Annotated in this window: 44 protein-coding genes and 1 rRNA gene (1 of these 45 running past the window's edge); 22 read left to right on the forward strand and 23 right to left on the reverse strand. The window is 55.1% G+C overall.

Annotated features, from left to right (window positions below):
• Positions 1 to 124 (reverse strand): 16S ribosomal RNA (locus tag AC01ZF_RS11900); the annotation flags it as partial.
• Between the two features lie 435 nt (positions 125 to 559).
• Here AC01ZF_RS11900 and AC01ZF_RS11905 point away from each other — a divergent pair.
• Positions 560 to 1,555, forward strand: coding sequence for a CaiB/BaiF CoA transferase family protein (locus AC01ZF_RS11905; protein WP_424676035.1), 996 nt, complete (start codon positions 560 to 562; stop codon positions 1,553 to 1,555).
• Here AC01ZF_RS11905 and AC01ZF_RS11910 read toward each other — a convergent pair.
• Genes AC01ZF_RS11910 through AC01ZF_RS11940 form a run of 7 tightly spaced genes read right to left on the reverse strand, consistent with a single transcriptional unit; the run spans position 1,545 to position 7,043 of the window.
• The gene (locus AC01ZF_RS11910) at positions 1,545 to 2,438 is read right to left on the reverse strand and encodes a TlpA family protein disulfide reductase (protein WP_424676036.1); all 894 of its coding nucleotides are present in this window, start codon (positions 2,436 to 2,438) and stop codon (positions 1,545 to 1,547) included. The genes AC01ZF_RS11905 and AC01ZF_RS11910 overlap by 11 nt on opposite strands.
• 11 nt (positions 2,439 to 2,449) lie before the next feature.
• A complete protein-coding gene (locus AC01ZF_RS11915; RefSeq protein ID WP_428132401.1) occupies positions 2,450 to 2,848 on the reverse strand; it encodes a FixH family protein in 399 nt (132 codons plus the stop codon).
• A gap of 17 nt (positions 2,849 to 2,865) precedes the next feature.
• Positions 2,866 to 3,531: a DUF6962 family protein gene (locus tag AC01ZF_RS11920; RefSeq protein WP_424676038.1), complete on the reverse strand. Its 666-nt coding sequence runs from the start codon at positions 3,529 to 3,531 to the stop codon at positions 2,866 to 2,868.
• Positions 3,532 to 3,556: 25 nt separating this feature from the next.
• Positions 3,557 to 3,838 (reverse strand): DUF507 family protein, encoded by a 282-nt coding sequence (locus AC01ZF_RS11925; protein ID WP_015942094.1) that lies wholly within the window; start codon positions 3,836 to 3,838, stop codon positions 3,557 to 3,559.
• 15 nt (positions 3,839 to 3,853) lie between these two features.
• Positions 3,854 to 4,531, reverse strand: a complete 678-nt coding sequence (locus AC01ZF_RS11930) for a class II aldolase/adducin family protein (RefSeq protein ID WP_424676039.1) — start codon at positions 4,529 to 4,531, stop codon at positions 3,854 to 3,856.
• Positions 4,503 to 5,564 carry a hypothetical protein gene (locus tag AC01ZF_RS11935; RefSeq protein ID WP_428113078.1) on the reverse strand — a complete coding sequence of 354 codons (1,062 nt, stop codon included), beginning with the start codon at positions 5,562 to 5,564 and terminating at the stop codon, positions 4,503 to 4,505. The genes AC01ZF_RS11930 and AC01ZF_RS11935 overlap by 29 nt, the downstream gene beginning before the upstream one ends.
• Before the next feature lie 54 nt (positions 5,565 to 5,618).
• Positions 5,619 to 7,043 carry an amidase gene (locus AC01ZF_RS11940; RefSeq protein ID WP_424676041.1) on the reverse strand — a complete coding sequence of 475 codons (1,425 nt, stop codon included), beginning with the start codon at positions 7,041 to 7,043 and terminating at the stop codon, positions 5,619 to 5,621.
• Between the two features lie 108 nt (positions 7,044 to 7,151).
• Between AC01ZF_RS11940 and AC01ZF_RS11945 the strand changes: the two genes are divergently transcribed.
• A complete protein-coding gene (locus tag AC01ZF_RS11945) occupies positions 7,152 to 8,204 on the forward strand; it encodes a saccharopine dehydrogenase family protein (protein WP_476575374.1) in 1,053 nt (350 codons plus the stop codon).
• Positions 8,205 to 8,284: 80 nt separating this feature from the next.
• Here AC01ZF_RS11945 and AC01ZF_RS11950 read toward each other — a convergent pair whose 3' ends face one another.
• A complete protein-coding gene (locus AC01ZF_RS11950) occupies positions 8,285 to 8,464 on the reverse strand; it encodes a hypothetical protein (protein ID WP_424676043.1) in 180 nt (59 codons plus the stop codon).
• 470 nt (positions 8,465 to 8,934) lie between these two features.
• Positions 8,935 to 9,462: a hypothetical protein gene (locus AC01ZF_RS11955; RefSeq protein WP_015942089.1), complete on the reverse strand. Its 528-nt coding sequence runs from the start codon at positions 9,460 to 9,462 to the stop codon at positions 8,935 to 8,937.
• A 202-nt stretch (positions 9,463 to 9,664) separates the two neighbouring features.
• On the opposite strand from AC01ZF_RS11955, the gene recN reads away from it, so the two are divergent.
• The 3 genes from recN (at position 9,665) to AC01ZF_RS11970 (ending at position 15,884) form a co-directional block, all read left to right on the forward strand.
• A complete protein-coding gene (gene recN / locus AC01ZF_RS11960) occupies positions 9,665 to 11,425 on the forward strand; it encodes a DNA repair protein RecN (protein ID WP_424676044.1) in 1,761 nt (586 codons plus the stop codon).
• 33 nt (positions 11,426 to 11,458) lie between these two features.
• Positions 11,459 to 14,683: a hypothetical protein gene (locus tag AC01ZF_RS11965; RefSeq protein ID WP_476575375.1), complete on the forward strand. Its 3,225-nt coding sequence runs from the start codon at positions 11,459 to 11,461 to the stop codon at positions 14,681 to 14,683.
• Between the two features lie 178 nt (positions 14,684 to 14,861).
• Positions 14,862 to 15,884, forward strand: a complete 1,023-nt coding sequence (locus tag AC01ZF_RS11970) for an MraY family glycosyltransferase (RefSeq protein WP_424676046.1) — start codon at positions 14,862 to 14,864, stop codon at positions 15,882 to 15,884.
• An 83-nt stretch (positions 15,885 to 15,967) separates the two neighbouring features.
• Here AC01ZF_RS11970 and pcs read toward each other — a convergent pair whose 3' ends face one another.
• Positions 15,968 to 21,439 carry a propionyl-CoA synthase subunit Pcs gene (gene pcs / locus AC01ZF_RS11975; RefSeq protein WP_476575376.1) on the reverse strand — a complete coding sequence of 1,824 codons (5,472 nt, stop codon included), beginning with the start codon at positions 21,437 to 21,439 and terminating at the stop codon, positions 15,968 to 15,970.
• Between the two features lie 461 nt (positions 21,440 to 21,900).
• Here pcs and AC01ZF_RS11980 point away from each other — a divergent pair, with 461 nt between their 5' ends.
• Entirely contained in the window at positions 21,901 to 24,099 is a 2,199-nt protein-coding gene (locus AC01ZF_RS11980) for a serine/threonine protein phosphatase (RefSeq protein WP_424676048.1), read from the forward strand.
• Between the two features lie 53 nt (positions 24,100 to 24,152).
• Here the strand turns inward: AC01ZF_RS11980 and AC01ZF_RS11985 are convergent, their stop codons facing one another.
• Entirely contained in the window at positions 24,153 to 24,590 is a 438-nt protein-coding gene (locus AC01ZF_RS11985) for a hypothetical protein (protein ID WP_424676049.1), read from the reverse strand.
• Positions 24,591 to 24,852: 262 nt separating this feature from the next.
• Here AC01ZF_RS11985 and guaB point away from each other — a divergent pair, with 262 nt between their 5' ends.
• Positions 24,853 to 26,334, forward strand: coding sequence for an IMP dehydrogenase (gene guaB, locus AC01ZF_RS11990; protein WP_424676050.1), 1,482 nt, complete (start codon positions 24,853 to 24,855; stop codon positions 26,332 to 26,334).
• 15 nt (positions 26,335 to 26,349) lie between these two features.
• Positions 26,350 to 27,519, forward strand: coding sequence for a diphosphomevalonate decarboxylase (locus AC01ZF_RS11995; RefSeq protein ID WP_428113067.1), 1,170 nt, complete (start codon positions 26,350 to 26,352; stop codon positions 27,517 to 27,519).
• A 48-nt stretch (positions 27,520 to 27,567) separates the two neighbouring features.
• On the opposite strand, the gene AC01ZF_RS12000 is transcribed toward AC01ZF_RS11995, so the two are convergent.
• Both AC01ZF_RS12000 and ychF read right to left on the reverse strand, forming a co-directional pair.
• Positions 27,568 to 28,929 (reverse strand): glycerate kinase type-2 family protein, encoded by a 1,362-nt coding sequence (locus AC01ZF_RS12000; protein WP_424676052.1) that lies wholly within the window; start codon positions 28,927 to 28,929, stop codon positions 27,568 to 27,570.
• Positions 28,922 to 30,004: a redox-regulated ATPase YchF gene (ychF, locus tag AC01ZF_RS12005; RefSeq protein ID WP_424676053.1), complete on the reverse strand. Its 1,083-nt coding sequence runs from the start codon at positions 30,002 to 30,004 to the stop codon at positions 28,922 to 28,924. The genes AC01ZF_RS12000 and ychF overlap by 8 nt, the downstream gene beginning before the upstream one ends.
• A 386-nt stretch (positions 30,005 to 30,390) precedes the next feature.
• On the opposite strand from ychF, the gene AC01ZF_RS12010 reads away from it, so the two are divergent.
• The 7 genes from AC01ZF_RS12010 to AC01ZF_RS12040 all read left to right on the forward strand — a co-directional run bounded on the left by AC01ZF_RS12010 (position 30,391) and on the right by AC01ZF_RS12040 (position 38,474).
• On the forward strand, positions 30,391 to 31,050 hold the full coding sequence (locus AC01ZF_RS12010) for a cytochrome c3 family protein (protein WP_015942078.1): 660 nt from the start codon (positions 30,391 to 30,393) through the stop codon (positions 31,048 to 31,050).
• A 79-nt stretch (positions 31,051 to 31,129) separates the two neighbouring features.
• Positions 31,130 to 34,219: a TAT-variant-translocated molybdopterin oxidoreductase gene (locus tag AC01ZF_RS12015; protein WP_424676054.1), complete on the forward strand. Its 3,090-nt coding sequence runs from the start codon at positions 31,130 to 31,132 to the stop codon at positions 34,217 to 34,219.
• A 2-nt stretch (positions 34,220 to 34,221) separates the two neighbouring features.
• Complete coding sequence (gene nrfD / locus AC01ZF_RS12020) at positions 34,222 to 35,691, forward strand: NrfD/PsrC family molybdoenzyme membrane anchor subunit (protein ID WP_424676055.1); 1,470 nt, start codon at positions 34,222 to 34,224, stop codon at positions 35,689 to 35,691.
• Positions 35,692 to 35,703: 12 nt separating this feature from the next.
• Complete coding sequence (locus AC01ZF_RS12025) at positions 35,704 to 36,243, forward strand: DUF3341 domain-containing protein (protein ID WP_424676056.1); 540 nt, start codon at positions 35,704 to 35,706, stop codon at positions 36,241 to 36,243.
• A 9-nt stretch (positions 36,244 to 36,252) separates the two neighbouring features.
• Positions 36,253 to 36,870: a c-type cytochrome gene (locus tag AC01ZF_RS12030; RefSeq protein ID WP_424676057.1), complete on the forward strand. Its 618-nt coding sequence runs from the start codon at positions 36,253 to 36,255 to the stop codon at positions 36,868 to 36,870.
• An 18-nt stretch (positions 36,871 to 36,888) separates the two neighbouring features.
• Complete coding sequence (locus AC01ZF_RS12035; RefSeq protein WP_424676058.1) at positions 36,889 to 38,124, forward strand: hypothetical protein; 1,236 nt, start codon at positions 36,889 to 36,891, stop codon at positions 38,122 to 38,124.
• A gap of 23 nt (positions 38,125 to 38,147) precedes the next feature.
• On the forward strand, positions 38,148 to 38,474 hold the full coding sequence (locus AC01ZF_RS12040; RefSeq protein ID WP_424676059.1) for a hypothetical protein: 327 nt from the start codon (positions 38,148 to 38,150) through the stop codon (positions 38,472 to 38,474).
• Positions 38,475 to 38,833: 359 nt separating this feature from the next.
• On the opposite strand, the gene AC01ZF_RS12045 is transcribed toward AC01ZF_RS12040, so the two are convergent.
• Positions 38,834 to 39,289, reverse strand: coding sequence for a GIY-YIG nuclease family protein (locus AC01ZF_RS12045; RefSeq protein WP_424677413.1), 456 nt, complete (start codon positions 39,287 to 39,289; stop codon positions 38,834 to 38,836).
• Positions 39,290 to 39,393: 104 nt separating this feature from the next.
• Between AC01ZF_RS12045 and purD the strand changes: the two genes are divergently transcribed.
• Entirely contained in the window at positions 39,394 to 40,638 is a 1,245-nt protein-coding gene (gene purD, locus AC01ZF_RS12050) for a phosphoribosylamine--glycine ligase (RefSeq protein WP_424677412.1), read from the forward strand.
• Between the two features lie 3 nt (positions 40,639 to 40,641).
• The gene (gene purN, locus AC01ZF_RS12055; RefSeq protein WP_424677411.1) at positions 40,642 to 41,259 is read left to right on the forward strand and encodes a phosphoribosylglycinamide formyltransferase; all 618 of its coding nucleotides are present in this window, start codon (positions 40,642 to 40,644) and stop codon (positions 41,257 to 41,259) included.
• A gap of 13 nt (positions 41,260 to 41,272) precedes the next feature.
• On the opposite strand, the gene AC01ZF_RS12060 is transcribed toward purN, so the two are convergent.
• Both AC01ZF_RS12060 and AC01ZF_RS12065 read right to left on the reverse strand, forming a co-directional pair.
• Positions 41,273 to 42,946, reverse strand: a complete 1,674-nt coding sequence (locus tag AC01ZF_RS12060; RefSeq protein ID WP_424677410.1) for an ABC1 kinase family protein — start codon at positions 42,944 to 42,946, stop codon at positions 41,273 to 41,275.
• A gap of 165 nt (positions 42,947 to 43,111) precedes the next feature.
• The gene (locus tag AC01ZF_RS12065; RefSeq protein ID WP_424677409.1) at positions 43,112 to 43,507 is read right to left on the reverse strand and encodes a diacylglycerol kinase family protein; all 396 of its coding nucleotides are present in this window, start codon (positions 43,505 to 43,507) and stop codon (positions 43,112 to 43,114) included.
• 192 nt (positions 43,508 to 43,699) lie between these two features.
• Here AC01ZF_RS12065 and AC01ZF_RS12070 point away from each other — a divergent pair, with 192 nt between their 5' ends.
• Complete coding sequence (locus tag AC01ZF_RS12070; RefSeq protein WP_424677408.1) at positions 43,700 to 44,341, forward strand: histidine phosphatase family protein; 642 nt, start codon at positions 43,700 to 43,702, stop codon at positions 44,339 to 44,341.
• A gap of 52 nt (positions 44,342 to 44,393) precedes the next feature.
• Here AC01ZF_RS12070 and AC01ZF_RS12075 read toward each other — a convergent pair whose 3' ends face one another.
• A complete protein-coding gene (locus AC01ZF_RS12075) occupies positions 44,394 to 45,893 on the reverse strand; it encodes a glycosyltransferase family 39 protein (RefSeq protein ID WP_476575377.1) in 1,500 nt (499 codons plus the stop codon).
• A 206-nt stretch (positions 45,894 to 46,099) separates the two neighbouring features.
• Entirely contained in the window at positions 46,100 to 46,228 is a 129-nt protein-coding gene (locus tag AC01ZF_RS12080; RefSeq protein ID WP_424677406.1) for a hypothetical protein, read from the reverse strand.
• 140 nt (positions 46,229 to 46,368) lie between these two features.
• Between AC01ZF_RS12080 and AC01ZF_RS12085 the strand changes: the two genes are divergently transcribed.
• The 3 genes from AC01ZF_RS12085 to AC01ZF_RS12095 all read left to right on the forward strand — a co-directional run bounded on the left by AC01ZF_RS12085 (position 46,369) and on the right by AC01ZF_RS12095 (position 50,830).
• Positions 46,369 to 47,457: an imelysin family protein gene (locus AC01ZF_RS12085; protein WP_428132381.1), complete on the forward strand. Its 1,089-nt coding sequence runs from the start codon at positions 46,369 to 46,371 to the stop codon at positions 47,455 to 47,457.
• 42 nt (positions 47,458 to 47,499) lie between these two features.
• A complete protein-coding gene (locus AC01ZF_RS12090; RefSeq protein WP_476575378.1) occupies positions 47,500 to 49,845 on the forward strand; it encodes an FTR1 family iron permease in 2,346 nt (781 codons plus the stop codon).
• Between the two features lie 67 nt (positions 49,846 to 49,912).
• Positions 49,913 to 50,830, forward strand: coding sequence for a nitroreductase family protein (locus AC01ZF_RS12095; RefSeq protein ID WP_424677402.1), 918 nt, complete (start codon positions 49,913 to 49,915; stop codon positions 50,828 to 50,830).
• Positions 50,831 to 50,939: 109 nt separating this feature from the next.
• Here AC01ZF_RS12095 and AC01ZF_RS12100 read toward each other — a convergent pair whose 3' ends face one another.
• The 4 genes from AC01ZF_RS12100 to AC01ZF_RS12115 all read right to left on the reverse strand — a co-directional run bounded on the left by AC01ZF_RS12100 (position 50,940) and on the right by AC01ZF_RS12115 (position 56,362).
• Positions 50,940 to 53,261, reverse strand: coding sequence for an exo-alpha-sialidase (locus AC01ZF_RS12100; protein ID WP_476575379.1), 2,322 nt, complete (start codon positions 53,259 to 53,261; stop codon positions 50,940 to 50,942).
• Positions 53,262 to 53,321: 60 nt separating this feature from the next.
• Positions 53,322 to 54,092 (reverse strand): hypothetical protein, encoded by a 771-nt coding sequence (locus tag AC01ZF_RS12105; RefSeq protein ID WP_476575380.1) that lies wholly within the window; start codon positions 54,090 to 54,092, stop codon positions 53,322 to 53,324.
• A 37-nt stretch (positions 54,093 to 54,129) separates the two neighbouring features.
• The gene (locus AC01ZF_RS12110) at positions 54,130 to 55,398 is read right to left on the reverse strand and encodes a glycosyltransferase family 4 protein (protein ID WP_424677075.1); all 1,269 of its coding nucleotides are present in this window, start codon (positions 55,396 to 55,398) and stop codon (positions 54,130 to 54,132) included.
• 112 nt (positions 55,399 to 55,510) lie between these two features.
• The gene (locus tag AC01ZF_RS12115) at positions 55,511 to 56,362 is read right to left on the reverse strand and encodes a class I SAM-dependent methyltransferase (protein ID WP_428113045.1); all 852 of its coding nucleotides are present in this window, start codon (positions 56,360 to 56,362) and stop codon (positions 55,511 to 55,513) included.
• 348 nt (positions 56,363 to 56,710) lie between these two features.
• Between AC01ZF_RS12115 and hemN the strand changes: the two genes are divergently transcribed.
• Positions 56,711 to 57,671, forward strand: the 5' portion of a protein-coding gene (hemN, locus tag AC01ZF_RS12120) for an oxygen-independent coproporphyrinogen III oxidase (protein ID WP_424677073.1). The gene runs 413 nt beyond the window's last position; only the first 961 of its 1,374 coding nucleotides appear in the window; the start codon lies at positions 56,711 to 56,713; its stop codon lies off the right edge, out of view.

Genomic DNA, 57,671 nt, shown 5'->3' on the forward strand with positions numbered 1-57,671 from the left:
GGTGGTCACCCACGTGTTCCTCAGCCGTTCGCCACGCAGCCGGCACACGGCCGCTGCGTTCGACTTGCATGCATTAGGCACGCCGCCAGCGTTCGTCCTGAGCCAGGATCAAACTCTACATAGATGGTGTCGAGTTACAGCTTACGCTGTTCCCTTCACCGAATTGACGTGGCATCTATTTCTGGCTTACTCGTCATTCAGTTGTGAAGGTGCGCTGCGGAACGAGGGAGAAAACAAAACCAGGAAAGTTCAGCATTACTGAAGTTTCCTGGCGACGTCTCTGAATTGTCTTCAGCGCGTTTCGCTCGGTTTGCTCTCCACTTGTTTAGTCTGCCTCGCTACTCGCGAGTGAGACCTCGTTCGTTCCAGCTCCGATAGTATATCACTCTGCTTCTAAGTTGTCAAGAGGTTTCTATTTTCTCGATTTTTCGCTTCATAGTGCTCTAAACAACGTTTTTCGATTTCGGTTATCTGTATGGATTCTTGTTCAAACAGGCTCGTGTGGCGGTTGTGTTACGATAACACCATTGGCAGTCGCTCTGGTGAGTGGTGCATACCTATGCTTGACCTTTCACAGACATTGCATGGCATATCGGTGATTGAGATCGCGAACTATATTCCGGGGCCGTTGTGTGGTGCTTTATTGGCCGGATTAGGCGCAAGGGTCGTCAAGATCGAACGGCCCGGTGGCGACCCTATGCGAACGTTGCCTCCAGTTGATCAGACCGGCGAACATCCACTGTTTGCTCTCCTGAATGGAGCCAAGCACTGTCAAACACTCGATTTGCGCCAACCTGATGCACTAGCAGTATTGCACGATCTCGTGCGAGTAGCCGACATCTTGATCGATGGTCTACGTCCGGGAGCACTTGATCGACTTGGGCTGTCAGACGAGGTTTTGTTACAGCTTAACCCAAGCTTGCTGATCGTGTCGATCAGAGGCGCGCCAATTGGTCACACACACCGTGCGGCAGCGTTACACGACTTGAATGCACAAGCATTGAGTGGCATGCTGACAGTAGGCGAACAACCACCACGTGTGCTCGGTGTGCATGCAGCCGATATGGTGAGTGGTCTTATGGCAGCAAGTGCCGTATTGGCAGGTTTATTAGCTCGCCAACACTCAGGACGAGGTGGACGTATCGAGACTTCGATGCTCGCTGCCGCACGTTGGCTTAATACACCGGCGTTGGCGTTGGCATACGCCGGCTTAGCTGCGCTTGATACACTAAACGGTAGTCTCGCGTGCTACCGTTTGTACCAGACTGCCGATGGGCGCTGGCTGGCAGTAGCTGCGCTGGAAACGCATTTCTGGGAGCGGATGTGTGCCGCTATTGATCGGCCCGATCTTATTCCGTTACAGTACAATCGTCCGGCTCAACGCATGCTCATCGAAACCCTTGCAGCTACATTCCGTCAGCGTTCGTTGGCTGCATGGATGGATACGTTTGCCAACCTCGACGCATGCATTTCACCCGTCTTGACACCGGCGGAAGCCGGGCAAGAGGGTGGATTAAGCGTAACCTTGGCTGTTGAGACGTTGCCTAGGGATTGACGGGCTGTCCGGCGGCTAGTTGCGCAATCGCCGGACGCAACTCGTCAAAGGTGATCCCACCTTCGTAACGGGCTTGAATGATACCATTCGCGTCAACTAAGAATGTCCATGGCTCGGTACGTAGATTCCACTCGTGCATAGCATCAACCGTCTTGGCCTGTTGAAATGACTCGCCGAATGGATAGGGGTACACTTCGATATGGATAAAGTTGACGCGATCCCCGAATTCGTTTTTTAGCTGCTTCAACACGGCTATATTCGGTGCGCATACGGCAGTTTGGCAGTAGCCGGGAGTGGCAAAGGAAACGACAAAAGGCTTACCACTCGCTAGCGCCTCTGCAACGGTCAGGCGATAAAAGTCAGGATCGGGACGAGGATCTGAAGTTAAACGATCGAGGGACGGTACATCGGCAGCAGTGAGATTGCGTACCGGAATAGCCTTATCCCCTACCATCGGGGCAAAAGCCCGTTCACTCACGTCAAGTCTGATTCGGCTCCGTTGCGATCCGGTCGCTTGAGGGATGTCGATCTCGGCTTCCCAACCACCTGCTCGATCAAAGGTAGCATAAGCGACGTATAAACCGACCGGTAACCCTTGACCACGGTACACCGCTTGGGCCGTCATCACCGGTTTCGTTCGATCGCCACCGGGACCAACATAGTAGAAGGTAACATTGAGCGAAAGATTTGGATCGTTGAGCGGTACCCCACCCTGTAACAGACCAAACGGTAGTCGGTTGGGACCCACGACCAACTCCGAGGCTGCGATAACCGGGGCTATTGGTGTAGCCGCCGGTGTCGGAGTCGCAGTTTGCGATGCACATCCGGTTATGAAGACGACTATACTCAAGGTGAAGAGCAGGATTAATCGTAATCGTAGCATGATGTTCTCCGTTATTGCAGCACATCGCGGTGGAACGTTGCCCGATAGGTCATTGAATAACGTTCCACCACAACGGTAATTTCCCATAATCCCTCCATAGTATACGCCGTGCGTGCCCAATAGCGACCCGGCCCATCGGGTAGTGCAACCGGCCTGGTGACGCCCATTGGCATCGCCGGCATGTCAAGATCGAGGTATACATTGGCATCATCGACCGGGTTGCCTTGGGCATCGTGGAGCAAGACGATAAAATCGACGGCGGTATTCATCCGTGGTCGGTTTGGTGTATCGAGTGTTATCTCGAGATCATCGACAATCTGTGTTTCACGGAGTGGGACAACACCACTGCTACACGCCACCAATGCGACGACCACTACAATGAGCCAAAAGCACTGTGTCCAAGCTACCATCACCCATCTACCTAATTTCAACTTTCAGGATTTGCCGCTAATGTAACCCGAACACCCTCAACAAGGAAGGGAAAAGCTGTCAATTGCACCAGATGAAACAGACCATTATGGTCAAACGGGAGCTTGCCGATCCTCAATTCTAAGGAACTAGTTTGTATACCGGCGGCGAGCATCGTGATAAGAATACCAATAGTGATGTTTCTGGCACCAGGATACCGGTGGCGATCAAGATCGATGTAGATCACCAATGCAGTGAGCATCACTGTAATTTCGTAAAGAATGAAAGGGAGGAACCCGCGTTGTACACGACGGCTCAGCCACACAAAACCACGGGCCGCAATGACCAACAGCGGCAACACCCATTGACCGGCCCGTTTTCCCCAACGATCACTGATTGCGCCGGTGGCGAACAGAGCAAGCACCAAACCGAGCAACAAATTGAGGGGCTGCCAGAGGCGTTCACGGCTGGCCTCAGATAGACGCAAACCATGAACAATCGTGCCGAGCACGCTACTCCCAACCAGGATCCCAAATGCACTCTGCCAGACTTGCCGACGCCAGCTTGGTTCACCGTGCAGACGCCATATTGCGATATAAGCTCCCACTGCCAACAACAGATCGGTAGCAGCGGTTGTCTGTTCGCGTGGATCATCAATCAGGTTGTCGGTTAGCCACGTCTTCAACTTATTGTCCTGGTCATTTCATTGATTAGAGAACGATCTTACGTTCGGCAATCAGGCGCTGGCGTAAGCGTCGGAAGAGCGTATCATAATCGAGACGCCCGTGGGTAATCTCATACTTGTACGCTTGCAACATCTGATGAACCTCGGCGTTCAAGCGATCTTCAACTTCTAGCTCGTCGATCATAATCTCGCGAATTGCGGCCCGCAATTCGGGATCGCTCGTCTGAAACAGCACGCCATCGGTTTCAGCTAACACATCAACTAGCATTGTTGCCAGTTGATCAACTTTAGCCGGAGAAAGTTTCATCGTTTTCTCCTTTCATCACACACGCCCGGCCAGCCGAAATGCCCGCCGTACTTCGGCCAATTCGGCGAGACGCTCGGGCGGTAAGGGCCGCGCACCACCAAACAGATGGGCCGCTAGCAGGATACGCGCACAGTGTTCAACTTGTTCCATTCGGTGGAAGGCCTGCATCAGCGTTGCACCGTAAGTTAATGCACCGTGATACGCTAATAGGATAACCTCGTGATCGGCGACAAATGGGGCAATTGCCGCTCCCATCTCGGTGGTACCGGTGAGAGCATACGGTGCAGTTGGTATCGGACCGAGGGCGATCTGCGCTTCAGGCAGCAACGGCTCAGCTAAACTAACGCCGGCAAGAGTAGCCCCAACCGCCGTAGGTGGATGAGCATGAACACAAGCCATAATATCGGGCCGATGTTGGTAGACAAAGAGATGCAAATAGCGTTCTGAGGACGGCTGGCGATTGGGTTCTCCCCGAATTAACCGTCCGTCGAGATCGACGACGACCAGATCATCGGCGGTCAGCATCCCTTTGGCCAAACCGGCCGGAGTCATCAAAATCGTACCATCAGGAAGCCGGGCCGAGAGATTACCATCACCGGCTACGATCAACCCCCGCTCATAGAGCAGGCGACCGCACAATACCATTTCGGCGCGTAGCGCCCTTTCAATCTCGGTGAGTGAGGTGGTGGTCATAACGTTTTTGTTGGCGAAGACGGAATAGGAGTATCGCTGCTACAATCCAACCCGACCATGCCAGCAATGGACGGCTAAACCGCATCGCCAGCACAACAATGAAGAGCAAGAGGCGAAGCATCTGCACGATCAGACGCTTCGCAAGTTCTGGACGAGACGGGGAACCCCAATCGATCTGCGCGAGACGCGGCAGTAATCCCCGCTCAACACATCCTTCGAGCGAAAAGAGATAGATGGTATCGGTATATTGAGCGGCGAGCAGCAGATCCCGTTCGAGCGCATCCCATGTCAGTGGCGGTAAATCCTCGGCGCTACTAGAACGTACAGCACTGCCGACGATACAACCGACGGCAACTGCATCAGCCGACGGACCGTAGCTATCGATTAGAGCACCACCAAGGTCGTTGCCCAATTGTTCGAGCGGAATACTGCTGAAGCAGAGCAGAACTTCAACATCGGCAGGCAAGTCAATAATATCGAGTGCGCGCTGGATCGTCGTTGTTGCGGCTCGCCGATCATCAACGATAACCGGTAATTGATAGGTATGCACTTCATAGCCATCGTGATGAATTTCGGCGATTAAATCGAGATAGGCCGCTCGCGCACTCTCGTACAGGACATTTTCGTGAGCAAGCCAAATGCGACGGGCAATATCGCGCATACCACGTCGCCGACTGGCAATGACCTCACCTAAAGGCGGCTCAATATCGATCCCAATAGCTTGAAAATGTAGCGAGTGTGTCGATGCCCACTGACGCACCGCCCGATACCGCTCAATCGCCTGCGGATAGTTCTGGAGATTGAACCAGAAACCTTCTTCAGCAGGCAACAGCAGCCAAGCGATCACCGGAATGTGATGTTGGTTGAGCAATGCAACCGCTTGCGCTGTTTCAAGCGACAGGTTGTGCAGTGCAACAGCAATACCATACTCGCCATTTGCCAGGAACGAGAGCACTCCCGGCTGCGTGAGCAACTCAAGGAGGGGCGGCCCTTCTAGCTCACAGAAGAAGATGATCTGTGGCCGTCCCAACATAGATGGTATTCTAACCGGTGATGATACAGTTTGCACGTATGCATTATAGCACTATCAATTTGATTTCGTTGCGAGGGACGGATGGCGTCGCCAATATTGCGTGGCCTGCTCGTAGGCATAGGCTAGCTGGAGAACGCTCAGATCAGCTCTTGGTCGCCCGATAATTTGGATCCCAACCGGTAGACCATCGCGGGTAAAACCGGCCGGTACCGAGATCGCCGGTACGTTACAGACCGAAATGTAATAGCATGAGCGCATCCACTCAATATAATTCTGCATTGGTACACCATTGATCTCGGTAATGTACGGCTGCTCAACCGGAAATGGGGGCACCTGGCTCACCGGTGCAATGATAAATTCATACGTCTGCATAAACTCGTACAGGCGAGCCAATAGCGCCGCGTGCAATCGCATCGCACGCCCAACTTGTGGGCCACTTAACGCACGCCCAGTTTCAATATTCCATACAACAGTATCTTTGATTCGCGCACGCTCGTGATCGAGCAACTCACCAAGGGTGAGTTCGTAGCGAAAGGCGCGCATGACCTGAAAGATCTCATCGGCATCACGCAAATCGGGGGTGGCTTCTTCAACGATACAGCCAAGTTGCTCGAACACTGCACGCTGACCCATGATTACTTCAGTAACGCGCGGATCGACAGGCAAACCACCTAGATCAGGACTCCATGCAACCCGCACGCCACGCAGGTCACGTTCGAGTGATTGAGCAAAGATACCGGCCGGCTCGCTGATCGAGAGCGGCGCACGCGGATCAGGACCGGCAATTGCCTGTAACACAAGAGCAATATCGGCCACGGTACGTGCCATTGGGCCATCGACTACAAACGGCAAATACGGCGTGGGATCGGGCCAAACCGGCACCCGACCGGGAGAGGGACGAAAACCAACCACATTACAATACCCTGCCGGATTGCGCAGTGATCCGCCAAAATCACTACCATCGGCAATTGGGATGAGGCCACAAGTAAGAGCTACCGCCGCACCACCGCTACTACCTCCACACGTTTTGCTCAGATCGTAGGGGTTACGAGTCGGGCCAAAGATCGGGTTGAACGTCTGCGAACCGGCCCCAAACTCAGGCGTATTCGTCTTCCCAATCGTCACTGCACCGGCAGCTTTTAGACGGGCGACGATCAGTGCATCAAAATCGGGGACAAAATCGGCAAAGATCGGAGAACCATACGTCGTGCGTAGACCTTTAGTTTCGGCCAGATCTTTGTGGGCAACCGGTAAACCGGCTAGTGGTCCGGGGTCTTCGCCACGAGCTAGAGCAGCATCGATGGCGTTGGCCCGCCTCTGGGCACCCTCAACATCAAGCGTTACGATCGCGTTTACGCGAGGATTGATCGCCTCGATCCGTGACAAGTGTGCAGCGAGCACTTCGCTGGCAGAAACGGCGCGTTGGCGGATCAGACGAGCAATAACGGTGGCCGGTTGCAAACAAAGTTCTGTATCCATAGATGGCACTCATTGAAATACATATCGGCACGCGCTGTTATTGTATCAAAACCGTGATGTATCATTGTGAAGATACGAAACGATTCCTCGCTTACGCGAAAGGTGAGTATGAACGATTGGATCATCTACGGTGCGAATGGTTACACCGGAACACTTATCGCTCGTGCTGCGGTGGCTGCCGGACTCCGGCCACGCTTAGCCGGGCGCAACACAGAGGTGATTGCAGCATTGGCACAAGAACTGAACGTACCGTTTACGATTTGCCGCCTCGATGATCGAGATGGACTGCGCAACACACTACGTGGGGCGCAATTAGTGTTGCACTGCGCCGGACCGTTCCAAGAGACAAGTTCACCGATGATCGATACGTGTCTATCTACCGGTGTGCATTATCTCGATATCACCGGCGAGATTAGTGTCTTTGAGGCAGCAGCGGCCTATGACGGAGTTGCCAAACAGACCGGTATCATGCTGATGCCCGGTGTGGGCTTCGACATCGTACCGTCAGACTGTCTAGCCGCCCATCTCGCCCGTCGCTTGCCGACAGCAACGACATTGATACTGGCGTTTCGTGCGCTCGGCAGCATTTCACGCGGAACTGCGATTACTATGTTAACTATGGCAGCCACTGGCTGTGAACGACGTAACGGCAGATTAATCCGAACACCACCACTATCGGAAGTTCGCACGTTCGATTTTGGACGCGGACCACAACCCTGTGTCAGTATTCCATGGGGTGATGTTGCGACAGCTTACTACACAACCGGTATTCCCAACATTAAAGTGTTTGTTGCAATTCCACGACGAGCACGGTACTGGCTTGGATTAGGACGACGGCTATTACCGATGATAAAGTTACCGGTGATACGTCAGGGATTGCGTTGGTTGCTGGCCCGTACTCTCTACGGTCCTGACCTAACGAGCCGTACCCACGGGCGAAGTACGATTGTTGGTGAAGCCTCCGAGCTTAGTGGACGGCGTGTGATAAGCCGATTAGACGGTCCAGAAGGATACACACTCACGGTACAGACTGCGTTGTTGATTGTACAGAAAGTATTGAATGGGAATGTGACACCAGGATTCCATACTCCCGCCGGTTTGTATGGGTCTAACTTGATCACCGAGATACCAGATGTGGTTATACGTGACATGGGTGATTAAATAAAATTAAACAAAGTAGCAGCGTTGTGACTGACTAGCTCCACCCATTATCGCGCCACAACAAGCGACGACCAGCCCCGTCACAACACACGGCGACGACCAACTCCGTCACGACGCGCGGTGGTCAGCCCCGCCACGACACTCAACGACCAGCCCCGCCGCGACGCCCACGGCAACCTGCCCCACACGCCACCACGACACATTGCCCAGCGACCGGCCCCACACACCACTGAGATACGTTGCCCGGCGACCAGCCCCACATCCAACCGCGAAACATTGCCCGGCAACCTGCCCCGCTACGACGCGCGACGACTAGCCCCTCCATTCACAACACGCGACAACCAGCCCCGCCGCGACGCCCACGACAACCTGCCCCACAACCACTGCGACACGTTGCCCGGCAACCTGCCCCACCGCTACTGTTGCTATGATAATGGCGTACTCGCCATGTCACAGCGAGTACGCCATTCTATCACCCGTGAGAGACTGATGCTCGCTACACGCATTGTTACATCTTCTTGATACTCTTCCGTACCGTTATCCTTCAACAGTTGTCACCTCATTCTTCGCGGTACAGACTTCATACGCTGCAAAAACGAGACGTTGCAATCTACGCCATAGTTAAGCCACTCGTGACCAACTCGCATTGCTCGATAGCTAACCGACAGCAGTCACCATTGGTGTACGATGACTAGACTAAACGTGTATGGCTAACTCATCCACAACATTCCTAACGAACAGACATCTGGCGCAAAATGTTCTGCCGCTCTTCCGCCGTTACCAGCCCAAAACCATCACCGCGATTGAGATAGACAATCTCCTCGTTCTTGATCCCTACAACGAGATCGGGTAGCGCATCGTTGTTCAAATCGGCTAACCGCATCGTGATCGGGGTCAAGTCCTCGTTGGCGCCAACAAGGTACGGTCCGATAATGGTGCGGGTTTTGGAAACATCACCGCCGGGAATTTCCAAAATGAGCACCTGCCGATCGAGATTCATGGCGATCAAGCGTGTCGGCCCCATCGTCTCCTCTGCGCGACCAACGTCGGCAGTGAGATGAAAGGTACGCGGTCGCCCATACCTCCAGTCATCAACGACAACCTGCCCCCAACCGATCAGGCCGCTGACAAGGACGTAGAGCGCTAAAATGGCCAGTAAACCGGTCACGATGTACGCGGTATTGCCGAATGAAGAGACCGGTACAGGAACTGATGGCATCCGGCGTGTCGAGCGGATTTCACGACTTGTTACTGCCATGGCAGTCCTCCTCCGCTAGTAATTAGAACAAAAGTTCTTAGCTCACTTGTTCGGGATTATACCAGAGCACAGATTGACTGTCAAGAACCTTTGTGCTATGTTTGCGTATAGACCGACAGCCAAATAATGGCAAACCGGTTATGGTACAATGCTCGCAGGATGATACCGCTGACACTGCTGAGACATTCGTGGCACCTGCGATATGTTGATCGAGTTGCAGATTCAGGATTTCGCTATTATTGATCGTCTGCATCTGCGCTTTGAGCAGGGCTTTACTGTGCTTACCGGTGAAACTGGTGCCGGTAAGTCGATTATTATTGACGCTCTCAGTACCTTGCGCGGTGAGCGAGTTGATCCTACCTTTGTCCGCGCCGGATGTCCACGAGCAAGGGTTGAAGGTGTCTTCAGCCTTGATGATTGTCCGCATATACTCCCGCTACTGACCGAACTCGGTTTACTGACCGAAGACGACGATCAAGTCATTCTGGTTCGTGAGATCTCTGCCGAGTCGGGGCGTAGCATCGCTCGGATCAATGGGCGTGCAGTCAATAGCGCCACTTTACGCGAGATTGGGAGCCGGCTGATCGATATTCATGGTCAGCACGAAGGTCAGTCACTGTTTAACCCCCGTACCCATCTTGAACTGCTCGACCGGTTTGGTGATTTGTTACCGATACGGCAGCGGGTTGCTGATCAGTTGACGGCATTGCGAACGGTACAAGCCCAATTAGCCGAACTCCGCACCGGAGAAGCTCATCGACAAGAGCGGATCGAAGAGCTGGAGATGCTGCGTGACGATGTCATGGCAGCGAAGCTTAAACCCGGCGAAGAGGAAGCATTGTTACGGGAACGGACTATTGCTCAGAATGCAGCTCGGATTGCCAGCTTAACCGATGATGCGTACCGTGTACTGTATGCCGGTAGTGAGGGACGAAGTGGACGATCAGCGATTGACGCTATGGCTCTTGCGGTTGACGCCTTGAACGAATTATCCCGCTTTGATCCGCGCGCAATTCCGTTGGCGCAGCAAGCTACCGATATCCATTATCAACTGGAAGACTTGGTAGCGGCATTGCGCAGCTATCGTGCTGATCTCGATATCGATCCGCGTCGCCTCGACATGATCGAAGAGCGGCTAACAGTACTGCGGGATTTACAGCGCAAGTATGGGGTTGATTTGGCTACGCTCATCGAGCGGGCTACGCAAGCTGAAGCAGAGCTTGAGAATCTGCGTAATCGCACGAGCCATATTGCCGATCTTGAGAAGCAAGAGCAGGCTTTACAGGCTGAATTGGCCCGTCTTGCCATTGAATTATCGCAGCGCCGGCGTCAAGTTGGTGATGAATTGAGTCACCAGATTATCCAGGCAATGCAAGATTTGGCGATGCCTAACGTCCATTTCGCCGTTCAGATAACATACGACGATGATCCACAGGGGCTACCGGTAAACGGACGCCGGGTTGCTTGCGATCGGACCGGCATCGATCGGGTGGAGTTTTTGATCGCCCCTAACCCCGGTGAGCCACTGAAACCGCTGGCCCGTATCGCCTCAGGTGGCGAGAGTGCTCGTTTGCTACTGGCTCTGAAGTCGATTCTTTCACGGGTAGATGAGGTGCCAACCCTGATCTTCGACGAGATCGATACCGGTGTCGGTGGCCGAGCAGGTCACGTGGTTGGACAGAAGCTTTGGGCGATTAGTCAACGTCATCAGGTACTGTGTATTACCCACTTGCCGCAAGTGGCAGCGTTCGCTAACGCGCATTACCATATCCGTAAAGAGGTTCATGCCGGGCGCACACGCACCAGCGTTGAGGTGTTGTCCGCCGAACAACGGATCGATGAGCTTGCGGCAATGCTCGATGGTGTTCCCAACGACCATAGTCGGGCTAATGCTCGTCAGATTCTCGAACGAGCACAGACTTGGAAATCGCACCGCCAAGCCGAACTGATGACAAAATCCTAGTATCAAGACATGCAGAGAGGCTTCGAATTCATCATGTCCTCGCAGAGTACGATTGGTCGCTGGAGTGTACGGGTGATTGAGGCTAGCTGGTTATTGGCCCTGACACTCGTGCCAATTTATTTTAACCTCTATTCGGCCCGCCATTTTGAACCTGACAAGGCGGCTGTGTTGCGTTCGCTCGCGTTGATCGGTCTCACCGCCGGGTTGGCTTGGTTGCTTGATTGGCTCAGTCAGCGTCCTTCCGATACCCAACCGACGTCATGGTGGCAAACCGTGCGTGCCTCGCCGCTCCTCTGGTCAATCGTGGCCTATACAGCGGTATTTGCTTTGACAGCCATAACGTCCATCACGCCCACAGCTAGCCTATGGGGGTCATACCAACGCATGCAGGGGTTGTACACCTACCTTTCCTACGTGATGTTAGGTGTGTTAGTCGCCGTCGCCTTACGTACACCAGCCCAACGAGAGCGCTTTGTCACACTAAGTCTGTCTGCCGCCACTGTCGTATCGATGTACGGAATCATGCAGCATTATCAGCTTGATCCGTTGCCGTGGCGCGGTGATGTGATTGCCCGCGTCGCCTCAACGCTGGGGAATTCGATTTTCGTGGCAGCCTACTTAATTATGATCGTACCGCTAGCGTTCTACCGACTGGGTGCGACTCTTGCCGCTGCACGAGTCGCCCCAACAAGCGATAGACCGGCCGCCGAATGGCGCTGGGCGCTGTCACGTGTCTCACTCTGGTTGAGTGGCACCCTCCTGATTATCGCTATCTTGAAGTTTAGTGTAGCAATTCAGACAATTGACTTTCGTTATTGGTGGCTCTTCCCAGGAGCAATCATCTGTGCGACTGCACTCTGGTGGCTACTAACAGTTCATCGTAACCAAGCACTCCCACGCTGGCCACTGATACTTACCCTCCTGTATCTGCTAGGCTTTGCATTAGCGTTCGTTATGAACGCATCTGCCGGCGTACAGCAATTTGCATCACCCGACATCGCAGCAAATGCGCTTGATTGGGGCGTATGGCTCGGATTAGCGATAGCTGTCTTAGTTATCGGCTATGGCCTCACCCTTGTCGGTAATCCACCGCCCGAACCGTCACGTTTGACGTGGCAGCTTAGTGTTATCGCCCACGCGGTTGTATTGATCCTTGTCTTGTTAACCATCTTTTTCAGCCAGAGTCGCGGTCCATGGATCGGACTCGGAGCTGGACTATTCGTATTCATCTCGTTGATGCTGTGGTACGGGCGACAACGGTTACGGGCAAATGGCAATCTTAGCGGTAGTCGCTTGCTGACGCAGGCATTGGCTGGCTGGATAGCGTTGACCGTCTCGGTCAGTGGGTTTCTGATCGTGTTTAATCTATCTGATGCTCCCATCTTTACCCAAATGCGCGAAATTCCGTACCTTGGTCGTATGGGGCGACTGCTGGAAGTGGATAGCGGTACCGGTTTAGTACGGCGGTTGATTTGGGTGGGAGATGAGCACGGGAGCGGAACTATCGGTCTGATCACGAGTGATCCACTGCGCCTCCTCATCGGGTGGGGGCCGGAGAGTATGTTCGTCGCTTTCAATCGTTTCTATCCACCGTCGCTGGCAAATGTTGAAGCGCGTGGCGCTTCCCCCGATCGTTCACATCAGGCATTGCTCGATGAGCTTGTGACAAAAGGCTTGTTTGGCTTAGGAACCTATCTCTGGTTGATCGGTAGCCTGGTCTGGTTTTGCTTTCGTCAATTGCGTCGACCGACGAGTTGGCAGTATCAACTGTTCATCATCGGTATTTTGAGCGCAATCACTGCCCATGTGGTCGAAGGACTAACCGGTATCCCCATTGTGGCAACCCTGATGATGTTTTGGTTGTTGATAGGGTTGGCTATCGCAGCAGAGCGCATCGAGCACGGGCATGCCCAACGACCAACCACAACCCCTGAACCGGTCGTGGCGCAGCGGGCCGAACGCCAATCTACGCGCCGAAACCAACCGCGCCCGCCGGTACGCCGTCCGTCCGCTCGCCGTCCGATTGCCGGTACGATAGGCACCGTCGCTCTGATAGGTCTGATTACTGCCGGCCTGATCTGGTGGTTGAACATACAGCCCATTTACGCCGACATGCGCTTTCAGCAAGGTCAAAGCTATAGCGACCAGGGTCAAGTTTCGATCCGCACCCAGCTCGCTACCCTCAATGAATATATCGCCACCATCCGGGCTAATCCGGGTGAGGACTTTTACTACTTGCACCTTGCCCGTAGCTTAATGTCACTTGCCGAAACACTCCGTCTCCAAGGTGTCAATCTTGGTGAGGCCGGTCAACCTCGTCTTGACGCACTGTTACGTCTCGACGGGATAGAGGCGGTGACCGGATTCGTCCAGCGTTCTTCGCCGTTAAGTTTACTTGCCCACGCAGAGGCGGCATTATTGCATGCCCATCAACTTAGCCCACTCAACAAAGACCATTACGCAAATCTCGGCAGAATCAATCTATTTTGGTATAGTTGGACGAACGATGTGCAACGGTTGTATACGGCGCTCAAGTGGTATGAGCGCGTCGCCGAGATTGCCCCTCAAGATGTTGCACTGATGAACGAGCGGGCCGGTGTCCTGATACAACTGGCCGAATATGCCACTGTTAGCGGTGATGCTGCACAAGCCGGCACATTTTTCCAACAGGCCGATGAGTTGTTGCACACTTCGGCTCGACTCGATCCGAACTTCGGTGACACGTCTCTCCGACGCGGTGAGCTGATCCGTATTCGCAGCGGTGATCTCGATACAGCCACGACATACTACCTCCGCGCCATCGAGCAAGCACCTCAGCAGATGGTTGAGAACCTTGATCGGATTGCTCCCGCATTGAACAGTCGCCCCGATCTGCTTAACCAACTGCGTGACGCTTTCGCCGTACAGGCGGCGCGCGCAGAGCGGGTGTTAGCCGAAACGCGGGAAAAACCGGAACGGGCGTTCGAACTACCCACCCTTGAAGCACAAGCTGCAAACCTGTATGCAGCCGTCGCCCGCCTCGCGGTGCAGACAAACGATTTTGCCGGCGCCGTTGAGCCATATGCACGTGCAGTGTCGATCCAACCGACAAATACTGCGTTGAGCGAGCAGTATACGTTGGTATTGAGTGAGACACTTCAATATGATGCAGCATTGACCGAGGCACGCCGTATGTTGGCGGTTTTGCAGCGTAGCGGTCGTACCGGTGAGTTATCCCGAGTTGAGCAACTGATTAAGCAGATTGAGCAACTGCGGTAACGCAAAGATCGCGAAGAACGCAAAGATCGCGAAGTAATTGTGAGTCGGGCACTGACGAGCAAAAGAGAGAGAGCTGAAATTAAGTGCTAACAACAGCCGCTACCGCGCCGCATCCAAGGTAATTGGCATGCGGAGCGCTAAGTAGCTTACACTCGCGGCTTTGCGTTAGGGTATTAGTATGGTTAATATTGCACTCATCTTCATCACCGCACTAACCTTTTCAATCGTCGCTACACCTATCGCACGGCGAGCCGCCTTGCGGAGTGGTGTGATCGCCGTCCCCCGTACCCGCGACATCCACACGACACCGATTCCACTGTTAGGAGGAGCCGCGATCTACACGGCCTTTGTCGTAGCACTATTATTGTTCGGTAATCTGAACTACATCCGAGAATTAATCGGAATCCTTCTCGGGGCTACGATCATCTCACTGTTTGGGTTGGCCGACGACCGCTGGGGTATGTCGGCAGTTCTCAAATTGGCCGGGCAAATACTAGCCGCGACGGTCCTTCTCCTCGGCGGGACACAGGTGCAGCTCTTCCCTTGGCCGGTGATCAACTGGATCATCACTCTGGGTTGGGTTGTAGTCATTACCAACGCGATCAACTTTCTCGACAACATGGATGGATTATCGGGTGGCATAGCGACAATTGCTGCCGCCTTTTTTCTCCTGCTGGCCGCAATGAACGAACCGCGCCAAGTGCTAGTTGGAGCAATGGCCGCTGCACTGATCGGGGCGTGTCTCGGCTTTCTCCGCTACAATTTCAATCCGGCCAGCATTTTCATGGGTGATACAGGCAGTCTCTTCATCGGCTTTGTTCTCGCTGCGTTAGCGATCAAGTTACGTTTTCTTGCCAACACACCATTGGTAACGTGGCTCGTGCCGGTCTGCGTACTCGGTTTGCCGCTCTTTGATCTCGCGTTAGTGTTCGTCTCGCGAGTACGTCGGCGGGTGAATCCATTTACCACCGCCGGCAAAGATCACCTTTCGCACCGGCTCCATGCACTTGGCCTAACCAAGCGCGAAGCAGTGCTCACCTGCTACTTACTGGCCGGTGCAAGTGGGCTAACTGGAATCTACGTAACCCAAGCGCGCCCCTCCGAAGCATACGTCGTCTTCGCCGGTTTACTTACCATCGCTGTGAGTGGAATTATCTGGCTAGAACGCATTTGTCCGGCAGGACAGCCACGGCGAACGTAACTGCAACCAGCGCAAATGGTGAGAGGGGCGGCTACTTGATCCGCCCCTCTCGCCTGACAACAAGTTTGGTAAGCGTACCGTACCTATTCACGATCGGCTGCCGTCCATGCCTCGTACAGCTCGTCTTTCGTCTTAATCCCAAGCCGTGGCAAGGCATGGTTGACCACGTAGGTAGCCGCGGTATGGCGGTTTTCCCACATCGCCTGATGAGCTTCCGGCAACTGATCCCACGGTACCACTGCCGGTTCGGTGATCGTAATCAGACCGGCGCTAATCTCCTCATTCATCCGCACAATCTCATAAGCGTTCGAGAGGTGCGTACCGAAAATCTGGGCAGTCGGCATGTAGATACGGCGTTGACGTACCCAAATCTGAGGCGCGAAGAAAGAGTAGCGACGACCACCGATATCCTCGAAGTAGACGATCCGACCCGTGAACGGCTTGATCAGCATAGCGCTCACCGCCAGCGCGTCGTGCCCGGCACGTTCGATGATCAAATCGGGATACCCGCGCGGGTTATCGGGTGTGCGCAAGAAACCGCCGACAGCGCTACCGATCGGCTTGAACGTGAGATCGTTAAAGCGCCGCACCGCTTCTTTCAAGCCCTGCGGGTCCTTCCGTGAGTCGGGCAAGGGTGGCATCGTCTTTGGCCAATCGAACTCATCACCGAAGCGTCGCTTTAGCTCGGTAATGCTGATCACACCGCGCAAGGCAGCACCAAAGCCCAGTGAAAGAAGGAACTCGCGCTGTGCGTCACTGACCGTCACCACCACAATCCGAGCGCCCATGAGACGGGCAGCCTCGATTGCCTCAAGACCGGCGCCGTCGATCAATTCGGTGCTTCCGACACCGTAGTAGATCAACACACCTTCACCGGCCCGCAACCCGGCCCGCCGCAGCATTTCGGTCGGCGAAGCAGCACCGGGCTTGCCGATAAAGGTAAAGTGATACCCACTACTCGCACCGTAGAAGGTCAGCGTCGGGATATGACCGTCGTGTGGCTCGCCGAGCAACTGGAAGCTGCGCGGGAACGCCGTCTCGCCGGCGTGCGAGACCACATAATCGGCCAGGCGACCACCATTCTGGGCACGGAACATCTCAAGGAGCGGATGACCGGCGGCTTCCCATGCAGCCCATTCCGACGGGTCTTCGGGGACACGGGTAAAGCAGTTGGCGATTGCCGGATCCTTTCGGTTAATAGCCCCTTTACCACCGGCTGACAATACCGTCGCCGCACGACTCGGCGAACTGACCATACCGATCACGTTCAAGCCATTGCGGGCTGCGGTCCGCACCGCATCGAGACCGGTACCAGTTGCGGCACCCTCGATAAAGATCGTGCGACCGGGTTGTACTCGCAGTGTGGTAAAGAGCGCACGATAGATAGTACCGAGGTTCAGGATGTAGCTACCGGCAGCCTCCAGCGTCATGTCCGGCAGCACCGGCATACATTGCGGCGCTTGGGCAATCATAAACTGCTGGTGCGAACCGTCGGGTGTATCGTTCCCTTGAATGACGAAATCGGCCGCCATTGGATCGAGACCCACGAGCGGTGAGAGCAAATCGGTCTGGCCCGAATAAATTGCCACCAGATCACCGATCTTCAAACGGCCTTGACGACGTGCCTCTTCGCCAAGAGCCACCACCAAACCAATTCCACCCGACCCAGTCACGTGCCAATCGCGGTCGTGCTCATCGAAGCGCGAAACCGGAATACCGGTAATCGCCCAGATATCGTTGAAGTTGACCTCAGAGGCCAGCACATAGATCAGGGCCTGATTTGCACGTGGTCGCTCGACTGGAATGATAATCTGCTTCTCGGCGACAATCGGATCGCCGTGCATCGCAGCACCGGTCTCCGGATCGCGGATAAAGGCCTGCGCGTACTGCCACTTCGGAATCCGGTCCACACCGGGGAAGAAGGGCGATCCAATCGGCAACAGCTCTTTCTGCTCCAGCAACAGTTGCTCCTGTTCACGGCTAATCAATGGCCGGCGCGTCGGCAATGGCGCGCTATGGCGATCGAGGAACTCGCGGATACCACGCTTACCGCCATTCGGATCGACCACTGCTTCGGCAAACAACTTTGCTTCGTGCTCAAGGCCAGCCTCAAAGCCGTGAATGAAACCGTAGCGGATCGCATCAAGCGCACGATGCACCGCCACATCACGCCCAACCGTATGAGCCTGCTTAATAATCCGCTCGATACGCGGATGGGCAATGATCGAGCGCAATTGGTCATCGGCAAAATGCGGATCGGGCTTGCGCCACTCTTCGAGTTGCGCGTGGCGCTGTCGGAAAGCCTTGGTCACAGCGGCATCTTCACGTAACGTACCATCAGAAGCAATTGCCTCGCGGGCCAACGAGCAGGCCAGCGTCAATGCATCGGCATCACCGGTGGCGATAGAGTCGATCAAGCCCAGCTCAAGCGCCTCATCCGCCGGAACACTGCGGCCGCCCAGAATCATCTCAAGCGCGCGGAGCAAACCGGTACCGTTGCTCCGCCGGTGGAGCAAGCGTGGCAAGCGTTGGGTACCGCCGTAACCGGGTAGCAAGCGCAGATTGATTTCAGGCTGACCGAATTCGGCGTACACATCGGCCACACGGTAGTGACAAGCCATTGCAAACTCCAGACCACCACCGAGCGCTACACCGTTAATCGCGGCAATGCAAGGCTTGTTCATACGCTCGATCTTGCGGAAGGCGAGGTGCGCATTATTGGGGAGCGCCATTGCCTCTTCGACCGTGTGGATCTCTTCGAGCAACTGGCGAATATCAGCGCCGGCCACGAAGCTCTTGGCACCTTGGCCGGTAAACACAATCGCCGCAACATCATTCCGCCGGCTCAGGTGATCAACAATCGTATTCAATTCATCGAGTGCGCGCTCATTCAATGCATTAACCGGCGGATTTGTCACCGTCACCACCGCCAGTTTGCCGGCACTTACGGCAGGTGGATGGTACTCAATGCGGAAGTAGCGGTAGCGCTCGATAATCTGCTGTTCTTCGGCCAGACGCTGCTTGCGCTTCCACTCAGCGATCTTAGCTGCAATCTCTTCAAGCACCTCAGGGTTACGCAGCGTCGTCGTATCACCGAGTGGCTCATCGAGCATCATATTGCGCAAGAAGCGGCGCATATACTTACCGCTGCGCGTCTCGGGAAACGCACTGACCTCGATATAATCTTCGGGCACACTCACCGCACCCTTCTCGGTGCGCACCAACTCATCGAGTCGTCGGCGATCAGCAGCCGTCAACCGTCGCCCCGGTGCGGGCTGGATGAAAGCAACCGGCGTCAGACCCTTTTCACGATGGGGAGCACCGACAACGATACAATTCCCAACCGGCGAATCGGGCGTAATCTGGCGATCACGTAAGATCGCGCCCTCGATCTCTTCGGTACCCATTCGGTGGCCCGACACATTGATCACATCGTCTGAGCGGCCATGCAGGGTGAAGCTGCCATCCGGGTACTTCATGGCAAAATCGCCCTGAATGTAGCCCCACTCACCGTGCGGCCCACGCCGCCAGTACGTCTTGATAAACCGCTCGGCATCACCTTTCCACGCCTTCAGCGGAATTTCACCGCGCAAATACGCCTCAAAGCCGGGGACATCGCCCCAAATTGTGCGCGTGAGGTAGGGATACGGTGCAGTGATGACAATTTCACCCTTCTCCTCATAATCGGCCACCCGATACCGCACATTCCCGCTCTCGTCGGTCTCGGCTACCCATACATCACCGGCCACCCACGGCAGCGGGTACGTATGTGCATCGGGGCGGAGCGGGAAGTCGTTATTCCCATAGAAGTGGGTCCACACAATCCCACCATGCTCGGTCGCCCAGTATGAATTGATATACTGAGGGGTCATAATCTGCATACCAAACTGCTGCACAGCCGGACTCACCGGCTCAGCACAGAAGGTAGCAACCCGCAGCGACGACATATCGTAGAGGCGAACGTCCTCGGTATTTTGGGGGTTCGACATCACCGTCTTGAGGAAAGTGACGCCGGCTTTGAAGATCTGCACCCCGTACCGTTCAATAATGCTGGCATACCGCCCTGACGATGGGAAGAGCGGCGAACCTTCAGCGATGATCCCGGTCAAACGACCGGCCATCGTCGCCGTAAGCATATAACTCTGACCGGTGATCCAGCCCGGATCGGCGATGACGTAGATCGTGTCACCCGGCTCAGCGTCAAAGCTTATCCGCAACGTATGCACCACACCGGCCACATACCCGCCGTGAACGTGGATGACTCCCTTGGGTTTACCGGTACTCCCCGAGGTATAGATGATAAACATCGGGTACTCGGCATCAACCGGCTCACAGGGCACACTCGCATACAGCGCACGGATGAGCTGATCGTCCGGCAACTTCAGTAGATCGGCTTCGCTATGCACATCGATCCCGATAGCACGTGCGTTTGCCAAGATTTTCGCAAGTGCCGCTTCTAACAGCTCGTGGCTCCAGCGATCACGATTGGCATTCCACAGAATATCTTGGCCGGTATGACGTGCCACAACTACCGTTTCGACGCGGGGTGGCGAAGCGACCAACGCCTGCGCCAACACAGTACGCACATTGGCCTGTGTTGCCGCATCAAGATCACGGATCTGGGCCAGTGCCGCACCAACGCCACGCATCACATCGGAACGCTCGATGGTAATTTCACCGGAAAGAACCGACTCAACTTCATCAATAATCTTCTGGCGTTGGTCAGCACTCAACGGTAGGGTCGTCAGTGTTTCGGTAACAATGCGGCGAACTGTCTCAACCGGCACATACTTATCAAGAGCCTGATCGGTATACGCCTCTTTATACGGAACAACTTGTGCATTGCGGTACGCACCGTCAGAGGTAATCACCACCCGCGCACCGGCATTGTGGATACGATCTGAGAGGGTTTTATCGGAGAATCCACCAAAGACCGGTGTGTAAATAATGCCCAAACGTTTCGCCGCTTCGGTATAGTAAATTTGCGGCATAATATTGGGCATATTCAGCGCAATCCGGTCGCCCTTTTTGAGACCAAGATCGCGCAACACCTGCGCAGCCTTCACCACCTCAACTAGCAAGCGTCGCCGGGTAATCGTCTCTTGTACAACCGGCCCACCACGCCCGTTGTTGAGCGAGTTATCCCAACGGTCGCCTTCAAAATAGTAAGCGACCTCATCGCCGTAACCCATCATAACGTGCCGATCAACCTCGTTGAAGCAGGCGTTCGTCAGACCACCATAAAACCAGCGGTAGAACGGTGCTTCACTATCGTCAAAAGCCTGCTGCCACGGCTGATAGTCGGCGGGATAATCGACCGTGACCGGTGTACCGGTAGCAGCATCGAGACCTTCCCAACGCTGGCTACTCTCATCGAAGCGAATCCAGCAATTGTGCTTCGGATCGTACCAATGGATTACCGTGCGGGCAATGGCACCGTGAAACGCGCCGGGATTAGCAAGCGCTACTGCGCGCTGGGTTTCCCAATCAACACGATCCCGTATTGGGTTGGAACGGGGCGCCCGTGAGGGGGCAGGGGGCGCAGTGTCGATCATCGACAGTCCTCCTCCATGCAAGTCATGATCTGTACCGGTTGTGATAGATATAACAAGGGGTGCATACTATAGACTACTCTCGATAACGCACTTCGTCAAGCCCTCAATAATTGAGAATTGTTCACTATTTGCCCAGAATGAGCGAACAAAACCGTGATCTAGGCTCAATCACGGTAGATCAAATCGAGAATAGCGGTATGCACGTCATGCATTGCTCTTTCAAAACGCTTATTCGCATCATGAAAACAACCTAGGAAGTTCCCGTTACGGTACTCCGTCACAAGTTCAGACTTACCGGCTTAGGTGGTATACTCTATAATATACAGTGCAGTTACAAACAATCATACTCCATCTCACCCTTCAACTCGGCACTGTACACCGTACACATGGGCAACGATGCTCTACCAACCGGCCACACACCCAGGCTAACGTAGCGCTGAGTTTATACATCTTTACAATCCATGTTCTTTCAACCAGTGATCGACGACCAATTAATCATCGATGGGATTACCTATCAGGTTTGCGCCCACCCGGCCATTCCCGGTCGACCGTTCGTCCAAGCAGGCTCCCATAGTCATGTTGTTCAATTGCGAACCGCAGGTGGGTTTGTCGCGCTCAAGGTGCAATCGCAATTGCGCGATCCGGCTCTTGTAAACCACGCGCAACAATTGCAAAGTCTGAGCACCATTCCCGGTCTCCAGGCAGCACGCCGCCTGGTCATTACCGCAGCGAATCAACCGTCACTGGTAGCAGCATGGCCTGAACTCGACTATGCCATTCTGATGCCCTGGTTACACGGACCAACCTGGCAAGAGTTGATCCGGCACCGTCGTCCGCTCAGCCCTACCCAAAGTTTGAGCCTTGCCCGCGCTCTTGCCAATCTGCTCACCGAGATTGAGCAGCGTGGTCTCGCCCACGGTGATTTGCAACCGGCGAACATAATGCTCCCCGGCCTGATCGATCCGGCGGCCACTGCTCCCATCGCCCTCGTCGACCTTGAAACTATGCACGGCGTTGGGATCCGACATTTACCGTTATCAACACCAGAGGGGCCATACCAACACCCAGTTGCCACAACGGGTTTGGCCGTGGATCGCTTCGGCGGTGCATTACTTATACTTGAACTACTCGGTTGGTGTGATGAACAGGTACGTGCGGCATCGGCTGATGAAAGCTTCTTTGCGCCAGAAGATTTGCTGCGGCCTACCGAACGCTTCCACATTCTGCGCGATGCGCTGGCGCAACGCTGGGGACTCGGTCCGGCTCAAATGCTTGAACGTCTCTGGCAATGCCAAACCCCAATGGCCTGCCCGCTGCTCAAAGAGTGGCAAGCTATCTTGCCATCATCGTCGCTGGCAATAGATGAACCGCTGAGTCCTGAGTCCACAATGCCGTCCTTTCCCGATCCGGTGATTGCGTTGATCGACAACGCCGATACGTTGCGCTCTCAAGGGCAACCTGCCCAAGCCCTCAGTATCTACCGCGACGCACTTGATCGACTGCCCACCGGCGATCCGCGCACGAGTGAGGTGATGCGCACCATCGACTCGCTCGAACGCGAAATCGCCCAAACGAGCGCATTGCCTGAGCAACAAGCCACATTGAGCTGGTCGCTCCCCCTGGCAATTGGCATCATGACGATTGTGATATTGATGATCCTTGCGGCAATTGGCCTGAATCGCACGACGCTTTCGACGATAACAAACCTACCAACCGCTGAACCAACTGCCAACTCGTTACCGACACCGGAGCCATCGCTAACATCGGTTTTACCATCTCCCACCAGCCCGCGTCTGTCGCTCACGGTCGATAGGATCACTCCGGCTGAACTTTATATCGGGACGAGTCCGCTTGAACTTACCGTACAGGGAGACGGTTTAAGCACGGTGAAGACCGCTATCTTGCGTGCCGCCGGCTATGAGCCGATCGCTCTCACCATTGTGGCCGGCAGCAGCAACCGAGAATTGCGCTTGCAGATCAACAATCTGAATATTGATATCGTCGGTGCGATTCCATTTACCCTCGAACTGAATGGTACACCGGTACCCGGCGCTGCCATTACGTTACGCGACTACAGCAGTGTGCGGGTAATCGCCGGTGTCCGACCTGAATACGTCTACACAGAGCGGATTACCGTGGATGCAAACGGGGCATTTACCCTCATGCACGAAGAACCATCACCGGAAAGCGCATTAACCTATCCGGTGCGTAATGGTGATGAGGTTGAAGTCTTGAGTACCCAACCTGAAGGCTGGTATCAGTTACGCATCCGCACCAGCGGCGATCAGAACTTGATCGGGCAGATCGGTTACCTTGAACGCTGGCTGGTCGATAATACTGATGTACCGACGCCACCAACCCCAACGCCGACCGTGCCATCTGAGCTGCCTCGTCTGCGCTTCGTCAAATTGAGCGAAAATGAAGATACGCGCTGCATTTTAGTTCAAATTACCGGTATCAGTACGTTCGGATGGGGCATAAGTATTGATGGATTACAGTTACGCAGCGCTTTCGATAGCAATGGCAACGCGCGCGTCTGTGGCCTGCGTGTCCGCCAAGAAGTAACGTTTACCGTCCGTGATGAACAGGGTGTGGCTGTACGTGGTGGGGTTGGGGTACCGACCCGCGGTGGCGATGTGATGTTCGCCGAGTGGCGATGAAGATGTCGATAGAGGCGGATAGGTTCCGCCTCCGCCTCACAGGTGTCGCCGTTCTACACCAAATGACTGTAATCAGCGTGTGGTTCAGGCGTCGAGGGGTTGAATTTGTCAACCAGTACCTCTTCCAGAACTACAGCAACAATGGGCAAGATTGGCACCAGACTCAGATTATACCGTTCACCGGTTTCACCCTGAAGCCGCAATACCCGCTGACCGAAAAAGATCAGTGCCGGAAGTAAGCCTGGTAATACAGCCATGACGATCCCGCGCGGCAACCAACGCTCTCGTGGCAACTTACCGATAAGGGCTTGTCCAGCCGTAACCACCAACAGAGTGTTGAACAGCAGGCGCGAGTGCTCCAATGTACTTTCGTTACGTAAACTCAGATAGGGAATCTTCGGCCAAAATTGGCGTGAGTTGCCATGCAAGATGATCATGACGATCACATTGGCGACGACGAAGGCCAGCCCACGGAGAATTCGCTTACCCATAATCACTACTCCTTACCCATGCTGCATTGTGTTATGCTTTATCATAGCATCTCTTTTCTCATAAGAGAATACCCGTCATGACAGAGTAGTAGCAAGTTTTCATGCTAACGTACACTCCTTTGTTTGACGAGGCGGCGCGGTCGGAGTATAGTTAAGATCAATCGGCACGTATCTATACGGTGCCGTTCTGTGTCAGCAGTCGTTCATTCCCCTGCGCTGGCCGCGGGGGTTTTTTGTACATCTTCGTTCTACGGAGGCAATCATGGGTATCGCATGGGAAGAAAAGTTCGCCCGCGAAGGACTCACGTTTGATGATGTGCTCCTCATCCCGGCCGAATCGAACGTCTTACCCTCTACTGTTGACGTTTCAACTTGGCTCACCCGCACTATCCGTCTGAACATTCCCATCGTTAGCGCCGCGATGGATACTGTGACCGAACATCGCTTGGCAATCGCACTGGCCCGTGAAGGTGGGATTGGCATCATTCATAAAAACATGCCGATTGCACAGCAGGCCGAGATGGTGCGTAAAGTCAAACGTTCGGAAAGTGGGATGATCACCGATCCCATCACGTTACCACCCGACCGTACCGTCGGCGATGCACTCGACTTGATGGCCGAATACAAAATCTCCGGTGTACCCGTCACCACTGCCGATGGTGATCTGATCGGTATCATCACTAACCGCGATCTCCGCTTCGAGACCGACCGCACTCGCCCCATCCGCGAACTGATGACATCGCGCAATTTGGTCACAGTACCGGAAGGAACAACTCTCGAAGAAGCGAAAGAGGTCTTGCACCGTCATCGGATCGAGAAAGTGCTCGTCGTGGACGAACGTGGCAAGCTGAGCGGGATGATCACCGTGAAAGACATTATGAAACGGATCGAATACCCGAACGCTTGCAAAGACGAGAAAGGACGGCTGCGCGTCGGCGCAGCCGTTGGTGTTAGCGGCGATTATATCGAGCGGGCCACTGAACTCGTGCGAGCCGGTGTTGATGTGTTGGTGATTGATACGGCCCACGGCCATTCGCGCGGTGTGCTCGATGCCGTCGTCAAGTTACGCGAACTCTTTCCGCGTGTTCAACTCATCGGCGGCAATGTTTCTACCGCAGTCGCGACCATCGCGCTCATCGAACGTGGTGTCGATGGCGTGAAAGTCGGTCAAGGGCCGGGTTCGATCTGCACGACCCGTGTCGTCACCGGCGCCGGGATGCCACAGATCACGGCGATTTTCGACTGCGCACGTGCTGCTGAGCCGTATGGCATTCCCATTATCGCTGATGGTGGGATCAAGTATTCCGGTGATATTCCGAAAGCAATCGCTGCCGGTGCCCATAGCGTGATGATCGGTTCGATTTTTGCCGGAACTGAAGAGAGTCCGGGCGAACTGATCCTCTATGAAGGCCGCAGCTACAAGAGCTATCGCGGTATGGGCAGTATTGGGGCTATGCAGCGCGGTGGTGGCGATAGGTACTTCCAGACCAACGTTACTGAAGCACGTAAACTAGTAGCTGAAGGCATCGAGGGTATGGTTCCGTTTAAAGGTCCACTGAGCGACACAGTGTATCAGCTAGTAGGTGGGTTGCGCGCCGGAATGGGGTACGTTGGAGCTGCCAATATCGAGGCCCTCCGCCGCGATGCGCGTTTCATCCGCATTACCACCGCCGGCCAGATCGAGAGCCATCCGCACGATGTAGTTATCACGAAGCAAGCCCCTAATTATAGTGGTCGCCAGTAAGATGAGGAACGCACCGTGAATGAGTCGTCAATCCCGCAAGGTTTTGCCGATCTAGTGGTCCCGATGCGGACGGCACACGAACGGATCATAGCCGATCTGCGTCGTCACCACATTGAGTTGCCGTCACCACCGCACCTCCCACCTGCTCGCAGGCAGGGTATTGCTGCCGCGCGCGCCTTTCCAATGCAGGGAGTGCTGAAGTATCACGGTCTCAGCGACTGGGTACAACGCATTGCGTTTTTGCCATCGATCTCGATCAACAACGCTGCTGCCCACACCACGACCCTGGTCGAGTTTGATCCGGCGCTTCCCGCCGATAGTGCGGTTATCGGTGGTGTCCCTGCCCACGGGCGTGAACTTGAGCGGATCGTACACGTACTCGATACGATACGATCATTGGGCGGTATCACCAGCCACGCGCGCGTTGTGTCACGCAATATCGTGCGTACTCGCACGACCGGCAAGGGGTTGGGGACAAGTGCCTCTGCTGCTGCTGCCCTTGCCTGTGCAGCGGTTGGGGCGATCTTTGGCCCCGAACTCGCCGGTCACACCCGCTTTCTGTCAATCCTCGCCCGTCGGCTGGCCGGTTCTGGCTGCCGAAGTGCTGCCGGTGGCCTTGCCCTTTGGCTAAGCTATCCCGGTATTCCACCCGACGAAAGTTTTGCCGTTCGTCTCGACCAAGATCACGAACTCGACGATCTCGCCTTAATTACGGTCCCTATCGATTCGCGGATCGGGCTGAAGACCGAACAGGCGCACCACGACGCGCCGCAGAGTATTTTCTTCCGCGCCTGGATGCTCGCTCGCGGTGACGAAGTTCGCGAATGTATCGCCGCTGCCCGGCGTGGCGATTGGCAAACGATCGGTCAATTGGCCGAACTCGACAGTATACGTCTCCACGGTGTCACGATGTCCGGTTCGCGTGAACAGAAGATTATCGGGTGGGAACCGGAAAATATCACCCTGTTCCGCCTTTGTAACGATCTGCGCGCCCGTGGCGTGCCGGTCTATGCCAGCACCGATACCGGCCCGACGGTAGTGTTCATCACCCGTCGCGATTTCGCCCCGATTGTGACGGATGCGATTCACCATTCGGGGTTGAATGTGGAGACAGTCATAGCACCGATCGGTGGCCCGGCCCATCTCATCCCGGTCGAAGAGGCGCTCAGCGAGCTGCAATCGTAAGCATTTCATATGACGAAGGGGCGCAACACAGGCGTCCCTTCGTCATCTTTAGCCGGCTACGACAAAGAGCAGATCGTTCACATTTGTCCCCGTAGGACCGGGAAGGAGCAAATCACCCAGCGTGGCAAAGAAGGGATACGCATCGTTATTACGCAGATGAGCCACTGGATCAAGACCCAGGATACGCGCCCGCAACACCGTATCACCGGTCGCAACCGCACCGGCAGCATCGGTTGGCCCATCACCGCCATCGGTTGCCAATGCGACTACCGCCACATCGGTCAACCCTTCCAACGCAATTGCTGCACTGAGCGCCAACTCCTGGTTTCGGCCGCCACGTCCGCTCCCACGGAGCGTCACGGTCGTTTCACCGCCGGCAATCATCAGCGCCGGTCGGGACAATGGACGATGATGGGTCGCAATCTCGCGTGCAATCGCGGCCAGCACCTGACCAACGTCGCGCGCCTCACCTTCGAGATAGGTGGTCAGCAGCATAGCGTTAAACCCGACCGCCCGTGCAGCCACCAATGCTGCCTCTGCCGCCTGCGCATTACTGCCGATCAGCACATTCTGCACTGATGCCAAACGCGGATCATCTGGCTTGAGGGTTTCCGGGCGCTCACCCCGTACACCGGCGCTCAGATAATTGATAATGGCCGGCGGGCAGTCGGCACGCAGGTCGTACCGATCGAGCAACGCCAACGCCTCGGCAAACGTCGTTGGATCGGCTACCGTCGGCCCAGACGCGATCACATCGAGCGGACTACCAACCACATCAGAGAGGATCAGGGCGACAACAGTAGCGGGCGCAGCCAAACGGACAAACCCACCACCTTTAATCTGATCGAGATGTTTACGCAGCGTATTAATCGCACCGATCGGCGCACCACAGGCAAGCAATTTATGGGTCAGACCCTGAATATCGGCGAGCGAGACACCGGCGACCGGTAGATTAAGCAAGGCAGAACCACCACCCGAAATCAGCGCCAGCACCAAATCGCGCTCACCAGCCTGCGTCAACAGGGTCGCGATTTGCTGTCCGGCATGTACGCTTCGCTCATCAGGGGTAGGATGGGCAGCGCGCACCATGTCTACACCGACCAATACGGGCAACGGTGCGCCATCATCTTTCACCACAATAATCCCGCCACTCAAGCGATCACCTAATACCGTCATCGCCGCTTGGGCCATCGCTGCACCGGCTTTACCGGCCCCAACCAACCACACGTGGTCATACGCAGTCAGATCGTACTCCCGCGTACCAACCAACAATCGGTCACCATCACGTCGCAACGCAGCGGCAGTCGCCCGCGCCGGTTCGATGGCGGCCAATGCAGCCGCCATCACCTGGGCCACTGCATAGCCCCACGGCACGGAGCGCAGGGACGTCGTCAATAAACGTTCAGACATTGAAGAGAAAGTGGCAGATGTCTCCATCTTGGATAATGTATTGTTTACCTTCCATGCGCACGTGGCCCGCCTTTTTCGCCTCGTGCATACTACCGGCAGCAACGAGGTCGTGGTACGCAACAATTTCGGCTCGGATAAACCCACGCTGAATATCCGAATGGATCACACCTGCTGCTTCCACAGCCGGAGTACCGCGAGGGATTGGCCATGCGCGCACCTCGTCGGGGCCGGCGGTAAGGAAGCTGATCAGGCCGAGCAACTGATAACTAGCAGCAATCACCCGGTCACGGGCAGGCGCCGTAATACCCAGATCATCCATAAATACTCGGGCCTCGGCATCGTCGAGCTGCGCCAACTCAGCCTCGATCTTGCCACAGATCGGCTCGACGGCACTATTGCGGTGCGGATAGGCAATGGACGGCGGATTGGCAATCTCCGCTTCGCCAATATTCGGCACGATCAGCAAGGGCTTGGCCGTCAAGAACTGATAACCGCGAATCATCCGCGCTTCGTCGTCGGTCAACTCAAGGGTACGGATCGGAACCTCACCTTCGAGCACCTCTCGCAATCGCTGCAAGAGATCACGTTCGGCGATCCGCTGTTCCTTCTCTTTAGCCGGCAATTTCGGAATCTCAGCGTTCAGTCGGTTGAGTCGGCGCTCAATAATACTCAAATCAGAAAACGCCAATTCTAGATCAACAGCGGCAATATCACGTTGCGGATCAATCGAACCGTTCGGATGGGGAACGGTAGGATCATCAAATGCACGCACCACATGCAGCAATGCATCGGCGGAAGCAATGTAATTGAGCAATACCGGTGGCAAACCACTACCGCTGCGTCCACTACCGCTCAGACCGCCAATATCGACATACTGCACATCGGCATAAGTCACTTTACGCGGTTTAAACATCTGCACCAACACCTCAAGACGTGGATCGGGCACTTTGACCGTCGCCAAATTCGGTTCTAATTGCCCTGACGAATACGCCGCCGTCTCGGCATGACCGCGGGTAAGAGCGTTAAAGACGGTCGTTTTACCACTGTTCGCTAAGCCAATAATCGCAATTTTCATCGGACATTCCTCGTGGACTGCGGTTCATCGCTGCACCACTATACCATAACTTTCAGCCCAATTCCGGTGCGACCGGCTCGTCAAATTTGCGACACTTGTCACAGAATTGCCGACATTTTGCACACAAAATTGTGGTACTATAGGAACAGAAGTTGGTCATCGTTATGAAGCACAACGAGGGTACACGTATGACAAGTCACCGACAGTCAATGCAAAATATGCAAAAAACCTGCAACTTAAACCACGCTGTCTGTTTCGTATTTCCAGCATCAGACTAGGTAAAAAATGATAAGTTCGCGTCCAAGTATTTGACGCAAAAGCAAAACAGTTCTATAATACTGGCAGGCCGACACCGTGCAATTCGCTTCCTGGATAGGGTACGCAGCATGGCACAGATCTTTCCCCGCAACGCCAATCTTCTAGCCCGTCTCAGCATCTTCGCACTGGTCTTGCTCGTCGTCGAAGGTATCTTGATACTCGGCGTCTATTTTCGCTCCAACTACTTCCGGCAGGTCAATGTGGCCATTGAGCAGCCGGTGGCGTTCAGCCACCAACTGCATGTCAACGTAGTCGGTATAGATTGTCGCTACTGTCACGTCTCGGTCGATCAATCCTATTTTGCCAACATTCCGGCCACCGAAACCTGCATGACCTGCCACTCGCAGATCAAGACTTACAGTCCTCTGTTGGAGAAGGTGCGCGAGAGCTATGCCACCGGTAAACCGATTGAGTGGGTAAAGGTGTACGATCTACCCAACTTCGTTTACTTCAACCACTCGATCCACGTGAACAAAGGTATTGGCTGTTCAACGTGCCATGGCCAGGTGAACAATATGCCGGTGGTCTGGCAGCAGCAAGCGCTCTATATGGGCTGGTGCTTAAACTGCCATCGCAACCCAGAACTCTACGTTCGGCCACGGGAGGAGGTCTACAACATGGACTACGTCCCGCCGGCGAATCAGGTAGAGATTGGGCGCCGACTGGTGGCCGAATATGGAATTATGCCACCGGAGCAGTTGACCAACTGCTATGTGTGCCATCGCTAGATCGCCCGCTTGCACATTCCAAAGTGAAATGTGCCGAAGTGCCCGCTGAATTCATTAGCAACGGTGGTGGTAAACAACCATGACACAGCAGCAATCTGATCTTGAGGCCATTCGCGCTCAGTTGCGCGACGCGCGCGGACCACAGTTCTGGCGTTCGCTCGACCAATTGGCCGATTCGCCGGCGTTCCGTGAATTGGTGGAGCGCGAATTTCCGCGTGGTGCGAGCGAGATGAGCGATGGAATGAACCGGCGCACGTTCCTCAAGCTGATGGGTGCCTCACTCGCCCTAGCCGGTGTAACGGCTTGTACCTATCAGCCACGCCAGTATATCGCGCCATTTGATCGCCAACCCGAAGGGCGTATTCCTGGAGTACCACAATTCTTCGCGTCGACACTGACGCTCGGTGGGTACGGTACCGGCGTACTGGTACGTGCGAATGAGGGCCGCCCGACGAAGGTCGAGGGAAACCCTCGCCATCCGGCCAGTCTCGGTAGCACCGATCTGTTTGCTCAGGCCGAGATTCTGACGATGTATGACCCTGATCGCTCAACGAGGGTGCTGCGCCAAGGGGCACCCAGTACGTGGGCCGAATTTACCACGACCCTCGCGAATGCATTGACGGCAGCGCAGGCAACCCAAGGCGCCGGCGTCCGTCTCTTGACCACGACAGTGACGTCGCCATCGCTGGCTGCCCAAATTGAGCAGTTCTTGCGGGCCTATCCACAGGCACGCTGGTACCAATACGAGCCGGTAAATCGCGATAATGTTGTGGAAGGCGCGCGCCTTGCTTTTGGCCGTGATGTTACCACGCGCTACGATCTGGCAGCCGCCCAGGTAATTGTCAGCCTCGACGCCGACTTCCTCGCGCCCGGTCCCGGCTTCATCGCATATGCCCGTGCCTTCGCCGATGGCCGTAAGGTGCGCAAGGATAGCACCGGTATGAACCGGCTGTACGTGATTGAGGCAAGTCCCTCAACGACCGGCACGGCAGCCGATCACCGACTGGCATTACGGGCCGATACGATTGCTGCGTTTGCCGGCGCTTTGGCCCACGAACTTGGTATTGGTGGAGCACCGGCAACCCTTGCAGCGAAGGCTGAAGAGTTCTTGAAGGCGATTGCCAAAGACCTTGAAGAGCATCGCGGGCGCTCGGTGGTCATTGCCGGCGACCAGCAGCCACCTATCGTGCATGCCCTTGCCCACCTGATCAACGCTGAGCTAGGCAATGTCGGTAAGACGGTCTTCTATCACGAACCGGTAGAAGCGCGCCCGACCAATCAAACAAACGAGCTGGTAACGCTGGTCAGCGAGATGGCTGCCGGTCGAGTAGAGCTGTTAGTTATGATCGGCGGCAACCCGGTCTACAATGCTCCTGGCGATCTGCGTTTTGCCGAACGGATGACCACGGTTCCGCTGACCGTTCATTTAAGCCAGTTCGTCGACGAAACATCGGTACAGGCGACATGGCATATTCCGCAGGCCCACCCACTGGAGAGCTGGGGTGATGCGCGCGCCTTTGACGGGACTGCCAGTATCGTGCAACCACTGATCGAGCCACTCTACGGTGGTAAAACGGCCAACGAGTTGCTGGCGGCAATGCTCGGTCAACCCGATGCGGAAAGTTACGATCTAGTGCGCGGTTACTGGGAGGAACGAATCGGCAATACCAATTGGAATGTAGCGCTCGCCACCGGCGTGATCGCCGATACGGCCGCTCCGGTGATCAATCCCACGCTCAACGAAGAAGCGATTCGCGCCACCGCGATACCCCAACCTGGTGATGGTGTTGAAATTGTCTTCCGGCCAGACCCGTCAGTTTTCGATGGTTTCTATGCAAATAACGGTTGGCTGCAAGAGCTACCACGCCCACTCACCAAGCTGGTTTGGGATAACGCCGCGTTGATGAGTCCACGGACTGCGATCAAACTCCTCGGTCTACCCTTCAGTGCCGACCGACTGGTAGGTAACGAAGTCGATGATCGCGAGCGCCAACGCTACCTCGAACAACTCTCGAAAGTCAACGGTACGATTGCGCGGATCGAGTACCGTGGCGGAGTTGTTGAACTGCCCATCTGGCTCCTCCCTGGTCACGCCGAAGATTCCATTACCCTCAACCTTGGCTACGGTCGTACCAATGCCGGACGGGTTGGCAATGGCGTCGGTATCGACGTTTATCCGATTCGGACTAGCGATAGCCCGTGGTTTGGAGCTGGTGCGCGTGTCACTAATACCGGCCGCACCTACTTGCTAGTCAGCACCCAAGATCACTGGACACTCGAAGGACGCGATATCTATCGCATTGGCGAGTTCAAGAAGTTCAAGGAAGACCCCAAATATATCGCCAAAGAGGTGTACAAAGAGGAGTATGGTCGCGAAGCTCCTAACTATCTCTCGTTACAACCCGGCGATAACTACGCCGGACGTAACGCCTGGGGCATGACCATCAACCTCAATGCGTGTATCGGCTGCAATGCCTGCGTTGTCGCTTGCCAAGCTGAAAATAATATCGCGGTTGTTGGTAAAGATCAAGTCTCACGCGGTCGCGAAATGCACTGGATCCGCATCGACCGGTACTTCGCGGGTGAAGATCTCGACAACCCGGCCATCTACATGATGCCTGTCAACTGTATGCAGTGTGAAAAGGCGCCGTGTGAGGTCGTTTGCCCGGTTGCTGCCACCGTGCATGATTACGAAGGTCTGAACAACATGGTGTATAATCGCTGTGTCGGCACGAAGTATTGCTCGAACAACTGCCCATATAAAGTACGGCGGTTCAACTTCTTGCAATACAGCGATACGACAACCGAGACCTTCAAGCTCGCGTTCAATCCAGATGTGACGGTGCGCGTTCGAGGTGTGATGGAGAAGTGTACCTATTGTGTGCAACGCATTAGCGGCGCACGCATTGCTGCTAAACGCGCCGCAGTACAGGCTGGACAATCGTCGTATGTCATTAGCGACGGCGCCATTCAAACCGCTTGTGAACAGGCATGTCCGACCGGTGCAATCGTGTTTGGCGACATCAACGATCCGAACAGCCGTGTCGCGAAGTGGAAGGCGGAAGGTCACAACTACAGCCTCCTCGGCTTCCTCAACACCTTACCGCGCACGACATATCTGGCTCGTGTCCGCAACCCGTCTGAGGATCTAGAAAAGGTGGAAGGCTAGCGATGGCACAGGCGCAACCACTCCGAACCCGGCCCATCGATGACGGTGAAGCGTACTTGCTGCCGGGGGAAACCTACACGTCGATCACGCAAAAGATCGGCGATGTCCCGTTAACGCCGCCGCTGAAGACCCCAAAGGGCTGGCTGGCCGGCTTTAGCGTGGCGTTCTTCTTGTTAATGATCTTCTTCGTGTCGGTGACGTGGCTGTTCATCCGCGGCGTCGGTATCTGGGGTATTAATATCCCGGTCGGCTGGGGTATGGACATCATCAACTTCGTGTGGTGGATCGGTATCGGTCACGCCGGTACACTGATCTCAGCAATCTTGTTGCTGCTCAATCAGGGGTGGCGCAACTCGATCAACCGGTTTGCCGAGGCAATGACGTTGTTTGCTGTGGCATGCGCCGGTCTTTACCCGATCCTGCACCTCGGCCGGCCATGGCTATTTTACTGGCTGATCCCGTACCCGAACACGCACGGCATGTGGCCACAGTTCCGCAGCGCACTGGCGTGGGACGTGTTCGCGATCTCGACCTATGCCACCGTGTCACTGGTGTTCTGGCTGGTCGGTCTGATTCCCGACTTTGCCACGCTCCGTGATCGGGCCAAGAACATCTGGGTCAAGCGCCTCTATGGTATTGCAGCGCTTGGCTGGCGCGGCTCGGCCCGCCACTGGCACCGCTACGAGATAGCCTCGATCCTGCTGGCCGGTCTCTCGACCCCGCTGGTAGTCTCGGTTCACTCGATCATTTCGCTCGACTTCGCCATTTCGCAAGTCCCCGGCTGGCAAGTCACGGTCTTCCCGCCCTACTTCGTGGCCGGCGCCGTGTTTGCCGGATTTGCGATGGTGCTCCTCCTGATGATCCCGGTACGCACCTTCTACGGCTTTGAGAGCTACATCACCATCCACCACCTCGATGTGATGGCGAAAGTGATGCTCGCTACCGGTATGATCGTCGTCTACGGCTACTTCATGGAAGTTTTCGCCTCGCTTTATAGCGGCAATGAATTCGAGGAATACCTCCTCTATAACCGCCTCTTCGGGCCAAGCTCGTGGGCCTACTGGGGCCTGCTCTTCTGCAACGCGATAGCCATTCAACCCTTGTGGTTTAAGAAGGTGCGCCAGAACATCCCAGCCCTGTTGATCATCTCGCTGATCGTCAGCGTGGGTATGTGGCTTGAACGCTACGTAATCATCGTGATCTCGCTCGAACGCGATTTCTTGCCCTCGTCGTGGGACATCTACATCCCGACGATTTGGGATTGGTCGCTCTACCTTGGTACCTTTGGTCTCTTCTTTACCTTGCTCTTCCTCTTCATCCGCGTCTTACCGATGATCAACATCTTTGAGATGCGGCTGTTCCTCCATCAAGAGACAGAGAAGGCGAAGCGGCGGGCAGAGCATGGCGCGCACGAGCATGGGCACGGGCACAGCGATCACGGCGCGGCTCACGGCGCAGCCTCGGCAGACTAGAGGAGGAGAACGATGCGTAACGATGTCTACGGCGTGATGGCAGAATTCCCTACGCCAGAAGCGTTGATCGAAGCAACCCGGAAAGCCAAAGCAGCAGGCTACACAAAGATGGACGCCTTCTCACCTTTCCCAATCGAAGAGGTGATTGAAGAGATTGCCCACGGCGATACCGGTGTGCCACGCTTAGTGCTGCTATTCGGCCTGATCGGTGCCGCTACCGGGTTTATTCTGCAGTATATTGGTAATCTGGTTGATTACCCGCTGAATATCGGTGGTCGTCCCCTCGATATTACCAACTGGCCGGCAATGATCCCGATCACCTTCGAGAGCGGGATTCTGCTCGCTTCATTTGCCTCGGCCATTGGAATGGTGGTGCTCAATGGCCTGCCGGCTCCGTACCACCCGGTCTTCAACGTGCCACGGTTTCAGCATGCGTCGCAAGACGCCTTCTTCTTGTGCATTGAGTCGACGGATCCGCTGTTTGATCGCTCGCGCACTTCGCAATTCCTGCGCTCGCTTAACCCGATGCAGGTTTCAGAAGTGCCATACTGAGGGAAACCCATGCAGACGCCTCGCCTCACATCGCGCATTATTCGCTTTGGTTGGATTGGCCTGTTGGTGTTCTTGTTAACTGCATGTCACCAAGACATGTACGACCAGCAGAAGTACACAACCTACGAACCGAGCAGCTTTTTTGCCGATGGCCGTTCGTCGCGGCCAAATGTACCGGGGGCAATCCCGTATGAGGTGATTAAGACCGATGAGTTTCTCTACACCGGTCTCGTCGATGGCAAGGAAGTGGACGCGATGCCCTTCCCGGTGACCAAAGACCTGCTGCTGCGCGGGCAACTGAAGTACAACATTTATTGTGCGGTGTGCCACGGCGAGGCAGGGTACGGAGCAAGCATGGTCGCTGAGCGGGGTGGTATCGTACCGGCGAATTTTCACCAACAGCGCTTGCGTGAAGCACCGCTCAGCCATTTCTTCGTGATTATAACGAACGGTGTGTATCGCGGCGATCCGAACAACGGCGGCTATCAGTCAATGTATAGCTACGCTTCGCGGATTACACCCGAAGATCGCTGGGCTATTGCCGCATACATCCGGGCTTTGCAACTGAGCCAGAATGCAACTATCGATGACGTGCCTCCCGCTGAGCGCGCAAAGCTCGGCAATTAGGCTGGAAGGTTAGGATCCATGGCTACGACAAGTATCTCGCAGACCCGCATTCCCCAGCTTGGGCAGGTTCAGGTGCTCGGCCTGACCGCTGCCGTGATAGGAATCGGTGTTTTGGTTGCCGGATATTTTCTCAACCCAACCTCGTTCTTCGAGTCGTATATCTATGGCTACTATGTAGCAATGACTATCCCGCTCGGCTGCCTCGGTTTTCTGATGGTGCAGCACCTTACGGGCGGCGCATGGGGCGTCACCGTGCGGCGAATGCTCGAAGCCGGTGCAGCAACGCTGCCGATCATGGGGCTGCTCTTCATTCCAATTGCGCTCGGCTATTTCGATACGTACAAGGCGCTTGGGCTTGAACACCCACTGTACGAGTGGGCTAACCCCGAAATCGTGACCCCTGGTGGTACTGAGTACGACCCGATTATCGCGCACAAGGTGCCATGGCTTAGCCCAATCTGGGTCACCGCTCGTATTGCCATTTTCTTCGCGATCTGGACGCTGCTCGCCTATACGCTGCGAAGCTGGTCACGCCAGCAGGACGCCGGCGGTGATCCGAAGAAGTTGGCGACCCGTATGCGCCGACTGAGCGGTATCGGCGTGGCTCTGTTTGTAATCACCGTAACCTTCTTCTCGTTCGATGTGACGATGTCGCTCGACCCACACTGGTTCTCGACGATTTACGGTGCGCACTATATTGCTAACTCCGGCCTCATGACGCTGGCATTCCTTGCGCTGATGATGAACCGCGTGCGCGATGCGAGCCTCTTCCGTGAATACGTGTCGGTGAAGCCGATCCACGATATTGGCAAGCTCATGTTTGCCTTCACCGTCCTGTGGACATATATGTCCTACGGTCAGTTGGTGATTATCTGGTCGGGTGATGTGGCCGAATTTACGCCATGGTACATACATCGCACGCAGCACGGTTGGGTCTTTGTGGCGTTGGCCCTGATGCTATTTGCGTTCGCGTTGCCCTTCTTCGTCTTACTGTTCCGTGGTACCAAGCGCAATCTGACAACCCTTGCGACAATTGCCGGTTGGATTGTCTTTATGCGCTTCGTTGACATGGCGTGGATCGTGCTTCCGGAGTTCCGCGAGCATGTGTGGGATATTACCTTGACCGATATTGCCGCACCGATTGGTTTGATCGGCCTGGTAGTTGCCCTCTTTGCTGCTAATGTGCAACAAGCACCGCTGTTGCCGCTGCGTGATCCCAATATGGAGCAGTTGCAGAATAGCGGTCATCACTAACCTAATGCTGAGGAGAGACGACTATGAGCTATCGCCCAACCTATTCTGCACCACGGTATGCGCCACGACCGGCTCAGCAGACCCGCACGATGGCTGAACCACCTCTGAGCCGCCTGATGATTGCCGGTTTAATGGTGTTTATTATGTTAAGCCTAGTGGTGTTGTTAGCAGGGCGTGTACCCTTCACCCCACAACCGGCGCCGGTGACAGGGAATACCTATCGCAGTTATGTCTCCGAGGCGCGGACACTCCTCAATAGCTATGGCTATACGATGGAGGGTAAGGTACATATCCCAATCGACCGGGCGATGGATCTGATCGTTGAACGCGGCTTGCCGGTACGTGAGTAGGACGAAGATCTGATCGGGGGTAACAAGACCCCGCGCTCCGCGCGGGGTGACAAGACCGGACGGTCACGGCAACACGCTACCGCCTTCGTGCCATTCCGCGCGTGATGCCACCTTTTTGTCATTCCGCGCCTGATACCACCTCTTTGTCATTCCGCGCCTGATACCACCTTATTTGTCATTCCGCGCCTGATACCACCCTTTTGTCATTCCGAGCGGAGCGAGGAATCTGAGCGGGTTGGGTAAGACCCCTCGCTCCGCTCGGGGTGACAAGACTGGACGGCCACGGGCAACACGATCAGAGCGTGAATCTGTTTCAGATAGGTGCAGGAGTGGGTTGTGAACTCACTCCTGTGTTATTGTCAATTACCGACCAGCCACGTAGCAATGTTCGGTACAGCCATCGTAGCGTAAAACAGGTGCCCACCACAACCCGTATCAGATGCTCCGAAGTGTGGAATAGGACGCACTAACCCAGGTACCGTTGCTAAAGCAGTACACCAACGGCACTCCAACCGCTCTTTCCCCGTCGCTACCCATATCATTTCGAGTTCGAGATAGGGGCGTAGGTAATCGATGTGCCAATGCGGACGTTTGTTCACGAGACAATGTCGCCGGAGCCGCGCCGCCAGGCCACCTGCCCCAAACGCACTGCCGACATAGTAATAGTGACCGGCAGCCAGATCAAACCTGCCCAGTCGCCCGATTGCAAGCTGGTTGAGCGGTTGGGTTAAGCGTAGATGTAAGAGATATGTACCTGACGTGCGTAGGTACGGCAGTTTGCTCAACATACCCGGCGCTACGGCAAAGACTTCCATGTAGTCGCTACTCCAGTCACATCGATTGTCGAATAATCGCCAGACCCATGCTATACTTACGGCGATGGTATGGCAACCGGCCGTTCAACGTGATTGAAAAGCTTATGAACGTACTACTTATTGGTTCCGGCGGACGCGAGCACGCATTGGCGTGGAAAATTGCCAACTCACCTAACTTTACCAAACTTCTCACCATCCCTGGCAATCCCGGTACCGGACGGTATGGCCGGAATGTTCCTTTTCCGCTTGACGATCACCCCGCACTGATCGACCTCGCTCAGCAAGAAAAGATCGATCTGGTGGTAGTTGGCCCCGATAACCCGCTCGCCGATGGGATTGTCGATGCATTTCAAGCTGCCGGTATCCCGGCATTCGGCCCAACAGCCGCCGCGGCCCGGATTGAAAGTAGTAAATCGTTCGCTAAAGAGATCATGGCGGCGACCGGCGTACCAACTGCACAAAGCCATGTCTTTGCTTCGGCTACCGAAGCTGCCGAGTTTGCCCGCGCCAGCGGCAAGGCTTGGGTCGTCAAAGCCGATGGCCTGGCGCTCGGCAAAGGCGTGATCGTAGCTGAGACACTTGACGAGACGATAGAAGCAATTGCCAAACTGAGTACCATTCCCGCAGGGCATCATCTCTTGCTCGAGGAGCGTTTGTACGGACGGGAAGTGTCGGTGCAGGCGCTTTGCGATGGTACACGGTTGTGGCCATTACCACCGGCTCGCGATCACAAGCGGCTAGAAGAGGGCGACCGCGGACCCAACACCGGTGGAATGGGAGTGATCGCTCCGGTTAATGAGGTGACACCGGCGCTGCTCGATGAAATCGTCAATCGCTGTATGCAGCCGGTCGTCAATGAGCTAGCCCGACGGGGGACGCCGTTCCGTGGCCTGTTATACGCCGGCATTATCCTCACCGCCGACGGCCCAAAAGTACTGGAGTTCAATGCACGGTTTGGTGATCCGGAAGCACAGACGGTGTTGCCGCTGCTCGAAGGCGATTTTCTCGGTGCTTTGTACGCTTGTGCTACCGACCAATTGCAGCCGGATATGCTCCGCTGGCGCAAACGGTATGCCGTCTGTGTCGTGTTGTGTGCCGCCGGTTACCCCAGTCGTCCGCGAAAGGGTGATCTGATCCGCGGAGTTGAGGCACTCGACGAGGATCAGGTATTGGTCTTCCACGCAGGAACTGCGGTTGGCCCGAACGGTCTATGCACCGCCGGCGGACGTGTGCTCGGCGTAACCGGCCTTGGCTCAACGCTGAAACAAGCGCGCGAACGAGCCTACACGACTGTCGAGCAGATCCGCTTCGAGGGTAAGCATTTCCGCCGCGATATTGGACAGGAGTAGATTGTGCCTGGCATCGCGGTCCTGCTGAGCGGCAGTGGCAGTAATCTGCAAGCGCTCCTTGATGCCCAAGCTGCCGGTGCATTGGCCGGCGAGGTGACATTGGTCGTCAGCGATCGGGCACAATCGTATGGCCTACAACGTGCGCTTAAGGCCGGTATTGCCGCTGCCCACATCCCTCTCACCGCATCACGTGGTCCACTCCGGCAACAGTGGGAACAACGGTTGGCCGGTGTTATCGCCTGTTTTGAACCAGATCTCATTGTATTGGCCGGTTTTATGCGCGTGCTTTCGCCGGTATTTCTCGAACGGTTTCCGGATAAGGTCATCAATCAACATCCGGCTCTGTTGCCCACCGACGGCGGTGATACAGTCACAACTAGCAATGGAATCGTGATTCCGGCTCTACGTGGTGCCCACGTCGTCGCCGACGCTATCCGCCTTAAGTTGCCGGTAACCGGTTGCACGATTCATCGGGTGACACCGCGGGTTGACGATGGCCCCGTCTTGGCAAGAGCTGAAGTGCCGGTCCTACCTGATGACACTGTTGAGTCGCTCCACGAGCGGATCAAAACAGTGGAACGACGGTTGATTGTAGAGACGGTAAATCGATTATTAGGGTAACAAACCGCTACGCTTATTCACGGCGCAACAATGCTAATGTCAACATGATCCCGCCGGTCACCACTCCACCAATCCCAACAAACAGGAGTGTCCACGGTAAAATACCGTACCAATCGAGCATACGCATTGCTACCGCCACGACGGCCACTCCGATAATAAACGCCGACACCACGATCGCGAGCGCCAGGCGGTTGGCTGCACCGATCAGTGCACCGGCCACCCGGCGTAACTCCAATTCGCGGGTTTGCAGACGCAGCTCACCCTCGTTGAGGCGGTGGAGACTTTGGCTAATCTGCTCAGGTATTTCAAATGCCAACTCACCGAGTTCACGCCCACTCGCCAGAGCCTGCGCCCCCAAAACAGCCGGAGAGACCTGTTCACGCAGCGCTTGCTGAATGTAGGGACGGGCAGCCTCGAACACGTTCAAGGTCGGATCGAGCTGCATGCCTAATCCTTCCATCATCACCACCGTCTTCAGGAGTGTTGCCAGGGGGCCGGGAATGACCAGTCGGTGCCGACGGAGCAGCGTAGTAAGACCATCAAACGTTTCACGTGCCGATATCATACCGAGCGGGCGGTCGACAAATCCCTCCACGAAGCGTTCCAAATCGCGCCGCAGTGCTGCCGTGGCTGCACGACGTTGGATGACGCCAAGCCGTTCAAGAGCGCGGAGAAGCGCTTGACTATCGTGGTTAACTAACGCGCCCATCATCCACAACAAGCCCTGCACCGTGGTCTGATCCAGCGTGCCAACCTGACCAAAATCGACCACTCCGAGTACCTCGCCATCGATCACAAAAAAGTTGCCCGGATGGGGATCGCTATGAAAGAAGCCATATTCGAAGATCTCGGTCAACGTAATGTTAACACTAGCCCGGGCCAACCGGGCCAAATCAACACCGGCAGCGCGGAGGGTAGCCATATCGTTCAGTTTAATGCCGAACACCCGCTCGGTCGTCAAGATGCGCGTGTCAGTATACTCCCAGTAGACACACGGAATGAAGATATGCGGATTGGCGCAAAACATCTGGCGAAAGCGATCGGTGTTGCGAGCTTCGCGCACATAATCAAGTTCGGCGCGTAGAGTAGCACTGAACTCCCAAATGATCTCGCTCAGATTGTACTGAGCGGCGAACGCGAGTCGTTCTTGGGCCAAGGCAGCCAAATCAGCCAGAATCGCCAAATCGGTCTGAATACGCGCCGCAATATCGGGCCGCTGCACCTTTACCACCACCGCTGTACCGTTGGGCAGAGTGGCAGCATGAACTTGCCCCAACGAAGCGGCTGCGAGGGGCTGCGGATCAAAGGTTTGAAAGAGTTGTTCGATTGGCCGACCGAACGTAGTTTCGATCAGATTAATCGCCTGTTGGCCGGGAAACGGAGGCACTGTATCTTGCAGTTTGCTCAACTCGGCGATCAAATCGGCAGGAAGCAGATCGGGACGAGTACTCAAGGCCTGCCCTAATTTGACAAACGTCGGTCCAAGTTCGATCAAGGCTTCACGGAGGCGCTCGGCATTATTGAGCGGAGACGGTGTCGGTGCGCGAAGGATCACGCGACGTGGCAGCGACAAAAGAGAGGTTAATCCAAGCTGATCGACCAGATAGCCAAAACCGTGATGAACTAAGACTTGCACGATTTCACGGTAACGGCCAAGATGGCGGGCCTGCCGAACCAGTGGCCACATACGTTGTTTTACCTAATAGCCCAATAACGCTAAAACCACAGTCATACCAAAGCGACGCCGATGGCTTCACGTTCGATTAGCGGGGTACGTACATCTGCACGGGTAGTATACTCTAATTTTGGCCGGAAGTGGTGATGTTATCGCGCTATGCGGTTGATGTTGGCTTCACGACGTTAGCCCAAGCCACAGCATCCACAAACGTGGCCCAAACATGAGGATACCGATAACAACGGCGATACAGGCACAGATTAAGACGGTGCCGGCAGCTACGTCTTTGGCGATCTGGGCCAGGGGATGACGTTCGCGGGTCGCTAAATCGACAACCGCTTCGATTGCGGTATTAAAACCCTCTGCCGCCAAAACCATCCCAATCGTCAGGCTTAAGATCATCCATTCCGCGTGCGTGATGCGGAGGACAATCCCCAGGGCAATCGCGATTGATCCGATGAGGAGATGGATCTGAAAGTTACGTTGAGTACGCGCCAGATAGCCAATACCGGTAAAGGCGTAGCGGAATGCGGCTAATAAACGACGTGTGCTGCGATCGATCGGCGCAGCCATACAGATCATTCCTCTCTTAGCAATGACGATAGCATCGTGTCAATGATACCAAATACGGCTAGAAACGATGCCACTACTCACTCTATGCGCTCTGTCTCCCAACACTCGTACATGAACATACGAGAGATACCACCTTCAGCTATAATAGCCCTGCGTGATCGACAGCTTCACTACATCAAGGGCACGGTATATATGCGACTGATTATTGTACGCCATGGCGAGAGCGAATGGAACCGGATTAATCGATATCAAGGTCAACAAGACGCACCGCTCTCTGAATTAGGCCGGCAACAGGCACTGGCATTGGGCGAGCGCCTTCGCCACGAAAAGATCGATGTGGTATACAGCAGCCGGCTCCAACGAGCAGCTCATACTGCGCAAGCCATCGTTGCCCATCACCCCGGCCTCAACATCATTTACGATGACGCCTTACTTGAGATCAACCACGGCGAGTGGGAAGGGAAGTATATCCACGAGATCATGGAGAAATACGCCGATGGATTGCGTGAGTGGCGACAACACCCTACCCGCTCACAGATGCCGGGCGGCGAGAGTTTCTCGAATGTACTAAAGCGTGTCCTCGATTTTCGTGAGCGGATCTGTGTTGAGCATGCGCACCAAACCGTCTTAATCAGTACCCATGATGTGATCGTCAAGATTTTGGTCGCCGACGCACTGGGGATGAATATGGATCGAATTAATCGGATTTGGGTAACGAATGCCAGTATTAGCGTGATCGAATACGGCGACGATCTCCCCTATCTGATTAGTCTCAGCGAGGCATGCCACCTTGGTCATTTGGCAACAACGCGCGAACAGCAGCATGCGTTGTGACAGCGGGCAGCAGATCGGAGCAATCGGTGGTTGCTCCGATCTGCACCGACGATCAGCAATTGATGATCAAGCTACAGCGATTGAACAAAATATCAGAGAGCCGCATAAGAATCTGGAGCGGAACTTGTAATTGATAATACAACATTCCATCCCAGATCAGCCCCTTCCGTAACTCGGTGCGAAGAAATGTCCACTGAGCAATTAATCCCACATTCCACGCGACGAAAACAAGTGAACCGATCAGTAATGGCTTCCAACCCACCCGCGACTGAAGCCAAGCGATCAATGCTGCCAGTCCGAGGGTAAAGATCGGCGTACACTCAATGAGACGCCGAAACCCGAACGAGCCACTCAGATGCCACGTAGTACCGAAGGCACCGTTAATGTAGACTTGAGCCAGAAAACCGATCAAAAGGAGTAATGCCAACGGTCCATCACGCCAAAAGAGCCAGGGTAGGCCGATGAGCGCGACAACGAGGATCGGACTCCACAGGAACGCGCCATGAGCGGGATCGAGGAGCGTACCGAAAAAGTGAGGGCTAACAAGTAATGGAAACGGGCCAAGATGCACCACCCCTAATTTACTTTCCACCGTCGTCGAGGGACCGATCCGCCCATTGAGCACCCAATAGGCGGCCAGTTGTGGCGTGAGTGCCAAGATAAAAACGCCAAGAAACACGGCATGGCCTATGATCAGCTCGCGCATCACCGCCCATTGCCGTCGCCGGAGTGCCCCAACATACGCCGCCAGCGCCTCAAATGCCGGAATGATTAAGAGCAGCCCCAACTGCTCACGGGTCATAACCATTAATCCGGCAACAACACCCAACGCAAGCCAGACACTCCAATGCCGTCGCCCATCGCTTTGGCCGATGTTCCCCTCACGCCCACGGAGCCAGATCGTGAGAAAGAGGGCAAATAAAAAAAATCCATTGGCATGCGACCACGCCATGGCGAGGTAGGTATAGAAAACCAGTGGAGTAGCGAGAAAGATAGTGAGTGTAGACAGCAAAGCCGGTAACTGACCGGCATAGATACGTGCCAGCCGGTAGGTCAGTAATAAACCGGCTAAGCTATACAGCGCCGACATGAAGCAAACAGCAGTAATGTAGGGCGGACTGAAACCATCGCGTGCGATCTCTGCACCGAACGTGTTCGCCACTTGCACCCACACATCGGCCAGGAAAAAACCGGGAAACCAAAGAATTGCCGAACCAACGGGGGCAACATTGCGTAGTTTGCCGGTCACTGGGTTGGGATTGTTATCATCGGGGCGCAGCAAGGCATTGAATACTGCCAGGTCATTCCGTTGCAGCCCGATTGTAGCGAAGTGTTGATACTCATTGTAAAAATCGAGATCGTGATCAAAGTAGAGCGAGCGCAGATAGGCGTAATACTGTACCTCATCGCTCAGCGCAATCCGAGGTAGGCTGATGGGCAAGAGCACAACAAAGACCAACACGATCACGAATGGCCCAAACTCACGCCGCGCCAAGAACGTGCGTATCGGTTCCATCCATTTCATGAGCCGAGTATGAACGAAGGTTGGCATATAGTCCTTCAACAAGAACAAAACAAAAACGAATAGGTGCAATCTGATAAACACACAGCTTTGCGATGCCGGTAATACAGCACTAGCAACTCGTTTGCTATTGTACGACGAATCATCACCAACGCTGCACTGCTCAGCAGCACAAATTCAACAGATGGACACGATGATGGCGTCCATCTGTTGGTCAAGGAAGATTGTATGCCAGGCTACCGCAGCACCATCGGGAGCATCACCTGCGGCAACGTCACCTGTTCAATCGAGATGGTTGCTACCGGTAAGGCCGTTGCACTCGGATTACCGGCTCCATCGTACAACGAATCGTCACTGTCGACCACAGCAGGTGTCGTTATTTTTAGAAGTTTTTGTTTGACAAACTTGATTTATTAGCATATTCTAAATAACGAGGTTGCCATCTTTTGCCGGAACCAATAAGTATCTACATGGGGTGTACATTACGTGACGGAGGAAACAAACTATGATCCGCTTGCTTCGTCTTAATCTTGTCGTTGGTTTGCTTACCCTATTCAGTTTCAGTGTGGGTGCATGCAGTCAAGCAAGTACACCAACCCCAACTGTCGTGACAATGACCACTGACTTAACCGGGATCAAAACCTATTTGTTGGAACAGACCAACGCACTTGTAATCACTACTGCCCAATTACAAACTGCCGCTAATCGTTACTACGACCTCGCCCAAACTTTCGGGTTCGATTATGCGACACTCTGGCAACAGCAAACGCAAGCAGCCATGAATGTAATTACGACCGCTCGCGAGGCTTGGATAACGGCCAGTCCTATCTATGAAAAGATGGAAGGCATTGTTGCCGGTACGCCAGTATTAGCTCAATTTGATGTTGACCTCGATGCCGGTACTGCTGGTGACGAAGACCCTGCTAATGCTGTCTCTTTTGATCTCATTCTTCCCGACGGTCGTGTCTTATCGAAACCGGGTAATCTCTTTGGCGTAACGGAAAGTACGCTATGGGGAACAGAACCGGCCTTCACGACAGCCGTACCCACCGATTGGAACGGTAACGGCGTAATCGAATTTGGCGAAATATTGCCCGATGCTCAGGTTTTAAAGGCTAGCACCGACCAATTAGCAGTCATGGCCAGTGAACTTAATGCTGCAGCGCAATCGTGGGTACCGACCGAAAGAGACGCCTTCACAGCCCTCGTTGTCATGGTACCAACGATGAGCGAATACTTCGCTTCGTGGCGCGATTCACGCTTTGTACTCGGCGAGGCCACAACGCAACGCGACTTTAATGTCATTTCGCGCTTGGCCGACATCCAGGATATTCTCAGTGGTCTAGAGATTGTCTATACCCAAATCCGACCACGGGTAGCAATGGTCGATCCGGTACAAGCTGAGCAAATCGCTATCGGTCTAAGGGACCTAAAGGCATTTGTCGCCGATATTTATACCCAGGAACGTAATGGCCGGCGCTTTACACCTGAAGAGGCTGACATCCTTGGGGCTGAAGCACAGAACCGTGCTACTGCGATTACCGGTCAAATTAGTCAGGTGGCGGGAGCACTCGGTATACCTATCACCGAGTAAGGCAATTGATGACTAACTCGTCTCTCTACTAGGGAGTAGCATATGAATCGCTGTATCCATCATTGTATTGTGCGATCCGGTTTGATTACCCTGCTTCTCATCACCATTGGATGCCACCTCAGTGCAACCGATAGCTCTGCTCAGACTGTTGCACCGGGTCAACTCGCTGAACACATTCGAGCTACATTGGTTACGCTGCAAATCGCCGGTCTGTCCGATCCAACAACAACCCAGCAGACTATCGATTACCTGCAGCAAGAATACAGCATGCTGGCGCCATCGATTATCCGATACGCACCAGACATCGACTCTGCGATCAAAGACGGCTTCGCGCTGGCCCGGCAAGCATCGGTAACGTCTGACCAACTACTGTTTGCAGCTGCCCGGACTCGAATTTGGACTGCACTGCTGAAAGGCAGTTATACTATCGTCACCGAATCACTACGAGCTGGTGATCCCGCTACTGCCCAACAATGGCTAGCCGTGCGCGAATTCCGCCATGCTAATCGCTTTACCCGTCCAAATGCCGATGCAACCAAAGCAGTACTCGCCGCAACAGCCGGTATGATAGCACCCGTAGAAGCACTCGCTGCGGTAGAGGCCGACCTACTCGATACCTATCAAGCACGCCTGTATGAAGCGTTAACGACCTTGGCAGCAGTCGACGAACAGGGTTTTGCCATCCGACGGGCTGAAGCAGCCAGTCTAGCAACCGGCTACTTTGCGATTATCACCCCTGCTTACGCTACCCAACGTGGAAATGAGGCCGCTACTACTACACAACACGTGTTTAGCGAACTCGAACGTGCTGCCCTCACCGGTCGGCCAATCGATTATTGGCTAATACAGGCCCACGCGATGTTGAGCGGGTTTCGTGCTGCCCCGCTCAGCGCTACTGAAAGAGTTCGGCGCAGCAGCCAGTTATTGCGATTCTTGAAACTCGTCCCGATTGAATACGAACGAGGAGTACGCAACGGGCAAGTCACCGTTGATCTGGAAATTCGTGAAGCCATAACCTTTCACGCTGGGGCATTAGCCGCCTTTACCGACTTGCACGATCTCCTGGAGCAGCGCAATCCAACACTCACCGCCAAGGTGATGACCCAGTTTACTGAATTAGGCACCGTATTAGCACAAACCGGTAATCGGCAAACTGTGGCCGATCCGGCAATGATTCGTGCGGCTACCGAGAACCTCATCACCGATCTCCACACTCTCTTACCACCGGAATGGCAGAAGCAAGATAATAGCGCCGATTTTGATGTAATCCGCTCGATCCTCGATCAGATGGAGCATGCCGTTCGTGCCGGTGAATACGAACTAGCCGAATCGGCCCGTCTTGAGGCTTATGCGATGATGGAGATCGGACCTGAGGCCAAGCTGATCGCGTTTGCTCCCCAATACAAACCGATCATTGAGAACTATTTCTGGTACGGACAACACGATCACAAAGGATTGGCCTATCTGATCGAACAGCGCGCATCGTCAACTGAGATTGCCGCCACGAGGGAGGCACTTGATCAAGTACTTAGCGAGGCCGAACAAGCCTTAGCCGGCAGCAATGCGCCACCGGCTATTATTACCAATGCGGCCGTAATTGTCTTTCGTGAAGGGCTCGAAGCTGTACTGATCTTAGCTTCACTAATGGGTAGTTTCAAAACGGCGGCTCAACGCCGATTGCGGCGACCGCTCTGGATTGGCGCCGGATTGGCGCTCTTCGCGACAATGTTAACATGGTTCCTTGCCCAAGGTGCATTAATGGCAATGGCCCGTTTCGGTGAAACGCTGGAAGCCATTGTATCATTGATCGCAATTGCCGTCCTTCTTCTGATTACCAATTGGTTTTTCCACGATATCTATTGGAAGGATTGGATGTCATCATTCCATCAGCAGAAAAAGCAGATTTTGGGCCAGCAAACTGGACAATGGTTTGGTCTCATTGCCCTTGGATTTGCCAGTATTTACCGTGAGGGGTTTGAGACGGTACTATTCTTACAGGCACTTACACTTGAAGGAACCGTCACCATTGTCTTGCTCGGTGTCGGTTTAGGGCTAGCATTAACTAGCTTAGTCGGAGTGGCCGTCTTTGTGATGCAAGCTAAATTGCCACACAAAAAGATGTTGATCGTGACCGGTATTCTGATCGGAGCGGTTCTCCTGCAAATGGTCGGGCATACCGTCAATATCTTACAAGTCATTGGTTGGCTACCGATCCACCCAATTCGCCAGCTCGAACTACCGTACTGGAGCGGTTTCTGGTTTGGCCTCTACCCAACGTGGGAAGGGATCGGTCTACAACTAGCAGCGGCCGTTTTTGTTATCGGCAGTTACTATCTCGCCGAATATATGCAGCGGCGCGAACAATATCGATACACAGCGGCGAGGTAGGTTACCGCGTTTGCTACATCGAGAAATGAAACGATACGTAAGTCAATGAATTACCCGAGGAACTACTATGATCACCCATCAAGATCCAATTGCTGCCTTGGCAGCAAAGGCCATTGAACACATGAATAGTGACCACGCCGACGTAGTGCTGATGTATGCCCGCGGATTAGCAGGTATATCTTGGGCGCAGACGGCCTGCTTGACCGTGCTCCAAGCCGACGGGATGGAACTCCACGTTAGTGGACACGGCCAAACAGCATCGGTGTGGATTCCATTCCATCCACCGCTTCGCCAAGCCGAACAACTACGATCGCGATTGATTGAATTGATGCAGCAAGCTAGCGACCGATTGGACGCCGAAACCATGATCGTTTCACCACCCCCTATTGATGATCCAGTCGATCCTCAACACCTGTATAATCTCATTGCCACACGCCGAAGTTTTGCCTTGACCGACATCGCACCCGATCCACTCGATTTTCAGACCGTAACAACCTTGCTCGAAGCGGCTAATTGGGCACCCAGCCACGGTCAAACCGAACCGTGGCGTTTTAGCGTATACAGCGGTTCAGCGCGGCAAACCCTCGGTGAGGCTTTTGCCACCGCATACCGATTACTGAATCCAGACCAACCTGCTAATAGCGCCGGGGAAGAAGTTCAACGCCGACGAGTCTGGAAAGCACCGGTTTGGATTGCTATCGGGATGCACCCAAACCCCAAACGGCCAGAGTGGGAAGAATTGATCGCCGTCGGTTGTGCTGTACACAACATGCATCTCATGGCGAGTGCATTTCGATTGGCGGGTAAATGGACGAGCGGTGCCTGTGCGATTCACCCTCATGTTGCCGAAGTCGTCGGTTTTACCCCGCCAACCCGCCTGCTTGGCTTTTTCTACGTCGGTCGCTCAGCCCGCAATGATTGGCCACAGGCTCAACGCCGATCACTAACGGGCAAGGTCGTGTGGCATGGTGATCCATCGGCATAAGTTATTCGCTTCCGGTTGGAATACCACGTGTGCTATCCCGACCGGAAGCTACTGTATGATACCTACTGCTCTAAACCGCCTTACGCCACCGCCGGCACCGAATATAGCACTACCGGTTCAGTAGCGGTAGAAACACCGTCGGTAGAGTAACTTGCTCTAACGTGATCGAGGCCACCGGTAACACCGCTGCACTCGGATTACCGGCTCCATCAAGCACCCGGGCATAGACGTAATAGTCTCCCGGTGTGAGTTGCGCTTCCGGCAACCCACTTGCCAGACTCCAGACGATACGAAAAGTACCGGTATCTCCCGGTGCTTCGACCGGTATCCACACGAGATTGGGATCGTTCGCCGGATCGGCCACGGTTGTTCGACTATTGGCTAACCAGACTCCCCAAAACCCACGACCAGGATAAAGGTTATCGGTCACACTGAGGCTGCTAAATTGGAGCTCGACCAAGATCGTTGGCGCAGCAGGGATGGCGAGTGCTTGAAGCGTACCACCGTTCAGCACCGGCGGTGTGACATCGTAGGTCAAGGTGCGAACGACCTGCATCGTATTGCCAAGGGCATCTCGCATTTGCACGACCACCGGCATTGGGCCTTCACCGATGGTACCGGGATAGGGTAACACGTTGGCAAACCGACCATTGCTAATCGCCAGATTATTCACGCTGTTCAACGTTGCCGTGTTGGGAGCAAGGGCAAAACGTTGTAACCCGCTACAATCACCGAGACTACGTACTTCGACGAAGAGCGCCGGCACGCGGGTATAATTGGGGTGACCATCGCTCGCGCCGCCCTCACCGATCAGATCGGCAAGCGTCACCGAGGTAAACGGTGAAGTCTTCCAGCGGGAGAAGGGATTGGCAATCAAGATACCACCCAATACGGATGTATCGATGATCACACCATCAGCCTCAACCTGACCGACCAAACCGTCGGTCGAGCGACGGAGCTGTGTGTACAAGACACGTTCCACACAGCCGATGTCGGTCTGCAATGTCGCCGGGATCGGAACCGTCAAGACGCTGGTTGGGCCGGTCGGGGTAAACGGTTGCCAACCACCCGAGTCGTTCTCGGTATCGGTCGGCGGTGCACCCCACCGCCAGCGCACCTGATCGGGAAGGTTCGTCGTCGAGAGATTGGGGAAGGTGATATTCACGGTATTTCTGCCCACGCCACCAACGATGGGAGCTCCATTTTCGATGAGTGGTGGTGAATCAGGCAAACCACCTGGCGCGCGGAAAAGGACGTAGCGCGGCTTCGGTAGGGTACCCTGAAAGATCTCGTGTGCGACATGCATATATGCGCGACTGCCGGCGCGGGCTTTCCCCCAAGCGTTAAACACTGGGGCAACGGTTGGTGTACTAACCACCGGCAAGAACCCTTGCCCCACTGGGCGAGCGGTGTAAAACAATTGATTGGCATTGCGATTGCCGCGCGCCCCTTGTCTAATCCATGTAAGGTGCAGATTACCAAGCCGATCGTAGTCGACGGATACCCGACCATCACCTTTGCCACCGATGATTTGCACCGCCGACCACGGACTGCCTATGGCGGTTACCGGCTTTTCGGCGATAAAGATGCCATCATCGGCGCCACGAAATGCCACGACAATGCGGGTATTCGGAGCGGGATCTGGACTGAAGGAAACACTGGCATCGGCAAAGACGGCCGATGTGCTGCCGTTGACATCAATCGGGGTATTGAACGACGTACCGTTCCAGAGAGCGACCATCACGTGGAGGGGACGCGGGGTGTCGCGGGTAAAGGTAATGGCCACCTCGCCGTTGGGACCGGCAGCTAATGCCGTTTGCGACTTGTAGGCAGCGACCGCGGTAATCATTCCTACCGGTGACCATGTTGCGCCACGGTCATTGGAAAAGGCGAAATTGATGTTCTTACCGTCACGCCATGCGGCAATGAGCTGACCGTTGCTGCGCACGGCTAGGGCCGGCTCGACGGCAAAGCTATCACTACTCATCCGTATCACTTCAAACGTAGCCGGATGCCAGTTGCCACCCGGCTCGCGTCGGCGCAGATGAATTCTCTTGGCCTTTTGATCAATCCACAACACGTACACCTCACCCGTCGGTGCGGTTGCAACGGCGGTTTGCACCCAATCTTGGGCAATACCGGCTTCAACGGTGCCAAGCTGGAGCGGGGCGGGAAAAGCAGCATCTTCTTCACCCTTCACCCACAGCGTCACCATACCTCGCTCGGTCGCAGAGATACCGTCGGTTGCACTCACGTAGACTCCGTTGGCGTTCACCGCGAGTTGCGGGTATTTCGTATTACTGGCAACCAGATCGATTTCACGCACGAAGGCAGCACCTTCTTGAGCTTGGGAATGATGGGGAAAGAGGCTCACCAGGAGGGTTATGATCAGTAGCATAATGGCGGTACTCACGGAGATACTGCGCGCCATACGGTCTTCTCCTTATTCGTTCAGTGACTAGGATGCGGAGACGATAGACAATGCTCGTATCTAAGGAGCAACGATCAGATCATCAAACATGATCCCACCGAGGGCACGGGTATAGACCCCCACCCGACCGGCCGGCAGCGGCTGGGCGTCCTCCGCCTGCAGCAGCACCTTGCCGTTGAACCGCACCGTCAGCGCGCCCCCGCGCAGCTCGAACTCAACCACATGCCACTGCCGTGGCGCAAACCCCGGCCCCTCCACCGTCGCTAATGGCGTGACCACGCCTTCGACCACCTTCTCCAGCGCGTACTTCGGCGTCGCTGCGTACTCGTTCTTGAGCAGGCGGACCCGGTAGTAGCTCGCTTCGTAGCCCACCTCCCCCTGATAGCGCGCCACCAGCCCGGCAATCCCGTTGAACTCATCGTAGAAGCTCACCCGCACAACCCCATCGCCGACCGTGACGGGCGCGAGGGCCGCAACTTGGGTGAGGGCACTGTTGCGCAGTTCACCGGCAAAGTTCTGGCGCAACCGCCCGTTGTCGATCAGCCAGTTGCCTTCATCGCCGGCGATAACGAAATCGAGATCGACCAACGTCCACGCCGCCAGACTATCGGCGGTCGCGAAATCGGCGACAAACCGTGGGCCGGCGGCCAAGCCGGCGGGAACGGTCGGGTTCGGGCCGACGGTCGGCGCCGGTGGTTCGGGTGGATACTGCAAAATCGGGCCACCTTCTTCGGCTTGACCGGGACGGAGGGTCATGAGCAAGGCAACCGCCACGGCAATCGTGACTGCAGCAATTGCGATGAGAGGCGTAAGTTTCATATGTCGGGCCATACACATTCCTCCTTACATCACTATCCAACATAGGCGATCATTGGCCGATTGCTATCGGTGCCGGCAGTGGTCCACCACGCAGCGCGGCGTGGTAAGTCTGCGCAAGATCGGCAGCAATCCGCTGTGACGTGAATTGACGGGACAAAGCAACCGCTCGCGCACTATACGCACGCCACGTTGTCGGGTCGTGAAGCAAGGCGGCGATGGCCGTACCAATTGCCGGACCAGAACGCGGTTCGACCACCATACCGGCTTGGGCTGCCGCCACATACGCACTCGCGCCGGTCGTGCGGGTAACGACCGGCGGTGTTCCGGCGGCACAGGCTTCAATCACAACCCGACTGAACGACTCGGCCACCGAGGGCACCACCGCCACATCAGCGGCAGCCAAATAGGTCAGCGCTTCGTGGTGGGGAATAGCCCCGGTCAACACCACGTCGGCTGCCGCTCCCAATTCGGCAGCGCGACGACACAACAATGCACCATAATCACCGAAGCGTGGTGTCGAACGGTTCGGGCCAACGATCACAATCTGAGGGGCCAACCCTGCCGCACGCAGGGTCGGGATTGCCTCAACCAGAAAGGCGATGCCCTTGAACGGATGCAACCGATTGAGGCTCAGAATAATCGGGCGGTGCGGATCGAGCTGATGACGAGCGACCACCGCCGCCCGACTACGACTCCGAAATTCAGCAAGCGATACATCGGGCGGTGGAAAGCTATCAACCGTAATGTTATACGGGATCGCGGTTACCTTCGTTGGTGACGCACCCCGCGCAATCGCCAATTCCCGAATCTGAGGCGCATCAGCACGGATCACCAACGCACGGCGAAAAACGAGGGGCAAGATCGCGCGCACGGCCGGAAAACGGGCATAGCCGTAATCGTACTCTGGCTCGGCCATCACATCGGCACCGGGCAGGGTAACCGCTAATGGAGGGGAGTGGCGAGGGGCCACTACCGCAGCAAAACCTAGGGGGAAAGCTGTCTCGATGTGGCAGAGATCAAACGGGGGAGCGGTAGCAAAGAACTGCCGTAACCCAGCGATAGCGGCTGCGAGATAGGGATAGGGAAAGATCGTAGCTAACGCGCGGTTCGCGAACCGTATCGGTAAGGTACCACCCGATGGCAACCGATGAACGACGATCCCGTCTTCGACAGTACGAGAGGGGGAACGCCGATCGGTGGTGAAACTCAGCACCTCCGCATCAATCCCCATCGAGCGCCACGCAAGAATAATCTCGGTATGAATACGGTTACCCATTGCCGCCTGATCATAGCGCGGCAAAATATATAGAAGGCGCATGCTAGATCCCATGATTGAATATACCGTGCCATGATGAAGACGCTGATCGGCATCATTTTGTTCCCGATTGCACGCAAATCTGATTGGCGCATGCTACCATGCTCACCCCTCATCAGGAAACGGGCGTAGTTGAGGCAGGCTTGCGTAGGGTAAACATAACATAGAGCGGATCGGTACGATCAAACCGCTCTTCAAGCGGATGAACAATCCAGGCCAACAACAAATCTTTCAGGATAAACGTGCGCCAAAAGCGGGTTAACTTCGTCTCGTGATAACGCCAATTGAGGATTGAGCGACCAAACCCACACAACGGACTGATCTGCAATCCAGCGGGTTGGACATACACCCGTTGAATATCCGCATCGTTGTAGAAGCGAAAAAACGAACCAGGCTTTCCCTCTTGGACGAAAGCGTTGCGGGCCACCCGCTTGAAGCGTCGAATCCCCTCGAAGAAGCCGGTACGCTCACCGCTGGTATACGGAATAGTAATCACGGCAATACCATTTGGGGCTAACACCCGGCCAATTTCACGACCAACCGCCTCATCATCAGGGATATGTTCGAGAGTCGAGACGGCAGCGATCCGGGCCACCGAATCGGATCGAAACGGCATCGCCGCAGCGCTGGCAACAATCGGAAAAAACCGGCCATCGCCGGGGCGCGCCGTTGCCGCACGTTTGGCCTGCTGCCACCGCACCCGATCCGGATCAAGCTCAAGCACCACCACATCTACCCCTTCTTTGGCCAACATATGGGGAAACGAGGAGGTACCCGATCCAATATCAACGACCAAGTCACCACGACGAACATCGAGTGCCTTGGTCGCCCACGGATATTCGATCAATCGCCAGAGGCTAAAATCGTTAACGGTCCGGCGCAGAATTCGCCAACCGTTGAGCGCTACTTCGTAAGCAATACAGCGCAATGCGCTCAGCCTAATCGGTCGATGTTGCGAACGGTTCATACCCAATACCACTTCATCCACGATACCGCCAGATGCGGCGTCTCAGTATAGCATGAGAATTACGGTAAAATGCAGACCGATAGCAGACAACGAAAAAAATTAGTCATTGATGGTTACGCTTTCGCAACTCTTGCAACAAGACAAACCATCGTAGATCGCATTGGTACGAGCTAAACTGACTTTTAACAGGTAGCAGCAACTATTTACTCAAATCATCAAATGATTGACTATCATGCTACAATCAGAGTCGATCATGCGCTTTTACTCTAGAGTTCACGAGCAAAGTCTTTTCATGTTCGCGTAGTTTGCAAACAGAACTACACCGATCCATAGGCAAAAGGGGCTGTTATGACTGTCGAGATCACCCGCGCAACGATCGACCGCTACAACCGTCCCGGCCCGCGCTACACCAGCTACCCGACCGTTCCCCATTGGCAGAGCGATTTTACCGCCGAGGATTACCTAGCAGCCCTCTGCGAAGTCGCCACCACGACCGACCCCATCAGCGTCTATGTCCATCTACCCTTCTGTGCCGAACGATGCGCCTATTGCGGATGCAATGCCACTGCAACCAAACGGACAGATGTCGTCGATCACTATCTCGACCGGCTAGAGCGCGAACTCGAATTGGTCACGGCGACGTTAGGTACAGGGCGGCAGGTGGTACAATTGCACTGGGGTGGTGGCACGCCCAATTTCTTGAACGAAGCGCAGAGTCGACGCCTGATGAAACTCTTGCACACCGTTTTTACCATTGATCCGGCGGCAGAGGTAGCGTTAGAAGTTGATCCGCGCATCGGCAGTCGCGAGCAAATCTTTCTCTTCCGCGAATTAGGGTTTAACCGGATCAGTTTTGGGGTACAAGACATTGCGCACAACGTGCAAGTGGCTATCGGGCGCATCCAACCACTCAACCAGACCCAAACGGTCGTCTATGCTGCCCGAGATGCCGGATTCACCAGTATCAACATCGACCTCGTGTACGGGCTACCGTATCAGACACCAACAAGCTTTGCCACGACATTACAGGCGATCATTGATTTACGCCCCGACCGCATTGCCTGTTTTAGCTATGCGCACTTACCGCAAGCGCGCCCGAATCAGAAACGGGTCGATGCTCGTCAACTGCCGACCGGTTACGAGAAGTTCCAGCTTTTCCGGCAAGCAATTGATACGCTTACCGCAGTTGGATACGACTGGATCGGTATGGATCACTTTGCGTTGGCCGATGATGAACTGGCAATCGCAGCCCGCGAGCGACGGTTGCAACGCAATTTTATGGGGTATACCGTTTTACCTGCGCCACACC

The sequence above is a fragment of the Chloroflexus sp. genome (assembly GCF_056331925.1).

What these genes read in the sequence shown, in the direction of transcription:
- AC01ZF_RS11985 (WP_424676049.1), bottom strand. Translation starts at nt 24,590, where the DNA reads ATGGGTAAGCGAATTCTCCGTGGGCTGGCCTTCGTCGTCGCCAATGTG.
- AC01ZF_RS11945 (WP_476575374.1), top strand. Translation starts at nt 7,152, where the DNA reads ATGAACGATTGGATCATCTACGGTGCGAATGGTTACACCGGAACACTT.
- AC01ZF_RS12015 (WP_424676054.1), top strand. Translation starts at nt 31,130, where the DNA reads ATGACACAGCAGCAATCTGATCTTGAGGCCATTCGCGCTCAGTTGCGC.
- AC01ZF_RS12105 (WP_476575380.1), bottom strand. Translation starts at nt 54,092, where the DNA reads ATGGCCCGACATATGAAACTTACGCCTCTCATCGCAATTGCTGCAGTC.
- AC01ZF_RS12090 (WP_476575378.1), top strand. Translation starts at nt 47,500, where the DNA reads ATGAATCGCTGTATCCATCATTGTATTGTGCGATCCGGTTTGATTACC.
- AC01ZF_RS12100 (WP_476575379.1), bottom strand. Translation starts at nt 53,261, where the DNA reads ATGGCGCGCAGTATCTCCGTGAGTACCGCCATTATGCTACTGATCATA.
- AC01ZF_RS12060 (WP_424677410.1), bottom strand. Translation starts at nt 42,946, where the DNA reads ATGTGGCCACTGGTTCGGCAGGCCCGCCATCTTGGCCGTTACCGTGAA.
- purD (WP_424677412.1), top strand. Translation starts at nt 39,394, where the DNA reads ATGAACGTACTACTTATTGGTTCCGGCGGACGCGAGCACGCATTGGCG.
- AC01ZF_RS12085 (WP_428132381.1), top strand. Translation starts at nt 46,369, where the DNA reads ATGATCCGCTTGCTTCGTCTTAATCTTGTCGTTGGTTTGCTTACCCTA.
- AC01ZF_RS12115 (WP_428113045.1), bottom strand. Translation starts at nt 56,362, where the DNA reads ATGAACCGTTCGCAACATCGACCGATTAGGCTGAGCGCATTGCGCTGT.
- AC01ZF_RS11935 (WP_428113078.1), bottom strand. Translation starts at nt 5,564, where the DNA reads ATGTTGGGACGGCCACAGATCATCTTCTTCTGTGAGCTAGAAGGGCCG.
- AC01ZF_RS12045 (WP_424677413.1), bottom strand. Translation starts at nt 39,289, where the DNA reads ATGGAAGTCTTTGCCGTAGCGCCGGGTATGTTGAGCAAACTGCCGTAC.
- AC01ZF_RS11930 (WP_424676039.1), bottom strand. Translation starts at nt 4,531, where the DNA reads ATGACCACCACCTCACTCACCGAGATTGAAAGGGCGCTACGCGCCGAA.
- AC01ZF_RS11915 (WP_428132401.1), bottom strand. Translation starts at nt 2,848, where the DNA reads ATGGTAGCTTGGACACAGTGCTTTTGGCTCATTGTAGTGGTCGTCGCA.
- AC01ZF_RS12095 (WP_424677402.1), top strand. Translation starts at nt 49,913, where the DNA reads ATGATCACCCATCAAGATCCAATTGCTGCCTTGGCAGCAAAGGCCATT.
- AC01ZF_RS11925 (WP_015942094.1), bottom strand. Translation starts at nt 3,838, where the DNA reads ATGAAACTTTCTCCGGCTAAAGTTGATCAACTGGCAACAATGCTAGTT.
- AC01ZF_RS11980 (WP_424676048.1), top strand. Translation starts at nt 21,901, where the DNA reads ATGTTCTTTCAACCAGTGATCGACGACCAATTAATCATCGATGGGATT.
- AC01ZF_RS11940 (WP_424676041.1), bottom strand. Translation starts at nt 7,043, where the DNA reads ATGGATACAGAACTTTGTTTGCAACCGGCCACCGTTATTGCTCGTCTG.
- AC01ZF_RS11970 (WP_424676046.1), top strand. Translation starts at nt 14,862, where the DNA reads ATGGTTAATATTGCACTCATCTTCATCACCGCACTAACCTTTTCAATC.
- pcs (WP_476575376.1), bottom strand. Translation starts at nt 21,439, where the DNA reads ATGATCGACACTGCGCCCCCTGCCCCCTCACGGGCGCCCCGTTCCAAC.
- AC01ZF_RS12075 (WP_476575377.1), bottom strand. Translation starts at nt 45,893, where the DNA reads ATGCCAACCTTCGTTCATACTCGGCTCATGAAATGGATGGAACCGATA.
- AC01ZF_RS12030 (WP_424676057.1), top strand. Translation starts at nt 36,253, where the DNA reads ATGCAGACGCCTCGCCTCACATCGCGCATTATTCGCTTTGGTTGGATT.
- AC01ZF_RS12010 (WP_015942078.1), top strand. Translation starts at nt 30,391, where the DNA reads ATGGCACAGATCTTTCCCCGCAACGCCAATCTTCTAGCCCGTCTCAGC.
- AC01ZF_RS12070 (WP_424677408.1), top strand. Translation starts at nt 43,700, where the DNA reads ATGCGACTGATTATTGTACGCCATGGCGAGAGCGAATGGAACCGGATT.
- ychF (WP_424676053.1), bottom strand. Translation starts at nt 30,004, where the DNA reads ATGAAAATTGCGATTATTGGCTTAGCGAACAGTGGTAAAACGACCGTC.
- AC01ZF_RS11965 (WP_476575375.1), top strand. Translation starts at nt 11,459, where the DNA reads ATGTCCTCGCAGAGTACGATTGGTCGCTGGAGTGTACGGGTGATTGAG.
- AC01ZF_RS12040 (WP_424676059.1), top strand. Translation starts at nt 38,148, where the DNA reads ATGAGCTATCGCCCAACCTATTCTGCACCACGGTATGCGCCACGACCG.
- AC01ZF_RS12000 (WP_424676052.1), bottom strand. Translation starts at nt 28,929, where the DNA reads ATGTCTGAACGTTTATTGACGACGTCCCTGCGCTCCGTGCCGTGGGGC.
- AC01ZF_RS11955 (WP_015942089.1), bottom strand. Translation starts at nt 9,462, where the DNA reads ATGGCAGTAACAAGTCGTGAAATCCGCTCGACACGCCGGATGCCATCA.
- AC01ZF_RS12110 (WP_424677075.1), bottom strand. Translation starts at nt 55,398, where the DNA reads ATGCGCCTTCTATATATTTTGCCGCGCTATGATCAGGCGGCAATGGGT.
- nrfD (WP_424676055.1), top strand. Translation starts at nt 34,222, where the DNA reads ATGGCACAGGCGCAACCACTCCGAACCCGGCCCATCGATGACGGTGAA.
- AC01ZF_RS12065 (WP_424677409.1), bottom strand. Translation starts at nt 43,507, where the DNA reads ATGGCTGCGCCGATCGATCGCAGCACACGTCGTTTATTAGCCGCATTC.
- recN (WP_424676044.1), top strand. Translation starts at nt 9,665, where the DNA reads ATGTTGATCGAGTTGCAGATTCAGGATTTCGCTATTATTGATCGTCTG.
- AC01ZF_RS11905 (WP_424676035.1), top strand. Translation starts at nt 560, where the DNA reads ATGCTTGACCTTTCACAGACATTGCATGGCATATCGGTGATTGAGATC.
- guaB (WP_424676050.1), top strand. Translation starts at nt 24,853, where the DNA reads ATGGGTATCGCATGGGAAGAAAAGTTCGCCCGCGAAGGACTCACGTTT.
- AC01ZF_RS12025 (WP_424676056.1), top strand. Translation starts at nt 35,704, where the DNA reads ATGCGTAACGATGTCTACGGCGTGATGGCAGAATTCCCTACGCCAGAA.
- AC01ZF_RS12035 (WP_424676058.1), top strand. Translation starts at nt 36,889, where the DNA reads ATGGCTACGACAAGTATCTCGCAGACCCGCATTCCCCAGCTTGGGCAG.
- AC01ZF_RS11910 (WP_424676036.1), bottom strand. Translation starts at nt 2,438, where the DNA reads ATGCTACGATTACGATTAATCCTGCTCTTCACCTTGAGTATAGTCGTC.